The sequence below is a fragment of the Streptomyces sp. NRRL S-350 genome, assembly GCF_000719705.1.
GTDB lineage: Bacteria > Actinomycetota > Actinomycetes > Streptomycetales > Streptomycetaceae > Kitasatospora.
Map to the genome: position 1 here is coordinate 1 of NZ_JOHO01000038.1, position 57221 is coordinate 57221.

The following is a 57221-nucleotide window of genomic DNA, read 5'->3' on the forward strand; positions in this document are numbered from 1 at the left end:
AAGACGCTCGGCTGGGAAACCCCAGCCGAGCGTCTGGCTAAACTCCTCGCGGCCTAGACAACCGACCACGTGTTGCAACGACCACTAAAAACCGCCTTCCGTTCCGGGCCCTTTCGTTTTGCCGCTCCTGTGGCGTACGGGAGTTAAGCCGCCCATGAAGTGGAATGTCCGATCTGGAGCTATTTGCAAGTAATTGCTCCACACCCTGTCCGGCGCTCGAATCGCGCCTCCTCCCCCGATTCGGGCAGTGCGCCGCTCCGCGCTTCGACACACCGTCACGCCCCTCCTGAGGCAGAGACAGTTGTGCACGTCCGCAACCAGATTGCCAATAAACGATCATTTGCGATCATGAAGAGCGCCAGTTTTGGCAGTTATCTCCAAACCGTGATGAGCGTCACAGGTGTTTGCAGTTTGAACTTAAGTCTGCTTAACGTGCTCCCCGTTCGTGATCCCACGAACCCGGTCCATCCGCGACGCCGAGTCCTGCCGTCGGATGTTCTGGCAGCGCGAAAACGCACCACGGCAGGAGCGGGGGACCCACAGGTAAGTCGCCCCGGGCCGTTCTCCGGAACGGTTCAGGGCTAGGGGTGAAGCCGCGCTCAGCGCGGCCGGGCAACTCCAGCCCGAATCCGACAGCTCACCTCGCAGGCGTGGGAGAGGACCACGACTTCATGCTGCCCACCAACGGCACCCGTCTGTCCGGCCGTACCCGCCGCGTGATCGCCGCCATCGGCGTCGCGGGCATCGGCCTCACCGTCCCCTGCCTCGTCTCCGGCACCGCCTCCGCCGCCTCCGTCGCCACCTGGGACAAGGTCGCCCAGTGCGAGAGCGGCGGCAACTGGAGCATCAACACCGGCAACGGCTTCTACGGCGGCCTCCAGTTCACCTCCAGCACCTGGGCCGCCTTCGGTGGCACCGCCTACGCCCCGCAGGCCAACCAGGCCACCAAGGACCAGCAGATCGCCGTCGCCGAGAAGGTCCTCGCCTCGCAGGGCCCGGGCGCCTGGCCCGTCTGCTCGATCCAGGCCGGCCTGACCAAGGGCGGCGCCCCGGCCGCCGTCGACACCTCGGCCGCCGCCCCGGCCGCCACGCCGGCCAAGCCCGCCGCGCCCGCCGCGCCCGCTCAGGACGACGCTCAGGCCGCCACCGGCTCCACCTCCGGCAACTGGGCCCAGAAGCGCCAGCAGCAGGCCCAGGACGACGACTACACCGTCGCGGCGGGCGACTGGCTGTCCTCGATCGCCGACAAGAACAACGTCCAGGGCGGCTGGCAGCGGCTCTACGAGCTCAACCGCAGCACCCTGACCGAGGGCCCGGACACCATCTACCCGGGCCAGCACCTGCACTTCGGCGACCGCGGCCAGGCCCAGCCGTCCGCCGCGGCCGACCAGTCCGCCTCGGCCAAGTCCGGTTCCGACTTCACCTGGTTCAACCGCTCGCAGAAGTCCGGCCAGTCCGCGAACGGCGGTGCCGTGAACGCCCAGCCGACCGCGCAGACCCAGGCCCCGGCCGCCAAGCCCGCCGCCCCGGCGCAGACCCAGGCCCCGGCCGCCACCGGCAGCATGGCCGCCGCGGTCTCCTTCGCCGAGTCGAAGGTCGGCCAGGCCTACGTCTACGGTGGCACCGGCAACGGCGGCTGGGACTGCTCCGGCCTGACCCAGGCCGCGCTGCGCGCCGCGGGCATCTCCGTCCCGCGCGTCGCCGCCGACCAGGCCGCCGCCAGCACCCACGTCTCGCTGGACAGCCTGCAGCCGGGCGACCTGCTGTTCTGGTCCAACAACGGCCAGGACTCCGGCGTCTACCACGTCGCCATCTACGTCGGCGGCGGCAAGTACGTCGAGGCCGCCAACCCGAGCGCGGGCGTCCGCGAGCAGACCATCGCCAACTGGGCCCCGGACTTCGCCGGCCGGGTCTGAGAACACCGCACGGCTGTCGGCCCACCGCTGACCGCCCGCCACCCCCGGGGAGAGTCTGGTCGCTCCTCCCCGGGGGTTCCGGCGCATCCCGGTGGTGAAACCCCGATCCGGCGGGCATGCTGCTGCTCCGCACCCGAGGAGGAGCACATGCCCCAGGTCACCGTCACGCTCGACGCGAACCTCGCGATCGACGCGATGATGCTCTCCGGTACCAAGAACCCGCAGGACGCCGTCGAGCTGGTCCTGCGCGACTACCTGGCCCGCGGCCGCCGCACCGAGTCCCGCACCGGTGACCCGGCCGACGGCCGACGCCTCACCACCGACCACCCGACCGCCCAGGACGGCTGACCCGGGACGCCCCCACGAGGGCCCGCCCACAACGCCCCACCCAGCGAACGGCGAGGGGCCCCGGAGAGCAACTGCTCTCCGGGGCCCCTCCGTTGGCGCCCGTCCGTCGTCCGACCGGCTCTCAGGCCCGCCGCTCAGCGCGCGCAGGCTCCGGTGGACCCGCGCATCACCAGCTCCGGCTGGAACATGAACTCGCCGCGCTGGGCGGCGTTCCCGCCGACCTCCTCCAGCAGCGCGTCCACCGCCGCCGTGGCCATCGCCTCGACCGGCTGCCGGATCGTGGTCAACGGCGGCTCGGTGAAAGCGATCAGCGGCGAGTCGTCGAACCCGACCACCGACACGTCGTGCGGCACCGACAGCCCGCGCCGGCGCACCGCCCTGATCGCCCCGAGCGCCATCATGTCGCTCCCGCAGACGATCGCCGTGCAGCCCTTGTCGAGCAGCGCGCCCGCGGCCGCGTGGCCGCCCTCCACACTGAACAGCGTGTGGTGGACGAGGCTTTCGGCCTCCTCCTGGCTGCGCCCGAACACCTCGCGCATCGCCGCCGTGAAGCCCTCGATCTTGCGCAGCACCGGCACGTACCGGCGCTGCCCCACGGCCAACCCGATCCGCTCGTGGCCGAGTTCGGCCAGGTGCTGGACGGCCATCCACATCGCGGCCCGGTCGTCCGGCGAGATGAACGGCGCGTCGATCCGGTCGCTGAAGCCGTTGATCAGGACGAACGGCACCCCGCGCCCGGCGAGCCGGGCGTAGCGGTCGTGGTCGGCGGTGGTGTCGGCGTGCAGTCCGGAGACGAAGACGATGCCCGCCACGCCCCGGTCGACGAGCATCTCCACCAGTTCGTCCTCGGTGGATCCGCCCGGCGTTTGGGTGCAGAGCACGGGGGTGTAGCCGTGCCGGCTGAGCGCCTGCTCGATCACCTGGGCCAGGGCGGGGAAGATCGGGTTGCTCAACTCCGGTGTGATCAGCCCGATCAGCCCGGCGCTGCGCTGGCGCAGCCGGGTCGGCCGCTCGTACCCGAGCACGTCGAGTGCCGCCAGCACGGTCTGCCGGGTGGCGGCCGAGACGTTCGCCTTGCCGTTGAGTACGCGGGAGACGGTGGCTTCGCTGACCCCCGCCTGCGCCGCGATGTCTGATAGTCGCGCCGTAGTCACGGTCCCAGAGCCTATTGCAACCACGTCAGACCGCCCACCAGCCGGTGCTGTCCGGTGCGAGGACCGTCTCGCCGCCGTCCACCACGAGGTCGGTCGAGGCGAGCAGCAGGGTGCCGGGGGCCGCGATCCGCACCGGCTCGCCGGTGGTGTTCGCGGTGCAGACGAAGGAGCCGCGGCGGAACATCAGGGTGCCTTCGGGTCCGTCCAGCCACTCGACCTCCGTTCCGGCGCCGAGGTCGGCGTGGGCGCGGCGGACGGCCAGCGCGCTGCGGTACAGCTCCAGGGTGGAGGTCGGGTCGCCGGTCTGCGCCTCGACGCTGAGTTCGGCCCACTCGGCCGGCTGCGGCAGCCAGGACGGGCCGCCGGCCGTCGGTCCGAAGCCGTACGGGGCTTCGGTGCCGGACCACGGGATCGGGACGCGGCAGCCGTCGCGGTAGCCGTCCTGTCCGGCCTGGCGGAAGAACGACGGGTCCTGGCGCACCTCGTCGGGCAGGTCGGTGACGTCGGGCAGGCCGAGCTCCTCGCCCTGGTAGACGTAGGCGGAGCCGGGCAGGGCGAGCATCAGCAGACTCGCGGCGCGGGCGCGGCGCAGGCCGAGTGCGCGGTCGCCGGGGGTGCGGATCTGGGTGCCGAGGCCAGGCGGGTTGGCGAAGCGGGTGGCGTGCCGGGTGACGTCGTGGTTGGACAGCACCCAGGTGGTGGGGGCGTCGACGGGGCGCATCGAGTCCAGCGAGAGGTCGATCACCTCGCGCAGCGCCGCGGCGTCCCAGTCGGTGCCCAGGTACTGGAAGTTGAAGGCTTGGTGCAGTTCGTCGGGGCGGACGTAGTTGGCGGTGCGCTGGACGGTCGGGGTCCAGGCCTCGGCGACGCCGATCCGCTGGCCCGGGTACTCGTCGAGGATCTTGCGCCAGCTGCGGTAGATCTCGTGCACGCCGTCCTGGTCGAAGAACGGCATGACGTCGTTGCCGAGCAGCTTGAGCTGGTCGGCGCCGCCGAGGTCGGGCAGGCCGGGGGCCTTGACCATGCCGTGGGCGACGTCGATGCGGAAGCCGTCGACACCCATGTCGAGCCAGAACCGCAGGATCGAGCGGAACTCGTCGGCGACGGCCTGGTTCTCCCAGTTGAAGTCGGGCTGCTCGGGGGCGAACAGGTGCAGGTACCAGTCGCCGGGGGTGCCGTCCGGGTTCTCGGTGCGGGTCCAGGCGGGGCCGCCGAAGATGGACTCCCAGTCGTTGGGCGGCAGTTCGCCCTTCTCGCCCTTGCCGGGGCGGAAGTGGTAGCGGTCGCGCAGCGGGGAGGCGGGGCCCTCCCGCAGGGCGCGCTGGAACCACTCGTGCTGGTCCGAGGAGTGGTTGGGGACGAGGTCGACGATGATCCGCAGGCCCAGTTCGTGGGCGTCGCGGATGAGGGCGTCGGCGTCGAGCAGCGTGCCGAACATCGGGTCCACCGCGCGGTAGTCGGCGACGTCGTAGCCGGCGTCCGCCTGCGGCGAGGCGTAGAACGGGGAGAGCCAGACGGCGTCCACGCCGAGATCGCGGAGGTAGGGCAGGCGGCTGCGGATTCCGGGAAGGTCGCCCATGCCGTCGCCGTTGGAGTCGGCGAAGCTGCGCGGGTACACCTGGTAGATGACCGCGTCCCGCCACCAGCCTCTGGACGCGCTGACGTTCGCCTCGTGAGCGGTGTCGGCGGCAGGCCGGGAGGTGTCGGCCAGGTTCTGGGTCATGGACGGTATCCCTCGGGGATCGGAGGAGCGGGGAGCGTTGCGCGCGTGGCGTTCCGCGTCAGGCGTCACGACTTGGAGGCACCGGCGGTGAGGCCGGTGACCAGGTGGCGCTGTACCAGGTAGAAGAAGGCCGCGGACGGGATCGCGATCAGCACGGCGGTGGCGGCCATCAGGTTCCACTGCGCGTCGTGCTCGCTCACGAAGGTCTGCAGGCCGACAGCCAGCGTGTACTTGTCGGAGCTGAGCATGAACGTCGAGGCGAACGGCACCTCGGCCCAGTAGGTGAGGAACGAGTAGAAGGCGGCGACCGCCAGGCCCGGACGGGCGAGCGGGAGCACCAGCCGCCAGAAGGTGCCGAACGGGCTGAGCCCGTCGACCCGGCCGGCTTCGTCGATCTCGACCGGGATGGTGTCGAAGTAGCCCTTCAGCAGCCAGGCGCAGTACGGCACGGTGGTGGTCGAGTAGACCAGGATCAGGCCGGTGTAGCTGTCCAGCAGGCCGAGTTCGGAGAGCATCGTGTACATCGGCACGATGAGCACCGCGATGGGGAACATCTGGGTGACGAGCAGCGACCACATCAGCGGCTTGTGCCCGGGGAACTTCATCCGGGAGACGGCGTAGCCGGTGGTGGCGGCGACCAGTACGCCGAAGACGGTGGTGACGCCGGAGACCAGCAGGGCGTTGCCGAACCAGGTGAAGAAGTCGGTGTCGGACAGCACGTGCTGGTAGTTCGACAGCGTGAGCTTGTCGAGGATGTGGCCGGGGTGGAGGTAGTCGGTCTTGTCCGGCCCGAGCGAGACGAAGAGGATCCACGCGACCGGGAACAGCGCGATCAGGCCGGCCACGATCAGGGTGCCGTGGGACAGCGCCCGGGCCAGCGGGCTGCTCTCGCCGCGTCGGCGGGTCTTGGCCGGCCGGACGGTCGGGGCGGCGCTCACCGCGGGGGCCGGGCGTTCGGTGGTGGTGCTCATCGGGGTTACCTGCCTTCGTGGGTCAACTGGGTCCGGGGCCTCAGCCGTTGGCCTGCTCGTTGCGGGCGAGCCAGCGCCGGTAGAAGGCGGTGAAGACGATCAGGATGGACAGCAGGATCACGCCGTAGGCGGCGGACTGCGCGTAGTCCCGGGGGATCTGGCCGAAGCCGAGGCGGTAGGCCCAGGTGACCAGCAGCTGGGCGTCGGGCGCGCCGGTGCCGAAGAGCAGGAAGATCACGTTGAACTGGTTGAACGTCCAGATCACACCGAGCAGTACGACGGTGGAGGAGACGGAGCGCAGCCCCGGCATGGTGACGTGGCGGAAACGCTGCCAGGGCGTGGCGCCGTCCATCTCGGCGGCCTCGTACAGCTCGGCCGGGATCGACTGCAGGCCGCCGAGCAGCGAGATCATCATGAACGGCACGCCGGCCCAGGTGTTGACGAGGATCGCGGCCGCCTTCTGCGCCCACGGATCGGTGAGCCAGCCGGGCTCGGGCAGGTGCAGGGTGGAGAGGATGGTGTTGACGACGCCGCCGTCGGAGAGCATCAGGCGCCAGGAGAAGACGGTGACGAAGGTGGGCACGGCCCAGGGCAGGATGAGCAGCATCCGGTAGGCGGCGCGCCCGCGCAGCTTCTTGTTGAGCAGCAGGGCGAGGCCGAGGCCGAGGGTGTAGTGCAGGAAGACGCAGATCGCCGTCCAGGCGATGGTCCAGACGAAGTGCGACCAGAAGCGGTCGTACGAACCGGGGCCCCAGAGGATGTCGGCGTAGTTGTGGAAGCCGACGAATCCGTAGCTGGACGGGATCTCGTTGACGCCGATCGTGCGGGCGACGTTGAGGCTGTTGGCGTCGGTGAGGGTGAGCCAGACGCCCTCGACGAGCGGGTAGAGCACCAGCACGCCGAGCACCAGCACGACCGGGGCGATCATCGCGTAGGCGTACCAGTGCTTGGCGTAGGAGCGCTTGACGCGTTCCAGGAGACTCGGACGCTGCTCGCGCTCCCGGCTGCCCTTGCCGGTGGCGCCCTGCACGGCGACTGACATCGTTTGCACCTTCTCGGGGGGGTTCTCGGGCTCCGGGGAGTCCTCGGGGGAGCCGAACGGCCCGGCCGCCGGGGTGACGGACGACGGCGGACGACTGACAGCTGATGGGATCCGTTCGCTGTGGTCGTTCGCCGTCATCCGTCGGCCGGCAGGCCGGGCCCGGGGACTACTTGGCGAAGCCCGGCAGGAGCTTGGCGTAGTCGGTGGCGACGGTGTTCAGCGCGTCCTGGGTGCCGGTGCCCTGGGTGGCCTTGCCCAGGTTGGTGCCGAGCGAGGCGAACAGCGAGCTGTACTCGGGCAGTTCGGGGCGCGGCTTGGCGCTGTTCAGGATGCTCTGGAAGCCGGCGATGCCGGGGTCGGCCTTGACGTCGGCGGTGAAGGCGTCGGAGCGGGTCGGCAGGGTGGAGTTCTTCTGCGCGATGAACGCCTGGCTCTCGGCCGAGGTCATGAAGGCGGCGAACTTCTCGGCGGCGGCCTTGTGGGCCTTGTCCGCGCCGGCGTAGACGGAGATGTTGTGACCGCCGGTGGGGGCGCCCGCCTTGCCGGCCGAGCCGGCGGGGACGGCGGCGATGCCGAGGTTGGTCTTGTCGGCGAAGGCCGAGCCCTTGTAGATGTTGGTGATCTCCCAGGGGCCCTGGATGATCGCCGCGACCTTGCCGCTGTTGAAGGCGTCCATCATGTGGGCGTAGGCGTCGGTGGTCACGTCGGCCTTGGCGGTGCCGGGCGAGGTGAACATCGTCTTGTAGGTGTCGACGGCCTTGACGGCCTCCGGCGAGGTGATGGTGATCTTCTTGCCGGCGGCGTCGACGGTGTCGGTGCCCTCGCCGAACAGGAACGGCATCGCGTAGTAGCCGTCGGCGGCCTTCAGCCAGAAGCCGTCCACGCCGGCCTTCTCCTTGACGGCGGCGGCGTCGGCCTTCAGCTCGTCCCAGGTCTTCGGGGCCTCGGTGATGCCGGCCTTGGTGAACAGCTCCTTGTTGTAGAGCAGGCCGAGGGTGTCGGTCACCAGCGGGACGCCGTACAGCTTGCCCTCGTACTTGGCCTGCTGGATCAGGCTCGGCTGGAAGGCGGAGGTGTCGGCGGCGGCCGGGGTGCCGTCGAGCGGCTCCAGGTAGCCGGCCTTGGCGAAGGCGGCGGTCCAGCCGACCTCGGAGCGGAACACGTCCGGAGCGCCCTTGGCCCCCATGGCGGTCTGGAGCTTGTTCTGCGCCTGGTCGAACGGCACGTTGACGAAGTCGACCTTGACGTTCGGGTTGGCGGCCTCGAACTTCTTGACGAGCTCCTGGTAGTTCGGCGCCTCGTTGGTGGCGTTCGAAGTGTCCCAGTACGTGAGGGTGACCGGCCCGTCGGCCTTGCCGTCCGAGCTGGAGCCGCTGCTGCCACAGGCAGCCATCGAGACCGCGAGGGCCACAACGAGGGCAGAGGCCGCGATGCCACGCCGCATGAGAACTCCTTGGGAGGGTGGGGGTGCCCGAGATGTTCGGAGACAGGCGCATAATGGCTGCCTCGTGCCGACCGCACCGTTGCTGCCGTCGGGCTCGGGAAGGAAGTTAACAGCGGTGAAAGATCGACGGAAAGTCCTTGCAGCAAGTTTCTGCAAGAAACGGGGATCGTTACATCCGCGTGTCCTGGGCGTTGCCACCCGGTAGTTGATCCGGCGCCGATTGCCCCGGTTCGCCCGATTCACTCCGGCCCCCGGGCGGCCGTCCGACCACCCTGCGTGGCCGGGAGCCTCCTGCCGCAGACTGGACGCATGCGAATCAGAGCCGTCACCGGGGACGAACTCCCGCTTCTCGCCGAGCTGGAACGGGCCGCCGGGGCGCCCTTCGCCGCGATCGGCATGCCGGAGATCGCCGAGGACGAACCCCCGACGCCGGAGCAGCTGGCCCACTATTCGGACCGGGGCGTCGCCCTGGTCGCCGAGTGCCCGGGCGGAGCGCTCGCCGCCTACCTGCTGGCCGAACCGGTGGACGGCGCGCTGCACATCGAACAGGTCTCCGTCCACCCCGACCACGCGCGCCGCGGCATCGGCCGGGCGCTGATCGAGCACCTCGCCGGCACCACCGACGCGCCCGCGCTCACCCTCACCACCTTCGCCGCCGTCCCCTGGAACGCGCCCTACTACGCGCGCTGCGGCTTCCGCCCGCTGGCCGACGACGAACTCACCCCGGGCCTGCGCGAGATCCGCCGCCGGGAGGCCGAGCACGGCCTGGACCGCTGGCCCCGGCTCTGCATGCGCCGGGACCTCCGGCCGTGACGGGTCGGCCCGGGCCGGGCCCCGCCGACCACGGCGCGAGGCCGTGACCTACCGGTCCGTCCCCAGCCGCAGCACGGTCGTCGAGCGGAACTCCTCCCCCGGCCGCAGCACCGTGCTCGGGAACGCCGGGTGGTGCGGGGAGTCCGGGAAGTGCTGGGTCTCCAGCGCGACCCCGGCGAACGGCCCGTACGGGACTCCGCTCGCGCCGGTGACCGCGCCCTGGAACTTGTTCGCCGTGTAGACCTGGATGCCCGGCTCGGTGGTCAGCACCTCCAGGGTGCGGCCGCTGACCGGGTCCTCCAGCAGCGCCGCCCGCGCCGGAGTGCCGTCCGCCGGCCGGGGGCGCAGCACCCAGTTGTGGTCGTAGCCGCCGGGCCCGGCCAGCTGCGGGTGCGGGTCGTGCACCGACTTGCCGATCGGCGTGGCCACCGTGAAGTCGAACGGCGTGCCCGCCACCGGTTCGGTCCGCCCGTACGGGATCTGCCGCTCGTCAGCCGGGGTGTACTCGTCGGCGTCGAGGGTGAGCAGGTGGCCGAGGACGTCGCCGTTGCCTTCACCCGCGAGGTTGACATAGGCGTGGTTGGTCAGGTTGACGACGGTCGGTTTGCCGGTGACGGCCCGGTAGGCGATCACCAGTTCGCCGTCGGCGTCCAGCGTGTACGTGACGGTGACGTCCAGCGCGCCCGGGAAGCCCTGGTCCCCGTCGGGGCTGTGCAGCCGCAGCCGCACTCCGCCCTCGACCGGCTCCGCCGTCCACATCCGGTGCGCGAAGCCGTCCGGGCCGCCGTGGATGGTCATGCCACCGCCGGTGCCGGCGAGCTGGTGCTCCTCGCCGTCGATGGTGACCGACGAGCGGTCGATCCGGTTGGCGTACCGGCCCACCACGGTGCCGTAGTGCCGTGCCGGCCCGAGGATCTGGGCCAACTCGTCGGTGGACAGCAGCAGTTGCGCGGAGCGCCCGGAGCGGTCCGGAGCGCTCAGGGTGTGCAGGGTGGCGCCGAGGGTGAGCACGCTCGCCTCGTACGGGCCCGCCGTCAGCGTCCAGCGCCCGATCGCGGCGCCCGCGCCCGAGCGGTCGAGGGGTTCGTGCCGCACGCTGGTGGCCTCGCTCGCCATGGCCTGCTCCTCACTGGCGTCGGCGGCGCACCGCGACCGCCCGGTTCCTGGTCCGTCGAGGGCTCGCCGCGGCAGCCCCGTGTCCGTCAGCCTAGCGACGGCGGGGGTGACGGGGGGCGCTTCCACACCCGCGCGCGCCGCCGGTGCGCGACAGCCGCCCGTACGGGGCAACCGGCCGTCGAACCCCGGGACCGGCACGGACACCCCGCCACCGCCGTACGCGACGCCGCACGGCCGCCCCCGGGCGGCGCCGCCTACTCCTGCTCCCCCTGCTCCTCCTCCGGCCGGGTGGCCTCCCGCTGCTGCGCCCCCAGTCCGAGCGCCGAGGCCAGCCCGTCCGGCCCGCTGCCCGCCTTGCGGTATACCGCTGCCAGCCGCCGGTTGACCAGGCTGATGTGCACCCCGAGCTCCTCCGCGATCCGCTGCGGCGGCACGCCCTGCACGGCCCGCTTGGCGACGTCCCACTCCGGCCTGCTGAGCGTCTCCAGCGTGTCCTGGACGTCGCGCAGCCCCAGCCGGTTGGGCCGCAGGCCGTAGTTGGCCAACTCCCGCCGCGCCTGGTCGACCAAGCCCTCCGCCGAGCAGTGCTGGGCCAGTTCGATGCCCTGGTACAGGTGCTCCTGGGCGTCCTCCAGCCGTCCGACCCGGCGCAGCGCGGCCCCGAGGTCGACCAAGGCGGCGGCGTGCTCGTAGCCGGCCGGGGACTGCCCGAGGTGCATCACGGCCTGCTCCAGCAGCTCGACCGCCTGCTGCCCGTCCTCGATCCGCGCCTGCAGCCGCAGCGCGCTGCCGATCGCCGAGGCGGTGCCGAAGGCGCGCGCGTCCCGGACGGCCTTCTGGGCGTAGTCGCGCGACCGTTCCGGCTCGTCGTCCGCGATCGCGACGGCGAGGTGACCGGCCCAGGGCGCCCAGACGGTGTTGCGCCAGCCGCGGACCTCCAGCTGGGAGCCGGCCTCGGTGAGCGCCGCCGCCGCTCCCGCGTGCCGGCCCTTGGCGATCAGCAGCTTGCCGTACAGCGAGGCCGCGTCCGGCAGCACCATCGCGGTGGCGTGGTACGGCGGGTGGAAGCCGAAGTCGTTGGCGAGCTCCCAGGCCTCCTCGACCCGGCCGCGGGCGATCAGGGTGTCCACCAGCACGCCGACGGCGTCCCAGGCCAGCGGCAGCTTCTTCCCGATCCGCTCGGAGATGCGGTGAGCCCGGCGGAGGAAGTCCTCCGCCTCGGCGAGCAGGCCGCGGCGGAACCGGGCCAGCCCCATCAGGAAGTACGCGAAGCCCCGGTGGGCACCGCTCCAACCGGCCAGCTCGAACTGGATGATGGCGTCCGCGGCCAGCCGCTCGGCCTGGGCGACGCGGTCGTTGTAGATGTACGTGAGGCCGAGCATCGAGGGCAGTTCGAAGCCCCAGGTGGTGTCCGTCCAGCCGAGGCCCTTGGGCAGCCGGCCGCCTTCCAGGACCTCGTCGGCCAGCGCGAGCGCCTCGGTGGAGGGCTCGCCGCGCAGGGTGAGGTCCCAGGCCCGCATGACGAGCACGGCCCGGTCCGCGGCCTCGCGGCCGGTCAGGCTGCGGCACATCTCCCCGAGCCGGGCGGAGCGGCCGGGGCCGTCCTCCTCGGACTTGCGGAAGGCGTGCCACATGAACGAGGCGGCCTGGAGCCGCTGCCGCCCGGCCGGGTCGTCGGTCACCACGGCCTCGTCCTGGCAGACCAGGGCGGCCTGGCGCAGTTCGCCGCTGTGGGCGAGCACCTCGGACAGCCGGAAGGTGGCGTCCACCCGCAGTTCGGGGCGCAGCGGCCCCTCGTCGGGGTCGAGGGCGAGCTTGAGCTGGTTGACGGTGGCGCCGGGGTCGGTGAGCAGTGCGGAGCAGCCGAGCTCGTACATCACCTCGGCCTTGATCTCGTCGGCGGGCGGTTCGTTGAGCGCTCGGTGCAGGCAGCGCTGGGCGGCTTCGGGGGCGCCGATCAGCTGGTGTTCGACGGCGGCGCGGCGCAGTTTCTTGACGATCCGGTCGTCGCCCTCGCCGGAGTGGGTCTCGACCAGGTGGCGGGAGGCGGCGAGCAGGCCGAGTCCGGCGTTCTCGATCTCGGCGGCGGCGATGCCGTGCATGCCGAGTCGGGTGGCGTCCGGCATGGTGTTGTAGATGGAGCTGGCGATCAGCGGGTGGACGAACTCCAGGTTGCCGTTGGGCGACTGGGTGAGCACGCGCTGCTTGCGCAGCTGTTTGATGGAGTCGCGGGCTCCCTCGGTGCTCTGGGTGGAGATGCGGGTGGCGAGGTCGACCCGGATGTCGGTGCCGAGCATGGCGCAGGCCCAGGCGAAGCGCAGGGTGGCGGCGCCGAGCCGGTCCAGCCAGCTCTTGAGGGTCATGCCGGTGGCGTCGACGGCGAGTTCGCGCAGTTGGCGGGAGTTCTCCTCGACCGGTTCGAGCTCCTGGTCGCGGACCTGGTCGAGCAGGGCGACGGCCTCGAAGGGGTTGCCGTTGACGACGTTCCAGAACTCGTAGCAGAAGGCGTCCTCGGCCTTGTCGCCGAGTTCGGCGCGGATCATGTCGGTGACGGAGTTCAGGTTGAGGCGGTTGAGTTCGTGCCGGCGGCCCTTGAGGGCGAGGACGTCGCGGCGGAGTTCCTGGTTCGGGGTCGGCCAGTCGTTCTTGTCCTCGCGGAAGGCGAAGACGAGCAGGACGGGCAGTTCACCGGAGCGGACGGCGAACTTGGTGAGCCAGGAGAGGGATTCCCCGTCCGCCCAGTGCAGGTCGTCGACGATCATCACCATCGGCGCGCGGCGCGGCGCGAGCTGGGTGAGCACGTAGTCGAGGCCGTCGCGCACGCCCTGCGGGTCGAGGCGGCGGGCGCCGGCCCGGGGCTGCTTGAGGCCCATGGCCGGTCCGACGACCTCCTCCCAGGTGCCCATGACCTGGCGGAACTCGTCCGGCTTCAGGTCGCTGAGCACGGGCTGGAGGAGTTGGCGCAGCACGTGGTACGGCTCCTTGAACTGCCGTTCGCCGCCTCGGGCGAACAGCACGGTCGCACCTTCGCGGAGCTTGGCGATCCGCCGGACCTCGTGCAGCAGGCTGGTCTTGCCGATGCCCGGGCGGCCGGAGAATGCGAGCAGGTCGCCGATCTCGGTGCCACCGGCGGCGAATTCGCGGCAGAGCCGGTCGACGGCGGCCTCCACCGACCGCAGTTCGGCGTCACGGTCACGCAGCCGGACCCGGGCCGCGGCACCCTCGCCGTCCCGGCCGGAACCAGCTCCCGCCCGGAGTTCGTTCTTCTGCTCGGTCACCGTCGCGCCTCCGCCTCGCCCGATCGCGTCACAGCTCCATCACTGCGTGGAGCCGAGGTTAGCGCTGCGTGGGCCTCGGCGTGCGGCATTCGTGCTGGCTGGGACGGGCGGCGAGGGTTCGGACCGGTTGCCAAGGGCAATTGCCCTATATCTCTAACGTCCGATCATTACATCCGATACCCTACGGCCCTCGGGGCGCGGATGATCTTGCCTGACACACCCTCACCATCTTCGCACCGCCACGTCAACTCCCCCACGACCACTGCTCGAACACAAGCGCCCCCACCCTTCGCTGCACCGGGAGTCCGATGTCTGACGACAGCTCACTTCAGATTCCGTTCCCGCACCGCCGCAGTCCGCACGGCCCGTACGCCACCGCACTGCACCGCGACTGGCTGATCCGCCACCCCCTGCTCCCCGACGCCGACCACCCCGGCTACGCACACTGGGAAGTGGTGGACCTCGCCGCGCTGGGCTACCCTGACGCCGGCCCGGACGAACTCGCCCTGGCCGCCGACCTGATGGGCTTCTACTTCCTCTTCGACGACCAGTTCGACGGCCCGCTCGGCCGCAGCCCCTCCGAGGTCGCCCCGATCTGCGAGCGGCTGATCGCCGTGCTGCACGGTGCCCGCCCCGACCAGGACTCCGCCGTCGAGACGGCCTTCGCCGACCTGTGGAACCGCAGCGTGCACGGCATGCCCGCGCGCTGGCAGGCGCGCGCCGCGTACAACTGGGAGTACTACCTCGCCAGCCACCCGGCCGAGGCGGCCGGCCGGATCTCCACCCGCCCCCCGGACCGGGACGGCTACCTCGAACTCAGACGGGGAACCGCGGCGATGGAGACCATCTTCGACATGGTCGAGCGACTCGGCCAGTTCGAGGTGCCCGCCGCCGTCCTGCACCACCCGGTGCTGCGCCAACTCCGCCAGCTGGCGGCGGACATACCGTCACTCAGCAACGACGTGCAGTCCTACCCGCTGGAGGCGCCGCGGGGCGACGTCAACAACCTGGTCATGATCGTCCAGCGCGAGCGCCGCTGCTCTGCCGAAGAGGCCTGCGCGGCGGTCATCGCGGAGGCCCAGCTGATGGTCGAACGCTGCGCCGAACTGCACGGCCGGCTCCCCGACGTCTACCGCGAGTTGGGCCTGTCCAGGATCGAACGCGCGATCGCCCAGCGGTACGCGGACGGACTGGTCACCTGGCTGGCCGGCTACCTCAACTGGGAGGCCCGCACCGGCCGTTACCACGCGGTCTGACACCCGCCCCGGCCGACGGGCGCACCGACCGGGGCAGCCGGCCGGCGATGCCGCCACGCCCGCGAGGACGGCCGTGCCCGCGATACCGCCGCGCCCGCAGGGACGGCCGGACCAGGCACCCTCCGTACCGGCCGGACGCACGGACCCCAGCCGCGCCGGGCAACCGGCACGAGGGCGCCCCCCGGCCGGACGAGGACACCGTGGCGCACCACTTCCACGCCTTCGGCGGAGATGTGGGGCGGGAGACCGGATCCGGTCTCCCGCCCCACCGCCACTCCCCGCGGCGGGCATGCGGACAAATCGCCTGGTTCGTGATCCAAGCACATGAATCCCGCCATTTTCCCGACGCGCCGCCGACATGCCCGGACGACCCCCGCCAACGCCGTAGACAGGACTCCCCGAGCCCTCACCCGTCACCGGGAGTCCCGCATGACCATCGCCACCGCCAAGCTCAGCGACCCCGTCGTCCGCGACCTCGTCACCGCGATCAACGCGGGCGACCGCCAGTCCTTCGTCAGCCTGCTCGCCGACGGCGCGACCATGTCCGACGACGGCTCCGACCGGGATCCGGCCGAGTGGATCGACCGCGAGATCTTCACCGTCCACGGCCGGATGGACGTCCAGAGCGAGTCGGACGGCGGCCGGGCACTGGTCGCCAACTTCACCAACGACACCTGGGGCGAGATGCGCACCGTCTGGCGCTTCACCCTCGACGGCGGGAAGGTCAGCCGCTTCGAGACCGGCCAGGCGTGACGCCCCGCGGCGCCCGGCTCAGGACAGCCCCAGGCACTCCCGCACCGCGCGGATCAGGTTCCGCGAGCGGACGTCCCCGGTCACGCCCGGCTGCATGCCGTTGGTGACGTAGCCGAAGCCCAGGCCCAGCTCCGGGTCGGCGAAGCCCAGCGAACCGCCCCGCCCCGGGTGCCCGAAGCTCGCCGGGGAGGCCATCGGCGCGGTCGGGCCGTGCCGCCAGAAGCCCAGGCCGAAGGTGGAGTTGACGATCAGCACCCGGTCCGGGCCGCTCACCGCCGGCCCGACCGCGCGGGCCAGCACCTCGGGCCCGAGCAGCGGCGGCAGCAGCGCGCCCGAGCCGTCCTGGCGGTCGGCCGCGCCGATCAGCGCCGCGTAGAACCGGGCAAGCGACCGGGCGGTGCCGATGCCGCCGGCCCCGGGGATCTCGGCGGCCTGCACCGCCGGGTCGTTGAGGTCCACGGTGGTGCGCACCGAGGCGAAGGCCCGTGCGGTCAGCGAGGACGGATCCTGGTAGGCGTCCCGGACGGACTGCTTGGGCCGCAGCCGCAGCCCGCTCGGGCCGGTCCGGGCCGCCTCCGGGGCGGGCAGGTCGACCAGCTTGCCGACTCTCGGCGCGGCTCCGGCCGGCAGCCCGATCCACAGGTCGAGTCCGAGCGGCCGGGCGATCTCCTCGGCGAAGTACTGTCCGACCGTCCGACCGGTCACCCGCCGCACCACCTCGCCGACCGACCAGCCGAAGGTGTACGGGTGGTAGCCGTGCGCCGTCCCCGGCTCCCAGGCGGGCGCCTGCGCGGCAACGGCAGCAGCCGCACGCTCCCAGGTCAGCACGTCCTCCAGCCGCAGCGGCACGTCCAGCACGGGCACCCCGACCTCGTGCGAGAGCAGCCAGCGCACCGGCACCCCGCCCTTGCCGGCCGCGGCGAACTCCGGCCAGTACGAGGCCACCGGCGCGTCCAGGTCGAGCAGGCCGCGTTCGACGGCGAGCAGCGCGGTGGCCGCGGTCAGCCCCTTGGTGACCGAGCGCATTACCTGCGCGGTGTCCGCCGTCCACGCCACCGCGGGCGCGGGCCGCCCGCCGACCTCGGGCCGGGCGTCGCCGCCCCACAGGTCGACCACCTTGCGGCCGCGCACGTACAGCGCGAAGGCCGCGCCGAGTTCGCCGTACTCGGCGAAGTTCCGCGCGAAGGCCGCCCGGACGGGCTCGAACCCCTCGGCCGCCTCACCCCAGATCTCCACCACAGCCCGCCCCTGCCGCCCTCGACCGTCCTGACCGTCCTGGTTCACCCGCGTTCGAAAGTCGTGGAAATCCGTTCGAACCGAGCCCGGTAACCCTAACCTGTCCGTCATGACCGACCCCGCCGAAGAACTGCTGGACATCGTCGACGAGCACGACCGGGTGATCGGGACCGCCCTGCGCGGCGAGGTCTACCGGCGCGGCCTGACCCACCGCTGCGTCTTCGTCCTGGTCCGCGACCCGGCCGGACGGATCTTCGTCCACCGCCGCACCGACACCAAGCTGTTCGCCCCCGGCGCGTACGACATGTTCGTCGGCGGCGTGGTCGGCTCCGGCGAGAGCTACGCCGACGCCGCCGTCCGCGAGGCCGAGGAGGAGCTCGGCGTCCGGGGCATCACCCCGCGCCCGCTGTTCAAGTTCCTCTTCCGGGAGCCCGACGGCGGCCGGCTCACCTGGTGGTGCGACACGTACGAGGCCGACTGGGCGGGCCCGGTCGCGCCGCAGGAGTCCGAGGTCGCCTGGCACGCCTGGCTCACCCCCGAAGAACTCGCCGACCGCCTCACCCGGGACACCTTCGTCCCCGACGGCATCGAGGCCTACCGCCGCTACCTGGAGCTCCGGAGCGCGTAGGCCCCCGCCTCCGGACGCACCGACCCCGACGCCGTACGCCCCCGGACGCACGGGCCCGGACGCCGTAGGCCCCCGGAGCCCCGCCGGATAGGGTGGCGCGCATGCCCTCCCGCACGCCGCCCCCGACGGCCGACCGCGCAGCACGGACCTCCGCACCCGACCGGGCCGCGCCGGTCGAGCGGCCGCGCCGGCGGCTGAGCGTGGACGAACGACGGGAGCAGCTGATCGCCGTGGCGCTGGAGCTGTTCAGCCGGCGCCCGCCGGAGGAGGTGTCGATCGACGACATCGCCGCCGCCGCGGGCGCCTCCCGGCCGCTGGTGTACCACTACTTCCCCGGCAAGCAGGCGCTGTACGAGGAGTCGCTGCGGCGGGCCGGGCAGGAGCTGTCGGCCCGTTTCGAGGAGCCCATGGAGGGGCCGCTGTCGGAGCGGCTGTACCGGGTGATGGGCCGCTACCTGGACTTCGTGCAGAGCCACGGGCCGGGCTTCGCCGCGCTGCTGCGGGGCGGCTCGGTGGCGGCCAGCGCGGGTACGTCGGCCGTGATCGACGAGGTGCGCCGGGCGGCCCAGGAGCAGATCCTGGCCCATCTCGCGCTCCCGTCGTCCAGTCCCGGACTGCGGTTGACGGTCCGGGCGTGGATCGCCAACGCCGAGATCACCTCGCTGGAGTGGCTGGTCGAGCGCTCGGTGCCACTGGAGGAGCTGCAACTGCACCTGGTGCAGGAGTTCGTGGCGGCGCTCGTCCTGACCGCCGCCCGTGAGCCGGAGCTCGCCGCCGAGCTCGCCTCCTTCTTCGCCGACGAGCGCCCGCAGGGGCCGGCCGGGCGCCTGGTACGGGACCTCGCCGGGCTGTTCGCCGTTCCCGGGATGCTCGACGCGGTCACCGCGCTCGCCGCCGGGGGCCCGGACGAGCCCTCCCCGCAGGACGCCGGGCCCTGACCGCGGGAAGCCCGGCCCTCCCCTCAGGATGGCGAGCCGGCCCCGCGATGCGTCGCCCCCGCCCCGCAGGCCGCCGCCGAGGCCGCGTCGGCACGATCGCCCGAGTGATCATCGGGTGATCCTGCGGTTCGGTCAGGACAGTGGCCTCTGATAGGAATGGGCAGGGATCAGACGGCACGCCGCCGCGGCGGGCCCGGTCCCACTCGAACCACCGACGGCAGACGGAGCAGAGCGGGGGGCTCACCAGTTGACCCAGGACGTCCAGTTCAGTGCGCAGGCCAACCCCTTCGCGGCAGCCGAGCAGGTCTGCGCCACCCTCGGCACGCTCACCGACGCCCTCTTCGACGAGCACACCTCGCGCCACCCGGCGGCCTCGCTGAGCGCCCTGGACACGGCCGCGCACCCCGCCGCCGAGGCGCTGTTCGGCCTGCCGCTGGCCCCCAACGGGCCGGTGCACGCCACCCTCGACCGGCTCGGCACGGTGGTCACCGCCGGCACCGCCCGGCCGGGCACCGGCGCACCGCTCGCCGACCGGGTGATCGCCGCGCTCCAGGCCCGCTACGGCGGCGGGGCAGTGCGCGGTGCCATCGCCGACCGGGGCACCACCTCGGCCGCGCTGTTCCAGCTCCCGGTCACCGGCGAGTTCGCCGACGCCAAGCTGCGCCCGCCGTTCGCCCCGGCGCTGGCCGCCCTGGCGGCCGGGCAGCAGACCAGGCAGCCGGTCGAACTGCCCACCGGCGCGGGCACCGAGGTCCGGCTCGTCGTCCCGCCCGGCTTCCACCCGCTGACCTCCCCGGGCGGGCCCCCCGGGGCCACCGCCCGTACGGTGCCCCCGCTGCCCGCCGACGCGGATCGGACCGACGGCGCCGCCCCGGCCACCGTGGCGGCGGCCCGGGAGCTGACCGGCCACCTGGCCGAGGTCGCCGAGGAACTGTTCGGCGCCACCGGCCGCGAACCGCGCCGCGACTTCGCGGTGATCTCCGCAACCCTCACCGACCTGATCCACGACGCGGGCGTCGTGTACGCGGGCGTCTGCGCCCTGGAGCGGGACGGCCGTACGTCGGACGCCGCCCTCGTCGTCTCGCTCGCCCGGCACCCGCTGCCGATCACCGCGCTCGCCACCGAACTGGCCACCGTCCGGCGGCACGCCGAGGTGTGGACGGTCCTGCTGCCGGCCGGGCCGGCCGCCGTCCTGGTCGAGGGCCGGACCGTCCCGGTGCCCGGCCCGCTGGCCGCCGACGGGCAGCGGCGCTGGGTGGTCACCTCGGCTGTCCAGGCCTTCGTCCCGCTGCCGGACGGCCGGACGGTGCTGTGCGTGCAACTGTCGACGGCGCAGCCCGAGGACTGGGAGCTGTACACCGAGGCGTTCGCGGAGGTGCTGAAGAGCGTCCAGTTCGGCTGGGACGGCGAGTCCGCCCCGGCCATGGGCGCACCCGCTGCCGTACCGGTGGCCGAGCCCGCCCCGACGCCTCCGCCCTTCGCGCCGTCGTCCTCGTCCTCGCCCTCGCCCGCGCCCGTCGAGGAGGAGCCGTCGGACGAGTCGGAGGAAGTGCCGGTGCACCTGCGCGGCACGCCGGTGCGCGTACCTCCGGCGGACTTCAACCCCTTCGCGCCGGTCGTCGAGGCCCCCGCCGCCGAGGCCCCCGCCGAGGTCGCACCGACCGAGGAGTCGCCGCGCAAGGGCACGCCGGTCATGGTCCCACCGCCGGACTTCAACCCCTTCGCCATGACGGGCCTCGCGTCGACGCCGGCCGACGCGCCCACCGCCCAGCCCGCCGGGGCGGCCGTCGCCGACCCCTTCGGTACGACGGTCGCCGGCGAGCAGAAGAACGATCCGTTCGGCACCACCCTCGCGTCGCAGGGGCCGGGTGTCCCGCCTCCGCCCGCGGCCCCGCCGGTCGTCCCGGCTCGGGCCGTGGCGGAGAGTGCCGCGGAGAGTGCGGCCGAGCCGGAGGAGTCGCCGCGCAAGGGCACGCCGGTCATGGTCCCGCCGCCGGACTTCAACCCCTTCGCCATGACGGGCCTCCCGTCGACGCCGGCGGAGGAGCCGGAGGCCGCGACCGAGGCGCCGCCGGAGCACCGCCCCTTCGGCTGAGCCGCGGAGGCCCAGGAGGCCCAGGAGATCCAGGAAGCCACGGAGGCTGCCGAGCTGCGCGCGCGCTCAGCCATCACCCGCCACCGGCCACCGGCCCCAACCGCCCTGCGGAGAAACCGCGTTGGCCGGTCATCGCCAACCGCTCGGCAGACCGGCCGAAGCCGCCCTCAGCCCGCGCGCCGGGCCAGGTGCACCACGTCCGGCACTCCGCGCGGCACCGGGATCTCGTGCGTCACCACGTCCGAGAACCCCGCCGCCCGGAGTGCCTCCTCGAAGGCCGTCGACGGCTGTGCGCTCCATACCGCGAGCACCCCGCCCGCCTGCAGCCGGTGCCACAGCACCGCGAGGCCGTCCGCGCCGTACAGCCCGTTGTTGGAGTCGGTGACGGTCCAGTCCGGCCCGTTGTCGATGTCCAGGCACAGCGCGTCGTAGCGCTCGCCGTCCGCCGCCGCGAGGTACTCCAGCAGGTCGGTGTGGAGCACCGTGACCCGGTCGTCGTCGAGCGCGCCGCCCGAGAAGGCGCCGAGCGGGCCGTTGCGGTGCCAGTCGATGATCGCGGTCTCCCGCTCGACGATGGCGATCCGCCCCCAGCGCGGCTCGGCCACCGCGTACGCCAGCGAGAAGCCGACACCGAGTCCGCCGATCAGCACGGCCGGCCGCTCGACCCGGCGACCGTTGCGGTCCAGCTCGTCCAATGCCGCCTGGATCAGCAGCCGCTCCGAGCGTCCGTCGGCGGTGTCCATCAGGAAGCAGCCGTTGGCGATGATCTCGAAGTGCCGACCGCGCTGCCGTAGCACCACCTCGCCGAACGGTCCCTCCCGTCGGTCGAGCGTGACGACGGCCTCGGGGCCGTCCCGCTCGGGCAGTGCGGTGGTCATCCGTCCTCCTCGGCGACTCAGGGCGAACTCGGGTGAACTCGGGTGAACTGAGGCGACTCTTCGCTCCAGGCCCGTCCCGGTGCGGCCAGGAGACCGTCCCGGTGCGGACGAGTACCCGCCCGACAATAGCCGAGTCCGCCCCGCACCCGTCAGGTCGTGATCAGCACCCCCGCGTACGAGACGCCCGCGACGACCACCCAGGAGCCGAGCCCGAGCAGGGCGATCCGCCCGCCGGTCCGGACCATGGTCGGCAGGTGCACCGCGCTGCCGAGCCCGAACAGTGCGGCGGCCAGCAGCAGTTCCTGGGCGTCCCCGGCCAGGCCGAGCACCCGCTCCGGCAGCACCCCGGTGGTCCGCAGGACGATCATCGCGAGGAATCCGGCGACGAACAGCGGCACGATCGGCGGGCGGCTCCCGGCCTTCACCGAACTGCCGGCCGACACCGCACCGACGGTCCCGGCTCGGGCCGCGCCCGCACGAAGGTTCCGCCGCACCGCGACGGCCACCCCCGCGACCAGAGGCGCCAGCAGCACCACGCGCATCAGCTTGACCAGCACCGCCTCGCGCAACGCCCCGGCCCCGCCGGTCTGTGCGGTGGCAACCACCTGCCCGACGTCGTGCACGCTCGCGCCGACCCAGCGACCGAACTCCACCTCGCCGAGCCCGAGCGGCTGCTGGAGCAGCGGCAGGACGGCGATCGCCAGCGTCCCGCACAGGGTGACCAGCGCGACCGAGGCCGCGACGTCCTCCTCCTCGCTGCCGGCCGCCTGGCTGACCGCACCGATCGCCGACGCCCCGCAGATCGAGTAGCCGGTGGCGACCAGCAGCGGCTGATCCCCGGGCAGGCCGAGCCGCCGCCCCAGCCAGAGCGTGCCCGTGAAGGTGGCCGCGACCACGGCGAGCACCATGGCGACGGTGGCCCAGCCGAGACCGATCACGTCGCCCAGGCTGAGTTTGAGGCCGAGCAGCACGATCCCGAGCCGCATCAGCCGCTTCCCGGCCGTGGACAGCCCCGGCCGGGCGACGCCGCGGACCACCGGGCGCAGCCCCGGCAGGTGGGCGGCCGCCATGCCCAGCACGACGGCGGCGGTGAGCTTGGGCACGGCCGGTACGGTCGCGTGGACGGCGATCGCGGCGGCCACCCCGAGGGCCGCGAGCAGCAGCCCGGGGGCGTCGCCGCCCATCGGGGGCAGCGAGCGGGTACGGGCAGCGCGCTGCCGGAGGGTCAGTGCCACGCCGCCGCTCACTGCTCCCGGTCGGCGGGCAGCCGGTAGACCCGCCGGATGCTGGTGCCGAGGCGCGAGACGTCCGCGCCGTACACGTGGATGGAGATGGCCGTGGTGCTGCAGGCGTTGCGCACCAGGTGGATGTCGCCGGGCGGGGCGAAGGCGGCGACGGTGCCGGCCGGGCCGGTCACGTGCTCGGTCTCGACCAGCCGGGCGGTGCGTCCCTCGGACACCAGCCGGTAGCGGGTCTCGCTCTCCTGGCCCCGGTGGACGCCGGCCACGCACCAGGAGACGTGGTCGTGGATCGGGGTCCGCTGTCCGGGCAGCCAGACCAGGGCGACGACGGAGAAGCTGCCGTCCTCCTCGGCGTGCAGGACGTGCTGGCGGTAGTGCTGCGGGTCGCCTTCGCACTGGGCGGGGGTGAGCAGTGCGTCGGGCCCGTCCTGGTCCGCGAGCAGGTGCGGGGCGAGCCGCTCGCCGACCAGGTAGGCGGTGAGTTCGGGGGGCAGTCCGCGGTCAACGACGGTGCGGATCTCACTGATCAGCGCGGTCATCCGCTCGGTGAGCCGGTCTCTGCCGACCGTGGCTGAGGGTGTCATGCCAGCAGGTTCGGGCCTACCGACCTATCACGTCCAAGGAGGGTTCGTAAGCGACCTCCCCACTGGCTCTTATACATCACCCCACCCGCCATCCTCGTACGCCGGCCCTGCGCACCGGCACCCGCATCGACACCCGTGCATCAGCACTTGCGCATCAGCAGCTGGGCCTCAGCACCCGACCCGGCTCGCCGCCGCCTGCCGCAGGTGGTCCAGCACCAGCCCGGTGGCCGGGATCCCGCGGTGCTCCCGCAGCACGTACGCGCTCACCTGCCGCCGAAGGTGCGGTTCGACGGCTCGCCCCGTGACCTTGCGGTGGCACATGAAGGAGAGCACCAGCGCGGGCATCAGCGCGATCCCGACCCCGGCGGCGACGAGGGACTGGACGGCGAGGTTGTCGTCCGTCGAGAAGACGATGTCCGGCGCGAACCCCTCCTCCGCGCAGACGTGCAGCAGGTTGGCCCGGCATCGCGGGCACCCGGCGATCCAGCGTTCGCCGTCGAGGTCGGCGAGCCGTACGGCGTGCCGGCGGCCGAGCGGGTGCCCGACCGGCAGCAGCACCGTGAGCAGGTCCTCCATCAGCGGGATCTCGTCCAGTCCGTCGGGCACCTCGGTGGCCGCCCCGGGGTAGCGGAAGGCCAGCGCGATGTCGCACTCCCCGCGCAGCAGCCGTTGGACGGAGTCCGGCGGCTCGGCTTCCAGCAGTTCGACGCGCACGCCGGGGTGCTCGGCGAGCAGCCGCGCCATCGCCTCGGGTATCAGGGTGGCGTTGGCGCTGGGGAAGGCGCAGACCCGCACCCGTCCGGCGCGCAGCCGGCCGAGCGCGGCGAGCTGCTGCTGGGCGGCGGACATGCTGTCGAGGATCAGTCCGGCGTGCCGGGAGAGCGCCTCGCCCGCCTCGGTGAGCCGCAGTCCGCGTCCGGCGCGGGTGAACAGCGGGACGCCGACGGTGCGTTCGAGGGCCTTCATCTGCTGGGTGATGGCGGGCTGGGTGTAGCCGAGTTCCCGGGCCGCGGCCGAGTAGGAACCGGCCCGGACGACTTCGTGGAATGTCCTGATGTGCCGCGAGTCGAACACCGGCTCCATGGCCCCTCCCACCCGGTCGTCGTCCTCCAGCTCCGTAATCATAAGAGGAATTTGGAGGTACCGGTCCCAGCCCCATCCGCACCTATGGTTCAGTGCCGAACCAGGCTTCTCACTGCTGGGCCGACGGCGGCAGCCCCATCGCCACCTCGGCCTTCGCGACCGGCGCTCCGCCCCGCACGCTCGGGCTTCGCCGGCTGCGCCGCTCGACGAACCGGGCGAGCCAGGAGAGCAGCAGACACATGCCGATGTAGATCGGCGCGATCACCATCACCACCGGGATGAACGGCAGGTCGTAGTCCAGGTTGGTGGCGATCAGCTTGCCCGCGTGCAGGAACTCCTCGTAGGTGATCAGGAAGCCCAGCGAGGTGTCCTTGAGCGCGACCACCAGCTGGCTGATGATGGCCGGCAGCATCGCCCGGTTGGCCTGCGGCACCAGGACGTACGTCATCACCTGGGTCTTGCGCATGCCCAGCGCGTACGCCGCCTCCCGCTGGCCCTTGGGCACCGCGAGCACACCGGCCCGGAACACCTCGGCCAGCACCGAGCCGTTGTAGAGCACGAGCCCGGCCACGAGCGCCCAGAGCGGCTGCACCTTGAGGGCGACGAACACGAAGAAGATCATCACCAGCAGCGGCATGGCCCGGAAGAACTCCACCACCAGCGTGGCGAACCAGCGGACCACCCGGTGGTCGGACAGCCGCCCGGCCGCGAACAGCGCGCCGAAGGGCAGTGCGAACAGCACCGTCCAGCCGAAGGCCTTCAGGGTGTTGCCGAGCCCGCGCAGCAGCAGGTCCTGCACGCCCCGGTACTCGAAGGGCTCCCACTTGGCGGACGTGAACTGGTGGGTGTGGAACAGCATGTAGACGACCCAGGCGACCGCCCCCGCGATCAGCAGCAGTGCGATCCCGCCGTACAGCCGGTGGCGGGCGAGCGCCTTGGGGCCGGGGATGTCGTACAGCGCCGAGGATCCAACGGTCATCGGGACACCGCCACTCGTCGTTCCAGCAGGTTGAAGACGGCGCTGATGGCCAGGGTGATGATCAGGTAGCCGACGGCGATCCAGACGAAGGTCCAGATGATGCTGTAGCCCAGTTCGTTGATGGTCCGGTAGGTGCCCAGCAGTTCGGTGACGCTGAAGGAGCCGGCGATCGCCGTGTTCTTCGCCAGCGCGATCATCACACTGCCGATCGGTGCCACCACCGAGCGGTACGCCTGCGGCAGCACCACCAGGCTCATCGTCTGCCCGAAGCTCATGCCCAGGCTCCGGGCCGCCTCGCCCTGCCCGCTCGGCACGGTGTTGACGCCCGAGCGCATCGCCTCGCAGACGAACGCCGAGGTGTAGCAGCCGAGTGCGAGCACCGCGAAGGTGTAGAAGGGCAGGGTGATGTCGAACCGGGGCAGGCCCAGCACCACGATGAAGAACAGCAGGGTCAGCGGCGTGTTGCGCAGCACCGTCACCCACACCGTCCCGAACACCCGCAGCGGCCTGACGGGCGAGACCCGGAAGCTCGCGATCAGCACCCCCAGCACCAGCGACAGCACCGCGCTCACCGCGAAGAGCGAGAGCGTGCCGAGGAAGCCGTCCCAGTAGGTCGACCAGTTGTCGGTCAGCGTTTTCACGGCGCGGCCCTCTCAGTACCGGTTGATCTGCGGCGGATTCGGCGCCGGCTCCCCGGAGAGGCCGAGAGTCGCTTCGAAGGCCCTCTTCCAGTCGCCGTTCTGCTCGTGGTGCTCCAGCGCGTCGTTCAACGCCGAGCGCAGGGCGGTGTCGTTCTTCGGCACCCCGATCCCGTACGGCTCGGTGGAGAACAGCGGGCCGACCACCTTGAGTTCGTCCGGCACCTTGGCCGCGTAGCCGAGCAGGATCGCGTTGTCGGTGGTCACCGTGTCGACCTGGTCGGTGATCAGGTTGTCCACGCAGGCCGAGTAGGTGTCGTAGCCGATCAGCTTGGCCTTCGGGTACTGCGACTGGATGCGCTGGTACGGCGTGGAACCGGCCGCCGAGCAGACCTTCTTGCCGTTCAGGTCCTGCGGGCCGTGGATGGTGTTGTCGTTCTTACGCACCAGCAGCGACTGCCCGGCGACGAAGTAGGGCCCGGCGAAGCCGACCAGCTTCTTCCGGTTGTCGTTGATGGTGTACGTGCCGACGTAGTAGTCCACCTGGCCGTTCTGCAGCGCGGTCTCGCGGTTGGCGGAGGCGATCGTCTTGAACTGGATCTTGTCCGGCGGGAAGCCGAGGGAGGCGCCGACCATCTTGGCGATCTCGATGTCGAAGCCGGAGTACTCGCCGCTGGCCGGGTTCTTCTGGCCCAGGTACGGCTGGTCCTCCTTGGCTCCGACCACCAGGTGGCCCCGGCTGCGGGCGGCGTCCAGGGTCGGCGAACCGGTGATCGAGGAGGCGTCCTGCACCTGGTAGCTGGGCAGCGCACTGGCCTGGGGGCCCTTGGGCGGCGGGGTGCCGGCCTTGCCGCAGCCCACCGCCAGTGCGGCCAGCAGTACGGCGGCGGCGAGCACCCGCTTCCCCGCCCGCGCGCCGGGCGTCGTCTCACGGTTCACTGCGCCGCCTCAGTGCTTCAGGATCTTGGACAGGAAGTCCCGGGCGCGCTCGCTCTCGGGAGCGCTGAAGAACTCCTCCGGCGCACGGTCCTCGACGATCCGGCCGTCGGCCATGAACACCACCCGGTTCGCGGAGGCCCGCGCGAAGCCCATCTCGTGGGTGACCACGACCATCGTCATGCCCTCGTGCGCGAGCTGGCGCATGACGTCCAGCACCTCGTTGATCATCTCGGGGTCGAGTGCCGAGGTCGGCTCGTCGAACAGCAGCGCCTTGGGGTCCATCGCCAGCGCACGGGCGATCGCGACCCGCTGCTGCTGCCCGCCGGAGAGCTGGGCCGGGTACTTGTCGGCCTGCGACGCGAGTCCCACCCGCTCCAGCAGCGCGCGGGACTTGGTGTCGGCCTCCGTCTTGGACCGGCCACGCACCTTGATCTGCGCGAGCGAGACGTTCTGCAGCACGGTCTTGTGCGCGAACAGGTTGAAGGACTGGAACACCATGCCGACCTCGGCGCGCAGCCGGGCGAGCCCCTTGCCCTCCTCGGGCAGCGGCTCGCCGTCGAGCAGGATCGTGCCGTTCTCGATCGGTTCCAGGCGGTTGATCGCCCGGCAGAGCGTGGACTTGCCGGAGCCGGACGGGCCGATGACCACGACCACCTCGCCGCGGCCCACCGTCAGTTCGATGTCCTGCAGCACATGCAGGTCCCCGAAGTGCTTGTTGACGCCGCGCATCTCGATGAGCGGCGCGAAGGCCGGGACGCCGCCCGTGGCCGGCCCGGGAGCCGTGGTCACCGGTCGCGCCGCCCCTTCATCAACCAGCCCAGCGCGGCACCGGCGACCAGCGTGGCCAGCAGAGCGATCCAGAGCGGCGCGGTGACGGTGAACACCCAGAACTGGATCTTCACCTTGTCGAGGTTGGCGAACAGGAACCACACGGCGAGGATGACGATGACGCCGATCCCGATGTAGCGCGTGGGGATCCCGCCGATCTCACCGCGCGAGGAGCGGGACGAGCTGTCTGAAATCTTGGTCACCGGAGCAGTCTGCGGGCCCGACTGCCGATTTGCCCGGATACGCGCCCTTCCGGGCCAGGGAGTAACCCGCACGGGGCAATCCGGCCCCGCGCGGGTTTAAAGGTGGTCACGGGACCTCCAGCCGCCCCACCGCCTCCTCCTTCTCCCGCGTCCCGCTGCCTCCCTCTCTTCCGCCCGCTACCCTTCGTCCCGCCAGGAGCGCCAGAGCGCCGCGTACGGGCCGCCGGCCGCGACCAGGTCCGGGTGGCTGCCGTACTCGCTGATCCGCCCGCCCTCGACCACCGCGATCACGTCCGCGTCGTGCGCGGTGTGCAGCCGGTGGGCGATGGCGATGACCGTCCGCCCCTCCAGTACCCGGGCGAGCGAGCGCTCCAGGTGCCGGGCCGCCCGCGGGTCGAGCAGCGAGGTGGCCTCGTCCAGCACCAGGGTGTGCGGATCGGCCAGGACCAGCCGGGCCAGGGCCAGCTGCTGGGCCTGCGGCGGGGTGAGCGAGGCGCCGCCCGAGCCGACCTCGGTGTCCAGCCCCTGGGGCAGGGCGTCCACCCAGGTGCCGGCGTCCACCGCGTCCAGCGCGGCCCGCAGCTGGGTGTCGTCGGCGTCGGGAGCGGCCAGTCGCAGATTGTCGCGCAGGGTGCCGACGAAGACGTGGTGCTCCTGGTTCACCAGCGCCACCTCGGCGCGCACCCGTTCGGCCGGCATCCGTGACAGCGCCGCCCCGCCCAGTGTCACGCTGCCGCGACCGGGGGCGTAGATCCCGGCCAGCAGCCGCCCGAGGGTGGACTTGCCCGCACCGGACGGCCCGACGAGGGCGACCCGGCTGCCCGGGGCGACGTCCAGGCTGATCCCGTGCAGGACGTCCGCGCCCTCCCGGTAGCCGAACCGGACCTCCCGGGCCTCGACCCGGCGGCCGTCCGGACGGGCGGACTCGTCCCCTTCGTGCTCCGGCACCTCGCGCACGCCGACCAGCCGGGCCAGCGACGCCTGTCCGATCTGCAGCTCGTCGTACCAGCGCAGGATCAGGTCCACCGGGCCGGCCAGCATCTGGGCGTACAGCACACCGGTGGTCAGCTGGCCGACGGTGATCCAGCCCCGGAGCGTGAACAACCCGCCGAACACCAGCGTCGCGAGCACCGCCGCGGTGTAGACGGCGTCGATGGTCGGGAACCAGACGGAGCGCAGCCACAGCGTGTACCGCTCCCAGGCCAGCCACTCGCCCAGCTTGCGGTCGGTCAACCGGACCCGTTCGTCGCCCAGCCGAAGCGCCTCGACCGTCCGCCCGGCGTCCACCGTCTCCGCCAGGACGGTGTTCACCGCGGCGTACCCGGCCGACTCGTTGCGGTAGGACTGCGGCGCGCGCCGGAAGTACCAGCGCGAGGTGGCCAGCAGCAGCGGCAGCCCGACCAGCGAGGTCAGCGCCAGCAGCGGCGAGGTGATCAGCAGGGCCCCGAGCACCAGCAGCAACGACACCACCGCGACGGCCAGCTCGGGCACCGCCTCGCGGACCGACTTGTCCAGCCGGTCGATGTCGGTGGTGCCGCGGGAGACCAGGTCCCCGGTGCCGGCCCGTTCCAGTACGCCGGTCGGCAGCGCGACCGAGCGGACCAGGAAGTCCTCGCGCAGGTCCGCCAGCACCCGCTCGCCGAGCACCGCGCCGCGCATCCGCGACCACCCGGTGAACGCGGCCTGCGCCACCAGCGCCAGCAGGTACCAGGCGATCGCCACCGCGATGGTGGACCCGGCCGTACCCGTCGCAAGTGACTCGACGAGGCGGCCGAGCACCCAGGGCCCCACCAGTCCGGCCAGCATGGCCACCGAGTGCAGCGCGACCACCGCGGAGAACCCGCCGCGGTGCCGCCGCCCGAGCAGGAGCAGGTACTCGCGCACGGCGGCCGGGGAGCCGACCGGGAGCGTCGCGGCCGGCCCCTGCTCCTCATGGACGGGGGGCTTCATTGCGTCCTCCTCGCTTCAACGGCACGACAGTTGACGGTCCGGTCCTCGAACCGGCACCAGCACCGGCTCACTGAGCTGTTCACACGGCCTCACCCACCGGCTGGGCCGCCTCCTCGTCGCGGGTGACCACGGCCCGGTAGCCCGGATCGGTCCGCATCAGCTCCCGGTGCGGCCCCGCCGCGGCCACCCGGCCGTCGCGCAGCAGCACCACCCGGTCCGCCTGGTCGAGCAGCAGCGGGCTGGTCGCGAACACCACCGTGGTGCAGCCTTCCCGGGTCTCTCGCAGCCCGGTGGCGATCCTGGATTCGGTGTGCGCGTCCACCGCACTGGTCGGCTCGTCCAGCACCAGGACGGGCGGGTCCGCCAGCAGCACCCGGGCCAGGGCCAGCCGCTGGCGCTGCCCGCCGGAGAGCGAGCGCCCGCGCTCGGTGATCCGGGCGCGCATCGGATCCCCCGCGCACTCCGGCGAGCCGTCCACCAGCGCCTCCAGCACGTCGTCCGACCGGGCGGCGGCCAGCGCCTCGGCCACCGAGACCCGACCCGAGGACGGGACGTCGAACAGTTCGGCCAGCGTGCCGGAGAGCAGCACCGGCTCCTTGTCGTGGACCAGCACCGCCGCTCTGGCCTCGGCCAACGGGACGGTGTCCAGCTCCGTCCCGCCGAGCCGTACGGAGGGCTGCTCCGGCTCGCCGTCGGCCTGCGGGACGTGGCCGCCGAGCCGTTCGGCGAGCGCGCCCGCGAAGTCCGGATCCCCGCAGACCACCGCGGTCAGCTCGCCGGCCCGCGCGGTCAGCCCGCTGACCGGATCGTGCAGGTCGGCCTTGGCCGGCCTGGCCAGCGAGGCCTCGGCCGACCCGTCGGTCCGGCTGAGCGACAGCACCCGGACGGCCCGCCCGGCGGAGACCCGGGCGACGCTCCAGGCGTGCGCCGCCTCGCCCAGGATCCGCAGCGGCGCCGCCAGGAACGCGGTCGCGCCGTAGACGGCGATCAGGGTGCCGACGCCGAGCTCGCCGGAGGCGGCCAGCCGGGCTCCGTACCAGGTGACGCCCACCACGAACAGGCCCGGCAGCAGGATCTGTTGGGCCTGCATCAGGGACCAGATCCGGGCCGAGCGGACGGCCGCCGCCCGGACCTTCTGGGAGGCGGACCGGTACCGCTCCAGGAACAGCTCCTCGCCTCCGATGCCGCGCAGGACCCGCAGGCCCGCCACCGTGTCGGCGGCCAGCTCGGTGGCCTTGCCGCCCAGCGCCCGCTGCTGCTCGTAGCGCCGCTCGAACGGCCCGATCAGCGGCCAGACCGAGCCGGCCAGCACCGGGACGCCGAGCAGCACGCCGATGCCCAGCACCGGATCGACCGCCAGCACCACCGAACTGACGGCCAGCCAGACGATCACCGCGGACCGGAGCCGGGCGAGCAGCTCGACGTACCAGGCGATCCGCTCGACGTCCCCGCTGCCGACCGCGACCACTTCGCCGGTGGCGATCCGACGGGACAGCCCGGCTCCGAGGTGCGAGGCCTGCCGGGCGACCAACTGCCGTACCTGGCAAGCGGCGTGGATCCAGTTCCAGACCGCCTGACGGTGCGACAGGACGGTTCCCAGCGCGGCACCCGCGGCGAGCAGCAGGGCGAGCCCGGCGGCCCGCCAGATCCCGCCGGCCGCACCGTCGACGGCGGCCTGCACGCCCAGGCCGAGCGGTATCGGCAGGGCGGCCTGGCACCCCATCTCCAGCAGGGTCCAGCAGGTGGCGAGCAGTTGCCCCCGCCGCTGGTCGCGGTTCAGTCGGCGCAGGAAGGCCAGCGGCGAGGAGAGGTCGGGACTGCCGGGGTCGGCCAACGGCAGCTGGGTGAGCGGCATGACACTCCGATACGAACGGTGCGGAGGTACGGGGGAACGGCGACGGCCGGCCGGGGCGACGGTGCCGGTGGCCGAAGGCGGGGAGGAGCGGGGGATCGGCGGGCCCGATTCAGGCGCGCGGCCCGAACCGACGGGCGGGGGACGCCCGGCACACCGGCACACCGGCGCAGTGGCGTCGACACGTCCGGAGGGGGCGCCGGACGGACACGGGAGGGGCACGAAGGGCCCGGATCTCAGGAGGCCATGTCCGCGAGCCTGCCAACCCCGGTGTGACGCGTGCAACAGGTTTTCCGCCGCCGCACCCGGCTTCCCCAGCTCGCTCCTTCGGCGCCCGCCGAGCCCACCGACCCGGTGTCCCGCCCGGCTCCGCACCAGGCCGCCGAGGGCCCACCAGGCCGCCCCAAGCCCGCTCAGAGCCACGAAGAGCCGCTCAGAGCCGCCCGGAGCCCGCTCCGCCACGCCGCCCACGGGCACGCTCCGAGGCCCCTCAGCGCGGACGGAGGCGCTGCAAACTCTCACCCAGGATTCGCCCATTTGGCGGGAACAATCACGTTCCGCGGCCAGTTGCCCCCCACTGGAAGCACCCACGACCAGGAGGGCACCCCGTCCCGTGAGCACCATCCCCAGCGTCACCCTCAACGACGGCGCACAGATCCCGCAGCTCGGCTTCGGCGTGTGGCAGGTCCCGGACGGCGAGGCCACGGCCGCCGTCCGTTCCGCGATCGAAGCGGGCTACCGCTCGATCGACACCGCGGCCGTCTACGAGAACGAGGCCGGCACCGGCGCGGCGATCGCCGAGGCGCTGGCCGGCGGCGTCGCCCGTGAGGACCTCTTCGTCACCACCAAGCTGTGGAACTCCGGCACCCGGGACTGGTCCGGCGAGCAGGGCCGCGACGCGGTGCTGCGCGAGTTCGACGCCTCGCTGGCCAAGCTCGGCCTCGACTACCTCGACCTGTACCTGATCCACTGGCCGCGCCCGATGCACGGCAGCTACCTGAACATCTGGAAGGCCTTCGAGCAGCTGAAGGCGGACGGCCGGGTCAAGTCGATCGGCGTCTCCAACTTCGGCGCCGAGCAGCTGACCCGTCTGCTGAGCGAGGCCTCCGTCGCCCCGGTGCTGAACCAGGTCGAGCTGCACCCGTACTTCCCGCAGGACGAGCTGCGCGCCTTCCACGCCCGGCACGGCATCGCCACCGAGGCGTGGAGCCCGCTGGGCCAGGGCGGCGAGCTGCTCGCCGAGCCGGCGCTGGTGAAGATCGCCGAGAAGCACGGCCGTACGGTCGCCCAGGTGGTGCTCCGCTGGCACCTGCAGAGCGGTGTGATCGCCATCCCGAAGTCGGTCACCCCCTCCCGGATCCGGGAGAACCTCGACGTCGCCGGTTTCGAGCTGGACGGGGAGGACCTGGTGTCGATCGCCGCCGTCGCCACCGGAAAGCGCATCGGGCCGGATCCGCAGGGCTTCGACTGGAACTGACGTGGCGCGGGGCTCCGAATTCGGACTCCCGCCGTCCGCCAGGACCCTGCGGGCTTTGGCAGCCCGTCACGCCGAAGACCGCCCGTTCCGTTCGGGAGCGGGCGGGCTTCGGCGTACCGCGATCAGCCGATGCGCCGACAGCGAGAAGCCCTCGGTATGTTGGCGAATCGTTTTGGCTGTTGTTACCAAGGCTTGGCCTAAAGCCTTGCCGCCTTGGCGATGAGCGCGAGCGCGGTCTCGTGCTCGCTCTCCTCCAACGGAGCCAGCAGCAGTCGCTGGACCTCCGCGACCCCGGCCGCCGAGCGGTGCAGCAGGTCCTGCCCCGCCGGTGAGAGCGAGAGCAGGTTGCGCCGACCGTCCGAGGGGTCGCGCCGACGCTGCACCAGACCGCGGCGCACCAGGCGGCTGACCATCTCGGCCATCGTGGCCTTGTCCAGCGAGGCCAGCTCGCCGACCGTGCGCTGGTCGGCGCCCGGTTCCTGCTCGAGCGCGTCCAGCACCGCGTACTGCGGGGCCGTCAGCTCCGCCCCGACGTGCTCCGACCAGAGCTTGGTGTGCACCTGCTGGCTCACCCTGATCAGGTAGCCGATCGCCCGCTGGGCGTCCAGTATCGGCCGCGCGTCCGTGAAGACGGCGACCGCTGCGGGCTCCAGCCTGGCTATCTTGGCCATGACCCGGACGACCTCGACCTGCTCCTCCGCCGTGAGCGGTTCGAACAGGACACGCTGCACGCGGACCACACCACCGGTGGCCTCGCGCACCGCCTGGGCGCCGCTCTGCGAGAGAGCGAGCAGCTTGCGCCGACCGTCGGCGGGGTCACGCCTGCGCAGCACCAGGCCGCGGCGGACCAGCCGCGCGACCATCTCGGCCATCGTGGCCTTGTCCAGCGACGCCCGCTCGCCGACGGTCCGCTGGTCCGCACCCGGCTCCAGGGCCAGGACCAGCAGCACGGCGAACTGCGGAGCCGTGAGATCGGCTCCGACGTGCTCGGACCACAGACGGGTGTGAACCTGCTGTGCAACTCGAATCAGGTGTCCGGGCGACTGCTGCAGTCGCGCGGACACGCGGGTTGTCGGGATCTCCCCCAGCACCATGTATCCGTCCCGATGTCACACCCGGTGTGTGTGGGACACCCGGGTGGGGCAGTAACGGCGAGTGGGCGTCCAGCTATGAGGGAGGGCGCTCCAGCCGTGCAGCCGGTGGCTGCTGGCGGACACTATACAAACGGCGGGCCCCTGCTGGCAGGCAGGGGCGGATAGTAGACGCAGGTTCGGCAACATTGGCATATTTACGCGCTGCGAGGCCCTTGCAGTAACCCGGTTTCAGCAGAAAGCCGACCGGTCGGTCCTTACCGACCGTCACCTGCACCTCTCCGCTCTGGCCGCCACCCCTACCCGCCGGTAGGGTGTGGCCACCCTCTCCGGGGGCTCTCCCCGGAGGCGACCTCCGAGAGAGACGAGAGCCAGCATGACCGACCAGAGCACCGCCCCCCGGGTCGCCGTCGTCACCGGCGCCGCCCGCGGTCTTGGCGCCGCCACCGCCGTCCGCCTGGCCGCCGACGGCTACGCGGTCGCCGTCCTGGACCTGGACGAGGCGGCCGGCAAGGACACCGTCGACCGGATCACCGCCGCCGGCGGCAAGGCCCTGGCGGTCGGCGCCGACGTCTCGGACGCCGAGCAGGTCCAGGCCGCCGTGGACCGCGTGGCCACCGAACTCGGCGCTCCCGTCGTGCTGGTGAACAACGCCGGCGTGCTCCGCGACAACCTGCTCTTCAAGATGTCCGAGTCCGACTGGGACACGGTCATGAACGTTCACCTCCGCGGCGCCTTCCTGATGACCCGTGCGGTGCAGAAGCACATGGTCGATGCCGGCTTCGGCCGCATCGTCAACCTGTCCTCCTCCTCGGCCCAGGGCAACCGCGGCCAGGCCAACTACTCGACCGCCAAGGCCGGCCTGCAGGGCTTCACCAAGACTTTGGCCATCGAGCTGGGCAAGTTCGGCATCACCGCCAACGCCGTCGCCCCCGGCTTCATCGCCACGGACATGACGGCGGCCACCGCCGCCCGGGTCGGCATGGACTTCGAAGACTTCAAGCGGGCCGCGGCCTCGCAGATCCCGGTCCAGCGGGTCGGCCTGCCTGAGGACGTCGCCCACACCATCGCGTTCCTGGCGAGCGAGGGCGCCGGCTTCGTCTCCGGCCAGGTGATCTACGTCGCGGGCGGCCCCCTCGACTGAGCACCGAACCTACACAGGGTGACCACGGAGTGGGAAGCCGGGCGGCCCGGCCTCCCACTCCGATCGCTTTACCGCGGCTTTTGCAGAATCATTCGAAAACCACACGGGCATTCGATCCGGGAATAGTGGAGACCACTCTCCGAGCCGCGCCCGGCCAGCTCAATTGTCGATTTCGCGGGAAAATGACAATTACCCCCGAATAGCCCTGTCAGGGTGGGTAGGGTCACCCCGTGCAATCCAGAAGTACCTCCGCTCCCATTCCGCGTCAGGGGCCGGACCGCCGCACCGCCACCACCCGCCCGGAAGCCCCCGCCGCCCGCGGCAGTGCCCGCGGCCCGGCCTGCTCCGACCACGCGAAACCCGGCCCGCATCACGCCGAGCCCGGCCCGCACCACGCCGAGCCCGGCCCGCACCACGCCGAGCCCGGCCCGCGCTACACGAAGCCCGGCCCGCACCGCCGCGAACCCGGCTGGCCGCCGATGAGCCGACGCCAGGCCACCCTGCTCGTCGCCACCGCCGCCGTCTACCTGCTGGTGCTGGCCGGAGTCCTGCTCAACACCGCACTGGTCGACCTCGACTGGTCGGTCCGCCTGCTGCGCCCGTACGAGCGGTGGCCCCGGCCGGAGCCGCTGCTGGACACCTGGGTGGTCGCCGGCCAGCGCGGCCCTTCGGCCATCGCCGCCTTCGGCTGGCTCGCCTGGCGCGCCCACCGCCTCCGGCGGCTGCGCCCGCTGCTGGTCATGGGCGTCGCACTGCTCCTGCTCAACGTCACGGTCGGTGCCGTCAAGATCGTCACCGGTCGGCTCGGGCCGCACTACGCCCAGTACGTCGGCTCCCCCGAGCTCTTCTCCGGCGGCACCATCTTCCCGTCCGGCCACACCGCCAACGCCGTGGTCACCTGGGGTGTGCTCGCCTACCTCGCCGTCCGCTGGCGGCGCACCGGCGCGGTGATCGCGGCCGCCACGGCCTGCTCGATCGGCCTGACCACGGTCTACCTGGGCACCCACTGGGTCACCGACGTGCTGGCCGGCTGGGCCGCCGGCCTGCTCGTCCTGCTCTCGCTGCCGCTGTTGGAGCCCCTGGTGGCCACCGCCGAGCATCGGATCCACCGCCGCCTCGGCCGCCCGCCCCTGCCGTACTGACCCTCGACGCAACGAGCCACAGCGACCCACAGCGGGCTCCAGCGGGCCCTACCCCTCCCAGCTGCGCTCGACCACGCCGTCCCGCACCGCGAGGTTGAGCCGTCCCTGCCGGTACTCCATGGTCATCGTCTCGCCCGGCTCCAGCACCCGGACCGAGGCCCAGCCGTGCCGCCGGGCCAGCTCCCGGGCCCGCTCGACCCGCAGCCCCGCGTACCCCTCGGCACCCGGCCCTCCGGCACCCGGCCCTACGACACCCGGGCTCTCGGCGTCCGCACCCGGCCCCACCGCGTCCGACCCCGACATCGTGCCTCCCTGGCCAGCCCCCTCGGACGTAGGCTGGAATCGTAGCCCGACCCCCGCGGTCCGGAGGTGAACGACCATGCGCACCACGACCCCCCGACGGTGGCGCAGCGGCAGCGAGCCGGCCACCGCCCGCAGCGACCTCAAGCTCCGCTACCTGCTCTCGCTCACCTTCACACCGCTGTTCGTCCTGGCGACGGTGGGCTTCGCCGTCTGGGCGGCTGTCTCCCCCGTCGACGGCGCGCCCAGCCGGGGCACCCTCATCGGCTTCGCCATCGCTTGCGGCCTGCTCTCCCTGTTCGCCATCGTCGATCTCGCGGTCGTCATCCGGCGCCGTCGAACCGAGCTCTGACGCGGTATCTCCCACGGAGTGGGAAGTCGGGCCCGCCGACTTCCCACTCCTCGCCTACCGACTTCCGGCTCCTCGCCTACCGGCTTCCCACTCCTCGCCTACCGGCTGCCGACCGCCTGCTTCACCAGCGTCCGCCCGAAGTCCCACATCAGGCCGCTGCCGCGGTGAGCCTCGTCCATGATGTCGGTGAATGCGTCCATGAACCGGTCCACGTCCTGCTCGGTGATGATCAGCGGCGGAATCAGCTTGATCACTTCCAGGTGGTCCCCGGACACCTGGGTCAGGATCCGGTGCCGTTGCAGCAGCGGGACCACGACCATCTGGGCGAACAGCCCCTTGCGTGCCGCTTGCAGGGCCGTCCACCCCGTGCGCAGCTTCAGCGACCTGGGCCGCCCGAACTCGATGCCGATCATCAGGCCGCGCCCGCGCACCTCGGCGACCAGCTCGTACTTGTCGACCAGCGCGGTCAGCCGCTCGCGGAACCGGTCGCCGATCTCGCGGGCGTTCTCCACCACCTTCTCGTTCCGCATGACCTCCAGGGTCGCCAGCCCGGCCGCCATGGCCTGGGCGTTCGATCCGAAGCTGGCCGAGTGCACCAGCACCCGGTCCATGGAGGAGTACACCTTCTCGAAGATCCACCCCTTGCCGAGGGTCGCCCCGACCGGGACGTACCCGCCGGACAGCGCCTTGGCCGCGCAGACCAGGTCGGGCAGCACGCCGTCCTCGTGCTGGTAGGCGAAGAACTCGCCGGTGCGGCCGATCCCGGTCTGCACCTCGTCGCAGATCAGCAGCGCCTTGTGCTCGTGCAGCAGCGCCTGGGCGGCCCGGAGCCAGCCGGGGGGCGGCGCCTGGACGCCCTTGCCCTGGATCGGTTCGACGATCAGCGCCGCGACGTCGCCGCGCTTCAACTCCTTGGCCAGCGCGGCGAGATCGCCGAGCGGGATGGCGGTGTCCGGCAGCAGCGGGTCGAAGCCCTTGCGGAAGCCGTTCTCCCCGTTGACGGAGAGCGATCCGGTGGTCAGCCCGTGGAAGGCGTGGTCGGCGTAGAGGATCCGCCGCCTCCCGGTGGCGTACCGGGCGAACTTCAGCGCGGTCTCCACCGCCTCCGTCCCGCTGTTGCCGAAGAAGACCCGGTCCAGCCCGGGCGCGTACGACAGGAGCCGCTCGGCCAGCAGTCCGGGCAGCGGCGAGCAGTCGAAGCGGACCAGGTCCGGCAGGTCCAGGTCCATCACCTGCCGGATCGCCGAGCGCACCACCGGGTGGTGGCGCCCGAGCGCGAAGATGCCGAAGCCGGCCAGCATGTCGAGGTACTCGCGGCCCTCCGCGTCGTAGAAGTACTGGCCCGAGGCGCGCTCGTAGTACTTGTCGAAGCCGATGGTGTGGAGCATCCGGGACAGTTGCGGGTTCAGGTAGCGGCTGTTCAACTCGTACCGCTCGGAGCCGCGTTCGGCGATGAGGGCGGCGAGGTCGAAGGCGGGGCAGTCTGGGTCAGCCGGCATGGCGCGGGTTCGCTCCTCGGGTCGGTAGCAGGTGCTTGGCGAAGACGGCGGTCTGCGCGGCGACCCCGGTCCCGGTCAGCCCGGCCTCTTCCAGGATCTCCCCCCGTGAGGCGTGCCCGAGGAATTCCTGCGGCAGGCCGAGCACCCGCACCGGTACGTCCACGTCGGCGTCGCGCAGCGCCTGGGAGATCGCCGAACCGACCCCGCCGTTGCGGCCGTTGTCCTCGACGGTGACCACCAGCCGGTGGGCGGCGGCCAGTTCGGGCAGGGCCGGGTCGACCGGCTTGACCCAGCGCGGGTCGACCACGGTGGCGGTGAAGCCCTCGGCGAGCAGCAGCCGGGCGGCGTCCAGGCAAGCGGGGGCCGTGGTGCCGACGGCGACCAGCAGGATCTCGGCCTGCCGCCCGGTGCGCAGCAGCACGTCGACCCCGCCGGTCCGCTCGACGGCCGGCACCGCGGGGCCGACGTTCCCCTTCGGGAAGCGCACCACGGTGGGGGCGTCCGCGACCTCGACCGCCTCGCGCAGCTGGGCCCGCAGCTGGTCGGCGTCACGCGGGGCGGCGAGCCGCAGGCCGGGGACGACCTGCAGCATCGACATGTCCCACATGCCGTTGTGCGAGGCGCCGTCCGGCCCGGTCACCCCGGCGCGGTCGAGCACGAAGGTGACGCCCAGCTTGTGCAGGGCGACGTCCATCAGGACCTGGTCGAAGGCGCGGTTCAGGAACGTCGCGTAGACCGCGACCACCGGGTGCAGCCCGCCGGTCGCCAGCCCGGCGGCGCTGGTGACGGCGTGCTGCTCGGCGATGCCGACGTCGAAGGTCCGCGCGGGGTACGCCTTGGCGAACGGGGCCAGGCCGACCGGCTGGAGCATGGCCGCGGTGATCGCCACCAGGTCCGGCCGCTCGGCGCCGAGTGCGAGCAGTTCGTCGCCGAACACGGAGGTCCATGAGACCCCGCCGCTGGGCGAGATCGGCAGGCAGGTGTACGGGTCGATCGGGTTGACGGCGTGGAAGCGGTCGACCTCGTCCTGTTCGGCGGGCCGGTAGCCGCGGCCCTTGACGGTCAGGCAGTGCACGATGACCGGCCCGCCGAAGTTGCGGGCCTGGCGCAGCGCCTGCTCGACCGCGCCCAGGTCGTGGCCGTCGATCGGCCCGAGGTACTTGAGGCCGAGGTCCTCGAACATGCCCTGCGGCGCGAAGGCGTCCTTGAATCCCTTCTTGGCGCCGTGCAGCGCGTCGAAGATCGGCTGCCCGACCAGCGGGGTGCGCTGGAGCGCCTCCTTGCCGAGGGCGAGGAAGCGTTCGTAGCCCTGGGTGGTGCGCAGCGTGGCCAGGTGGTTGGCGAGCCCGCCGATGGTCTTGGCGTAGGAGCGTTCGTTGTCGTTGACCACGATGACCAGCGGCCGGTCGCGGGCTTCCGCGATGTTGTTCAGGGCCTCCCAGGCGAGCCCGCCGGTGAGCGCGCCGTCGCCGATCACCGCGACGGTGTGCCGGTCGTGCTGGCCGAGCAGCCGGGCGGCCTTGGCCAGGCCGTCGGCGTAGGAGAGTGCGGTGGAGGCGTGCGAGTTCTCGACCAGGTCGTGCTCGGACTCGGCGCGCGAGGGGTAGCCGGAGAGTCCGCCCCGCATCCGCAGGCGGGTGAAGTCCTGGCGTCCGGTGAGGAGTTTGTGGACGTAGCTCTGGTGTCCGGTGTCGAAGACGATCCGGTCGTACGGCGAGTCGAAGACCCGGTGCAGGGCGATGGTGAGCTCCACCACGCCCAGGTTGGGTCCGAGGTGTCCGCCGGTGCGGGTGACGGCGTCGATCAGGAAGTCGCGGATCTCGTCGGCGAGCAGCGGGAGTTCGGCCGCCGGGAGCTTGCGCAGCTCGGCCGGGGACGTGACGCGGGAGAGCAGTGACATGGGTACACCTCGCGACTGGAAGCGGTGCGGTGGTGCCTCCGCCCGGCGGGGGCGGAGCCGGCCCGGGCCGGGGCCCGGCCCGGGGGGCGACTCCCGGCTCAGCGGCCCTGGTTGCCGCTGACGGTCTCGGTGATGGCGCGCAGCGACTGCTGCAGCGATCCCATGGTCGCGAGGACGGCCGTCGGCTCGTAGCCGCAGTGGGCCATGCAGTTGGCGCAGCGTGGGTCCTTGCCGCGGCCGTACTTGCTCCAGTCGGTCTTCTCGACCAGTTCGCGGTAGGTCGGCACGTAGCCGTCGGCCATCAGGTAGCAGGGCCGCTGCCAGCCGAACAGCGAGTAGTTGGGGATGCCCCACGGGGTGCACTCGAAGTCGGCCTTGCCCTCCAGGAAGTCCAGGAAGAGCGGGCTGTGGTTGAGGCGCCAGCGCCTGCGGTTGCCGCCGGCGAAGGCTTTGCGGAAGAGTTCGCGGGTCTGCTCGACGCCGAGGAAGTGCTCCTGGTCCGGGGCCTTCTCGTAGGCGTAGGCGGGCGAGATCATCATCTCGTCCACCTTCAGCTCGTCGTTGAGGAAGTCCAGCACCTCGATGACGGTCTGCGGGGTGTCGGTGTTGAAGAAGGTGCTGTTGGTGGTGACCCGGAAGCCGAGCCGCTTGGCCTCCTTGATCGCGGCCACCGCCTCGTCGAAGGTCCCCTCCTTCGCCACCGACTCGTCGTGCCGCTCACGCATGCCGTCGATGTGCACGGCGAAGGTGAAGTACGGCGAGGGGGTGAACTTCTCGATCTTCTTGCGCAGCAGCAGCGCGTTGGTGCACAGGAACACGTACTTGCGGCGCTCGACGAGTTGGCGGACGATCTCGTCGATCTGCGGGTGCATCAGCGGCTCGCCGCCGGCGATCGAGACCATCGGAGCACCCGACTCGAGAACCGCGCCGACCGCCTGGGCGACGGGCATCCGCTGCTTCAGGACACCCGCCGGGTGCTGGATCTTGCCGCAGCCCTCGCAGGCGAGGTTGCAGGCGAACAGTGGTTCCAGCTCCACGATCAGCGGGAACTTGTCCCGTCGTTTGAGCAGCTTCTGCTGCATGAGGTAGGTGCCGACCCTCACGGTCTGGCGCAACGGCATGGCCATGGCTAGCTCGCCTCCTGTGGGAGCGTCGCGGATGTGGGGTGGTTCGGGTCTGCCTGGCCGGGCGTGTGCTCCTGCCGGTACCAGTCGACCAGCGCGGGCACCGTCGCCCGCAGGGTGCGCCAGGCCCGTACCCCGGCCGGGAGGGTGCCGGGCCGCAGCAACTCGTGGTCGGGGGTGTCGACCACCACGCGCAGGACGGCGGCGGGCAGGGTCGCCCGGGTCTCCCGCAGTGCGGCCAGGACGGCGGCGGCCTCCATGTCGACGGCGAGCGCGCCCTGCAGGTGCAGCGCCCGCCGCTCGATGCCGCGCACCACGTGGTCGGCGGTGTGGTGCACGCCGGTGTGGACGGTCAGCCCGTGCTCCTTCAGTGCCCGGGTGAGTTCCGGTCCGGAGTCGATCCGGTAGAGGTGGCCCTCGGCGTCGCGCACGCCGTCGGCGGCGACGACGTCGCCGGGCAGCACGCCGGGGCCGAGCGCCGCGCCGAAGCCCGCCACCACGACCGCGCCGTAGCCGCCGGGGGCGGAGCCGAGCAGCCGTCGGACGGTCTGTCCGGCACGCCGCCGGCCGACCCCGGTGCGCACCAGCACCGGGGATCCGCCGGCCGAGCCGCGCCAGTCACCGCCGCGCAGGGCCCAGACTTCGGGGCCCAGGGCGCAGAGCACCAGCAGGGGGGCGCTGGTCACCGCGCGGCCCCGATCGCCGGGGTGCCGCTCGCCCGGGCGACCGTCGGGCCGCCGCCGTGCAGGTAGCGGCCGAGCGCGGTGACCGGGAAGACCAGCCGGTACAGGTGGTAGTTGATGGAGAAGTCCCACGGGAAGCCGGTGCCGGTGAACTGCGGCTCGTCCCAGGTGCCCTCGGGCAGCTGGGTGCGCACCAGCCAGTCCACGCCGCGTTCGACCGCCGGGTTGGCCCGGCCGGCCGGGCCCTCGCCGGCCGCGAGCAGCGCCATCAACGCCCAGGCGGTCTGCGAGGCGGTGGAGTCGCCGCGTCCGGCCCAGCGGGCCGGGTCCTCGTAGGAGCGCATGTCCTCGCCCCAGCCGCCGTCGGTGTTCTGCCGGTCCTCCAGCCAGCGCACGGCCCGGCGGATGGCGGGGTGCTCGTCCGGGACGCCGGCCGCGACCAGGGCGGGCAGCACCGAGCCGGTGCCGTAGATGTAGTTGGTGCCCCAGCGGCCGAACCAGGAGCCGTCCGCCTCCTGGTTGCGCAGCAGCCACTCGATGCCGCGCCGGGTGCGCGGGTCACGGGCGCGGCCGGTCTCGGCCAGCATCTCCACCACGTGGGCGGTGACGTCTGCGGACGGCGGGTCGACGACCTCGCCGAAGTCGCAGAACGGGAGCTTGTTGGGCAGGGTGCTGGTGTTGTCGACGTCGAAGGCGGCCCAGGCGCCGTTCTTGGACTGCATGCCGAGGTTCCACAGCACGCCCCGCTCCACGGCCGCGTCGACCTTGGCCGGGTCGGGGTGGGCCACCCGGCGCAGCGAGAGCACCACCTCGGCGGTGTCGTCGATGTCGGGGTAGGTGTCGTTCTCGAACTCGAAGGCCCAGCCGCCGGGGGCGAGCCCGGGCCGTTGGACGGCCCAGTCGCCACGCTTGCGGATCTCCTCGCCGAGCATCCAGTCGACGGCGGAGACCAGCGCCGGGTGGTCGGCCGGCAGCCCGGCGTCGACCAGGGCGATGGTGGCCAGGCAGGTGTCCCAGACCGGGGACTGGCAGGCCTCCAGCCAGCGCTTGCCGTCCTCGGTGTGCACGGTGAAGCGGTCGAAGGAGGAGAGCCCGGCCTGCATCACCGGGTGCTCCAGCTCGTAGCCCTCCAGGTGCAGGGCGATCAGGGAGTAGACGGCGGGCGGCTGGATGCCGCCCCAGCACCCGTCGGCTTCCTGCCGTTCGACGATCCAGCGGCAGGCCTGGGAGACGGCCAGCCGGCGCAGCGGGCGGAAGGCCCGGCGGTGGTAGGCGTGCAGCGCCTTGTCGAGGCGTTCGAACATGCCGTCCCAGGTCGTGACGGGAGCGAGCGGCCGCTGCGGGCAGGGGTCGTCCGGGTCGGTGTGGAGTTCGGTGAGCGGGAAGGGCGCCGGGCGGACGGGCCGGTGGGCCGAGACGACGGTCAGCGGGACGATGGTCTGCCGGGCCCAGCAGCCGAAGGCGTAGATGTTCAGCGGCAGCCACTTGGGCAGGAAGATGATCTCGGGCGGCATTTCCGGCAGCCGTTCCCAGGGCCACCAGCCGAACAGGGCGAGCCAGATCCGGGTGAACACCCGGGCGGCCGCGATGCCTCCGGCGGAGCGGACGTACCGCGCGGCGGCCAGCATGTGCGGGGCGTTCGGGTCGTCGCCGGCGAGCTTGAGCGCGACGTAGGCCTCGACGGTGGTGGACAGTTCGGGCGGCCCGCCGTGGAAGGTGGACCAGGTTCCGTCCTCACGTTGGTGGGAGCGGATCCACTCGGCGGTGGCCTTCGTCTGCTCCTCGGTCCGGATGCCGAGGAACTGGCGGAGCAGCAGGTCCTCGGCGTCCATGGTGACGTTGGTCTCCAGGTCGCCTTTCCACCAGCCCTCGGAGGACTGCAGGGAGAGCAGGTGGGTGGTGGCGCGGGCCAGGGCCTCCCGCGCGTCGGCCGGTCGGAGGTCCGCTTCCTCGGCCGGCCGGAGCCGGTCGGCGTCCTCGGGCTGCCACCGCCCCGCGCCCAGGAGGGCCGGGGGGTGGTCGCCCACCGCGACCGGCTCGGGATCGTACTCAGGGTCGAGCCGGCCGTCCGCGGTTGCTGTCAACGTAACGTCACCTCTCTCGTACCACCACGAATTCGGCGAGTGCGACGAAGTGCTCGCGCACTTCGTCGGACATGGGCACCTCGTCCAGGGCGGCGAGGGCAGTCGTGTGCTGGCGGCGGGCTTCCTCCTGGGTCCAGGCGCGGCCGCCGGCCGCCTCGATCAGCGCGGCGCGGTCGGCGAGCTCGGGCTCGCCCTCCTCCCCGCGGCCCTTCGGGTCGGCCAGCTGTTCGGCGAGCCGGCGGGAGGCCTGGCCGCCCTCGGCCAGCGCGGCGGCGACCGGCAGGGACTTCTTGCGCTGGCGCAGGTCACCCCAGTGCGGCTTGCCGGTGACCTCGGTGGCGCCCCAGATGCCGAGCAGGTCGTCCACCGCCTGGAAGGCCAGCCCCAGGTGGTGGCCGTAGCGCTGGAGGGAGTCGGAGACCTTGTCGTCGGCCCCGGCCAGGACGGCGCCGATCGCCGAGGCTGCGGCCAGCAGGGCCGCCGTCTTTCCGCCCTCCATCTCCAGGCACTCCGCGACGGTGACGCTGTCGCGCTGTTCGAAGGCGACGTCCATGGCCTGGCCGTCGATCAGTCGGCGGGTCGCCGTGGTGAGCAGCCGGACGGCGCGCGCGGCGTCGGTGGGGCTCGCGCCGCCGGTCACCGCTGCGTCGAGCAGCACCTCCGTGCCGAGCGTCGCCAGGGCGTCGCCGACCAGGATCGCCTGGGCCGGACCGAAGACCGTCCAGGCGGTGGCCCGGTGCCGTCGGGTCTCGTCACCGTCCATCAGATCATCATGGAGCAGGGAGAAGTTGTGCACCAGTTCAACAGCCACCCCACCGGGCACGCCGACCTCGGGTGCCGCACCCGTGGCCTGGGCGGACAGCAGGGCCAGCGCCGGGCGCACGGCCTTGCCGCCGTCGCCCGCGGCCGGGGTGCCGTCCCGGTCGATCCAGCCGAAGTGGTAGGCCGCGACGGTGTCCATCGGTGCGGCCAAACGGGCGACCGCGGCCCGTAGCGGCGGGGTGCAGAGCGTACGGCTGCGGGCGAGCAGCTCCGGCACCGAGACCGGTTCGGCATGCGCCGTGCCTCCGACGGCGAAGCCGGTGCGTGACTCCACGTGCGTTCCCTCTCCCTCGTGCTGCCGGACCGCATGGGGCGGCCGGGTGCCGTCGGTGCGGCTGGTGTCGATCCGAGTGGTGCCGATGCCCACGGTGTCGGTACGGCCGTCGCGGCCGGTCCGGTCGATTCCGCCGACGCGCTCGACGGTACGCCCGACGGCTCTGGCGGGCTCTCCGGCGGCGGGGCCCGCCGTCACCTGGGCCACCTCCCGTCGCCGCGGTCCACCGGCACCCGGGTGCCGGCCGCGGCGAGCGCGGCGTCGGCGGCGGCGTGGCCGCTGCGCACGGCGCCCTCCATGGTCGCGGGCCAGCCGGTGGCCGTCCACGAGCCGGCCAGCAGGAGGCCGGGGACGGCCGTGCGGGCGGACGGGCGCAGGGCGCCGCCGCCGGGAGCGGGGTCGAAGGTCGCGGTGCGCTCCCGGGTGACGAAGAAGTCCAGCACCTTGGCCCCGGCCGCGGCCGGCAGGAGCCGGCTCAGCTCGGGCAGGTAGCGGCGGCGCAGCTCGGCGACGGGCAGGTCGATCTCGTCCTGGGCCGCGGACTGCGAGAGCGCCAGGTACTGGGCGTCCGGGTGGGCCAGGCCCAGCGGGGTGGCGGCCAGGCCGGAGTGCGCGGTGCGGTCGAAGACCCACTGGACCGGGGAGCCGAGGGCGGCGAAGAACGGTCGGCGCACCAGCTTGCGGTCGTAGATCACGTGCACGTTGAGGATCGGCGCGGTGCCGAAGCCGGCCAGCCGGTCCTGCCCCGGGATCGCGTTCGGCGGCAGCAGGGCGGCCGCGCTGTCCTGGGCACCGGCCAGGACGACGGTGTCGGCCGTGAGCAGTTCCCCGCCCTCCAGGCGGACGGCGTGCTGCGGCGCGGCCGGCTTGAGCTCCGCCACCCGGGCGCGCAGCAGCACCGTGACACCCAGGCGCTCCAGTTCGGCGAGCGCCCGGTCGTGGTGGATCGCGCCGAGCGGGGCGGCGGCGATGCCGATGTCGGCGGCCCCCGGGTCGGAGAGCAGGCCGGTCTTGAACACCTTCGCCGCGAGTGCCATCGACACCTGGTCGGCCCGGCCGTTCAGGGTGGCGACACCGACCAGGTCCCACAGGGCGGCCTGGGTGGCGGCGTTCTGCCCGTTGCGGCGCAGCCACTCGCCGAAGGAGATCCGGTCCAGCGCCGGGTCGGCGAGGTCCAGGCCCTTCAGGGCGAGCGCGCCGCGGACCACCCGGGCGCGGTCGGCCGGGGACAGGTGCGGGTAGCGGGCGAGGCTGCCCGCCAGGTGCAGCGGGACGGGCAGGCCGGCTCGCCGCAGCCTGCCGAGGGTGCGCACCGGGGCCGCGTCGGGGCCGGTGACGTTGAGCACCGGGACGTCGAGGCGGTCCTGGAGGTGGACCAGCCGGGTGGCGGCGAGCCGCTCCAGCAGTCCGCGGTACGCGGTGCAGCAGCGCAGGTAGACGTGCTGGCCGTTGTCGACGGTCAGCTCGCCGCGCTGGAAGGAGAAGGCCAGTCCGCCGAGCCGGGGGCGCCCCTCGGCGAGGGTGACCCGGTGGCCGGCTTCGGCCAGGCGCAGGGCGGCGGTGATCCCGGCCAGACCGCCGCCGACCACGACGGCGGCCGGGCGCGCGGCATCGGCTCGCCCGGTCATCGGTCCTCCCCCTCGCAGTCGCTGGACCGCCGGGAGGCGGTCACTGAAGCCGGTGGTCGTTCGGTCAACACGGAACTGCCCGCACGTGATTCCCCGCTGACACAGGGTGACAGAACTGCGGCGAGAATCAAGAACGCCCCCCGGCGAGCCCGGAAAGCGCCACGTACGCCTTCTCCCAGCCCGGCAGCGAGACCCGGCCGCGCAGCACCGACTCGGGGTCGGCGGCGATCCGGCCGAGCAGCCGGTGGTAGATCCCGGCCATCGCGGCGGTGCAGGCGCGGCTGCGGCGGTCGAGCATCGGCAGCAGCCGCAGGCCCTCCTCGAAGGCGGCCTGGGCGCGGGCGGCCTCGAAGGCCACCAGGCCGGTGAAGTCCGCGCCGACCGGCGGCCTGGGCAGCGCGAAGCCCTGCTCGCAGCCGAACCGGACCAGGTCCTCGGTGGGCAGGTAGGTGCGGCCGTTCAGGGCGTCCTCGCGCAGGTCGCGCAGGATGTTGGTGAGCTGGAGTGCCAGGCCCAGGGTGTCGGCGTGGCGCGCCCCGAGCTCGGGGTCGTCGCAGCCGTAGACGCCCAGTGAGAGCCGGCCGATCGCGCCGGCCACGCAGCGGCAGTAGACCTTCAGTTCCTCGTAGGTCTGGTACTCGGCGCCCTTGAGGTCCATCTCGACGCCGTCGATCAGCTCGTCGAAGCCGCCGAGCGGGATCGGGAAGCGCCGGGCCGCGTCGGCCAGGGCGACCTTGATCGGGTCGGTGTCGTCCTCGGCGACCACCCCGGAGCGGACCTCGTCCACGAGTTCCCGGGTGCGCAGCAGCGCTTCGGCCTTGCGGTCGTCCGGGAGGCCGCCGTCGCCGATGTCGTCCACCCGCCGGGCCAGGGCGTACAGGGCCGACATGGCCAGCCGCTTGGGTTCGGGCAGCAGCCGGATGCCGTAGCTGAAGTTGCGCGCCTGTAGCCCGGTGACTGCCTCGCAGTACCGGTACGCCGCCATGACCTGGGCCGACGCCAGTGGTGATGCCGCCACTCGGGCGTTCACCTTCCCTTCGCGAAGATGGCCGCCGCCTTCACTGCGAGGCGGCGCTTGTCCGGCTTCGCCTGGTGGGCGAGCACGTCGTACCCGGCGTCCTCGACGGCCGCCAGGGCCGCGTAACCGCCTGCGGTGAATCCCGCCAGGAGCAGTCGAAGCCTCCCCCGAACCGTACCTACCAATGGTGCGCCGCGGTCGAGCAGGGTGCGGGCCCGCTCCACTTCGAAGGCGATCAGCTCGCGCACCGCGCCGTCGGCCGAGGGGGCGGCGAGGTCGGCCTCGGTGACGCCGAAGCGCTCCAGGTCCTCGGTCGGGAGGTAGATCCGGCCGCGGCCGAGGTCCTCGGCGACGTCCTGCAGGTGTTCGACCACCTGGAGGGCGCTGCAGACAGCGTCGGAGAGCGCGATCCGCTCGGGGGTGGAGACGCCTGCGATGGCCAGCACGAGGCGGCCGACCGGGTCGGCGGAGAGCGTGCAGTAGCCGATCAGGTCGTCGTAGGTGGCGTAGCGGGCAGTGGTCTGGTCCACCCGGTTGGCCTCGATCAGACGGCGGAACGGCTCGGGCGTCAGGCCGTGCCGGTGGACCAGCGGGACGAGGGCGCGCATCAGCGGGTGGCGGGGGCCGCCGACGCCGGGCTGCGGCGTGGCCGCGGAGCGCAGTGCGGTCTCGAAGACCCGGTCGAGGTCGTGCTCCAGTCCGTCGAGCAGGGCGAGCCGGAAGGCGACCTCCTGCGGGGTCGGCGGGCCGGACTGGGCCGAAGGGGTGGTCGGGGGCGTCGAGTCGACGCCGAGGAGCGTGGCGGTGCCGGCCGGGTCGGCCAGGTCGCCGTCGCCGGCGTCGTCGACGAGGCGGGCGAAGCCGTAGACCGCCATCAGGTCGTCGCGCCACGCCGCGGGCAGGAAGAACGGGGCGACCGGGAAGTTCTCCGCACCTGCCTTGTCGAGGGTCTGACCCGCGGAACGGTTCACCGGCGTATCACTGGGCTGGGCCGAAGCCGACACTGCTGTCACTCCCCCGTTCTACACCGCTGGGTACGACCGGCCGGACTCGGACACGCGTCCGAGCGCGGGCGTCACGTCCGGCTCACGGGCCCCGCGGCGACCAGCCTGGCACCGCGCGCCGCGCCGGAGAAGACCGCCCCGCCAACCGGGCGTGGCGCTCACCCCTGCGGCGGCGGCCGGCCGGGGTAACGGCGGGCAAGCCGCAGGGCCGGTCCCGGAGGTTCCGGGACCGGCCCTGGCGGCCGGGGGTTACGGGCGCTCGCCGCGCTCGTACCGGCCGACGACCTCCTCGGTCGGGCCGTCCATGATCAGCTCACCGGCCTCGATCCAGATGGTCCGCTCGCAGACCTCGCGGATCGAGTTGTTGTCGTGGCTGACGAGGAAGACCGTACCGGCGGACGCGCGCAGCTCCTCGATCCGCCGCTTGCTGCGCTGCTGGAACGCCTGGTCACCGGTGGCCAGGGCCTCGTCGATCAGCAGCACGTCGTGGGTCTTCGCGGCCGCGATCGAGAAGCGCAGGCGGGCGCCCATGCCGGAGGAGTAGGTGCGCATCGGCAGGGAGATGAAGTCGCCCTTGTCGTTGATCCCGGAGAACTCGACGATCTCCTGGTAGCGCGCCCGCACGTCGGCCGGGGACATCCCCATCGCCAGGCAGCCCAGGACGACGTTGCGCTCGCCGGTGAGCTCGTTCATCAGCGCGGCGTTGACGCCGAGCAGCGAGGGCTGGCCGTTGGTGTAGATGCCGCCCTTCTCGGTGGGCAGCAGGCCCGCGATGGCCGACAGCATGGTCGACTTCCCGGAGCCGTTGGAGCCGATCAGGCCGATCGCCTCGCCCTTGTAGGCGGTGAAGCTGACGCCCTTGACCGCGTGCACCTCGCGGACGCCGGCGGCGCGCTTGCGGCTGATGATGCGGCTCAGTGCCGAGGTGGCGCTGCCCTTGCCGGAGCCGGCGCCGTGCACCCGGTAGACGATGTGCACGTCGTCGACGACGACGGTGGGCTCGCGCGCGACCTCCGCGTCCGACACGGTGTCGCGCTTGCTCAGGTCGGTGTCAGCCACGGCCGTACTCCTCCTCGGCCTTCCAGAAGAAGACGTATCCGATGACGAACAGCCCGGCGGCCCAGAGGATGCCGTACGTCCACTGGTGCGGCGGCAGGCTCTGGTGCATGGGCTGGTGCTTGTTGTAGATGATCGGCGCGAAGGCGTGCCGCAGCAGGTTCATGTAGACCGAGGCCGGGTTGACGGCGCAGATCACCTGGATGTAGTGCGGCCACTTGTGGACCCGGTCCTGGATGCTGAACATCACGCCGGACAGGAACATCCAGGCCCGCATCACGAACGGGATCAGCTGGGAGATGTCGCTGGTCTTGGCGCCGATCCGGGCCATGATCAGGGAGATGCCGGTGTTGAACATCGTCTGCAGGATCAGCGCCGGGACGATCAGCAGCCAGGTCCGGCCCGGGGCGATGCCGCTGGCGAGGACGGTGACGACCAGCACGACCATCGAGATCAGCAGCTGCTGGAGCTGGATCACGGTGAAGGCGATCGGCAGGCTGGCCCGGGGGAAGTGCAGCGCGCGGATCAGGCCGAGGTTGTCGGAGATCGCCCGGGTGCCGGACTGCACCGCGTTCTGGGTGAACTGGAAGACGAAGACGCCGATGCAGAGCCAGGCGATGTAGGTGTTCGGCGGGAAGCCGTCCTTGTTCTCCAGGATGACGCCGAAGACCAGGTAGAACACCGCGCAGTTGAGCAGCGGGGTCACGACCTGCCACAGCTGGCCCAGCTTGGCGTCGGTGTACTGGGCCACCAGGCGGGCGGTGGCGAAGGCCCAGATGAAGTGGCGCCGGGCCCAGAGCTGCTTGGTGTAGGCGAACAGACCCGGCCGGGCACCGCTCACCGACAGGCCGTACTTGTCGGCAAGCTGCTTGGGGGTCAGGCCCGCGTCCGCCCCCCTCGGGGCTGAGAGGCTCACGGGTTCACTCACTGTCGACACATTCGTCCTTCACGCGGGATCGGTCGGGGCGGCCGGTGGACGGGGGGAGTCCGTCGGCCGCGCACCGAGGGGGATCCACTGGGGTCTCGGGGGGAGCCGACCGGTGTGTGGTCACCGGCCGCAACGATCGACCATTTGATCAGATCAGATGATCGGTGGTCGGCCCAGCCTGGTCAGTTGCCAAACGGTACGCCAACGCATCGGCCGACGCGGACCACAGGGTTCGCGCCAGCCCGCCCGGAATCCGCCCCACCAGGCCTTCAGCGCCTCGGGGGAGGGCCGCCGGGCCAGGGTCAGCAGGAACCAGGTTCCCAGATAGAGAGGCACCAACAGGGCCGGAAGGTTCCGCCTCGCGAGCCAGACCCGGTTGCGGGCCACGTTGTGGAAGTAGGAGGCGTGCCGGGCGGGCGAGGTCGTGGGGTGGTGCAGCACCACGTCCGCCCGGTAGTCGATGGCCCAGCCCGCGTCCGCCGCGCGCCACGCGAGGTCGGTCTCCTCGTGCGCGTAGAAGAACTCCGCGGGCAGCTGGCCGGCCTGCTCGAACACCTTGCAGCGCACGGCGCTCGCACCGCCGAGGAAGGTGGTCACCCGGGACGAGCGCAGCGGGTCGCTGGCGCGCAGCCGGGGGACGTGCCGACGCTGGGTGACGCCGGTGTCCGGGTCGGCGATCCGGAAGGAGACGATGCCCAGCGCCGGATCGGCGGTGAAGGCCTCGCGCAGCAGCCGGGCCGAGTCGGTGCGCGGCAGGTTCCCGTCGTCGTCCAGGAACAGGACGGCGTCGACCTCCTTGCCGTCGCGGCCGAACAGCTCGATGCCGACGTTGCGCCCGCCCGGGATGCCGAGGTTCTCCGGCAGCTCGACGCTGCGCACGCCCTCCGGGAGCGGCGGCAGCGGGGCGCCGTTGCCGACCACGGCCAGCTCGACCGCCGGGCCCTCCTGGGCGCGGACGGCCTCGATCAGGGCGTTCAGCTCGGCGGGCCGGTTGCCCATCGTGATGATCACGGCGCCGAGGCGGAAGTCCTCCGCGGGGTCGGCGGCTTCGACGGCATCGACCGCGCGCGTCCCGGTCGTCCGCTCGCACCGCCCGCTCATCGCAGCCTGCTCGAGAGGACGATGCTCAGCAGGTGCAGGACCGTCTGCAGCATGGCGATCGCCGCCAGGACGACCACCGCGAGCCGGGTGAAGAAGAGCCCGCCGTGCACGGCGTCGGCGATCCCGGCGGCGAGGATGAACAGCGAGGCCTCGACCGCGCCCACCAGCCGGTGGAACTTCAGCAGCGAGGCCGCCCGCCGGGCCTTGGCGACGGTGGTCGAGCGCGGCACCGAGGCGCTGTCCTCGACGGCCGTCATGCCGCTGCGGGCCCGGGCCACGTCCACCAGGTCGGTCTCGGACTTGATCAGGATCGCGCCGAGCGCCGCCAGCGTGCCCAGGAAGGCCCACTCCCAGTGCGAGCCGCCGCCCTCGCGGTGCAGCAGGTCGGTGGCGCGCAGGCCGAGGCCGGTCAGCAGGGCCGCCTCGGACATGTAGTGGCCGACCCGGTCCAGGTAGACGCCGGTGAGCGAGGTCTGCCGGCGCCAGCGGGCCACCTCGCCGTCCACGCAGTCCAGCAGCAGGTAGACCTGGATCAGCAGCGCACCCAGGACCGCGCCCACGATGCCCGGCAGGACCAGCGCGGCGCCGGCCAGGATGCCGGTGAGCATCATCAGGTACGTCAGGCCGTTGGGCGTGATCGCCGTGACGGTGGAGAGCACGCGGGTGATCCGCAGCGAGATCTTCCGCATGTACAGGCGCCCGGCCCAGTGCTCGGCGCTGCGGCGCTGGAGCATGCCCTCCGGATGGATCACCGCGCGCAGTTCCTCGATCGAGGGCCGGCGGGTCAGGTCCACCGGGGGCCGTTCGGCGCCCGTGGTGGAGGGGTCAGCTGTTGACGGCTTGGACATAGTCGGCGTACGCGTCCCTGATTGCGGAAGGGGAGAGGTCGAGGTGTTCCAGGATGGTGAAGCGCCCGGGCCGGGTGTTCGGAGCGTAGTGCACCGCTTCGGTGAACTCCGCTTCGGTGAAACCGATCTGAGCCGCGGTCACCGGCAGGCCGTGGCTCGCCAGGCGCTCCACGATCAGACCGGTCAGCTCGTGCTCGCCCCGCAGGAAGCTGGCGAACGCCGCCCCGAGGCCGACCTGTTCGCCGTGCTGGGCGGACCGCTTGGGGTACAGCACGTCCAGGGCGTGCGAGATCTCGTGGCAGGCGCCCGAGGAGGGCCGGGTGCTGCCCGCGATGTTCATCGCGATGCCGGACAGTACCAGGGCTTCCGCGAGGGCCGTCAGGAGGTCCTGATCCTGAGTGTTCCCTGGGTGGCGCAGCAGGTTCTCGCCCGCCGAGCGGGCCATCGCGACGGCCAGCCCGTCCACCGGTTCGCCGGTGACGGCGTGCGACAACTCCCAGTCCGCGCAGGCCGAGATGTTGGAGACGACGTCCCCGATGCCGGCCGCCACGAAGCGCTGCGGGGCCTGCCGGATCACGTCCAGGTCGACGATGATGCCGATCGGGCCGGGCACCCCGTAGGAGCCCCGGCCGGCGTCGTTGTCGAGCGTGGAGACCGGGGAGCAGATGCCGTCGTGGGCCAGGTTGGTGGCGACCGCGACCACCGGCAGGCCGACCCGGGCGGCCGCGTACTTGGCGGCGTCGATGATCTTGCCGCCCCCGAGGCCGACGACCGCGTCGTAGTGCTTGCCGCGCATCTCCTCGGCGAAGCGCACCGCGCTGTCGAGGCTGCCGTCGTCCACGTTGTACCAGTCGGCGCCGGGCAGGGCCGGCTCCAGGCGCTCGCGCATCGCGGCGCCCGAGCCGTTGCTGATCGCCACCGCGATCCGGCCCGAGGCCGACAGCCGCTGGTCCGCCAGGATGCCGCCGAGCGCGTCCAGCGCGCCCGGGCGGATCTCGGCGAACAGCGGCGACGGGACCAGTCGGGTCAGTACCGGCACGCGATCTCCCGCGCCTTCGCCAGGTCGTCGTGGTTGTCGACCTCGACCCAGGAGACCTCGCCGATCGGCTGCACGTCGATGCGCAGGCCCCGGTCGACCATCTCCTGGTAGCCGTCCTCGTAGTACAGCTGCGGGTCGCGCTCGTAGGTGGCGCGCAGCGCGTCGGTCAGGTCCGCGGCGGCGGACGGGTTGATCACGGTGACGCCGATGTACTCGCCGCTCGCCTCGGCCGGCTCCATCAGCTTGGTGATGCGGCGCATGCCGGCGGCCGGGTCGACGACGACCTTCATCTCCTCGTCGGCGAGCTTCTTCACCGTGTCGAGGGCGAGCAGGATGCCCGGCGCGGTGCCGCCGTCGGCGAGGCGCTGGTTGCCCTCCAGCATGGTGCGCTGGACGGAGGCGGGGTGGACGGTGTCACCGTTGGCCAGCAGCAGGCCCTCGGTGAACAGCTCGCGGGCGCACCACAGCGAGTACGCGTTGTTCCACTCCTCGGCCTTGTCGTTCTCGACCAGGTGGAGCTTGACGCCGTACTTGCGCTCCAGGGCGTCCTTGCGGTCGTACACCGCCTCCTTGCGGTAGCCGACGACGATCGCGGCCTCGCGCAGTCCGACCTCGGCGAAGTTGCCGAGGGTGAGGTCCAGGACGGTCCGCTCCCCGTCGACCGGCACCAGCGCCTTCGGCAGGGTGTCGGTGTACGGGCGCAGCCGGCGGCCGGCGCCGGCTGCCAGAACGAGGCCGATCATGCGGGGTCTCCTGATCCGTCGTGCTGGGCGCGCGGATTGTGCCGGGGGCGCCGCCGCTGCTCCGTCGGACCGGCGTGCGACCGGGCCGGGCAGCGGCGCGCCGGTACCTGCACAGGTCCGGGCACCGTGTCGTATGTGATGGTAGGCGACTTGGACGATCGACCCGAACGCGCCCGGAAACGGCAGGGTGACGAGGAGGTGACTCCGGGCTCCCGCCGGCTCCTGCCGGGCTCCCGTCCGATCCCCCCGCAGTGCCGTCCGATCGTGCCGGATCCCGCCGGATCGTGGTGGACGGGTCGAACGGCCGCCGAACGGGCGTCGAACGGTTCTGCGACGGTACTGACCCTTACGGGGGCCTCCCGGACCCGTCCCTGCACGGTTTCCGACTCCTCCGGGTCATGATCCGCCCGGTTGTGCGTGGGACCCCTACCGGGCGCCACCCATACGGCAGACTGGAGCCCGACGTCGGCGCCGGTGCCCCCGCTGCGTCCGCCGCCCTCCATCCGGCGCGCCGGACACACCCGATGCTCCCGTTGCTCCCGCCCCCGAAAGAGGCCCCATGCCCCAGAGTCTGCCGACCGACCCGACGCACTTCGGCGCCGAGATCGACACCGGTCTCGACGTGGAGACCGATGTGGCGGTCGACCCGCGGGCCGCCTCGGCTCCCGGCACCTCGGCCACCGGTACCGAGATCCTGCTGGAACTGGTCGACGACGAGGGCGTCACCATCGGCACCGCCGAGAAGCACTGGGCCCACCAGCAGCCGGGCCGGCTGCACCGCGCCTTCTCGGTGTTCCTCTTCGACCGCCAGGGCCGGATGCTGCTCCAGCGCCGCGCCCTCGGCAAGTACCACTCCCCCGGTGTCTGGTCGAACACCTGCTGCGGCCACCCGTACCCGGACGAACCCCCGTTCGTCGCCGCCGCCCGGCGCACCGCCGAGGAGTTGGGCGTCGCGCCCGCGCTGCTCTGCGAGGCCGGCACCGTGCGCTACGACCTGCCGGACGAGGCCTCCGGGCTGATCGAGCGGGAGTGGAACCACCTCTTCGTGGGACTGGTCACCGCGCCGGTCCGGCCGAACCCGGACGAGGTGGACGACGTCGCCTTCGTGACCGCGCAGGAGCTGCAGGAGCTGCGGGCCGAGCGGCCGTTCTCCGTCTGGTTCGAGACCGTCTTCGAGGCGGCGCTGCCGGGGATCCGGGAGATCGCCGGGCGGGACTGGTAGTCGGCCCCGCGGAGCCGGCGGTCGCACCCCGGTCCGGGCCGGGCCGCGCTCGGCTCGGCCGGGGCCGCTCAGCGCTCGGGCTCCGGCGGGACGGGCAGGGAGGCCCAGATGACCTTGCCGCCCTCCCCCGTCCGCTCGACGTCGCACACCCCGCCGGCCTGCAGCGTGACGCTCTTCACCAGCAGCAGGCCGCGCCCGCCGGTGCGGCCGGTGTCGTTCTCCAGCGCCTTCGGCCGGTACGGGTCGCCGTCCTCGACCGACACCCGCACCCAGCCGCCGCGCACCGACAGCTCGGTGACCACCTCGGGCGACAGCTCGGCGGCGTGCGTCACCGCGTTGCTCACCAGCTCCGAGACGATCAGCAGCAGGTCGTCCACCAGCTCCTGGTAGCGCACCCCGGCCATGCCCTGGGCCAGCAGACGGTCGCGCACCGCGTGCCGGGTGCGCGGCACCGAGGCCTGGGCGGCGGGCACCGGGAAGCGCCAGACCCCCTCGGCCGGGCCGCCGGGGGCGTCGGCGGCGTCCGGCCCGCTCCCCGGCCCGTTCCCCGGCCCGCCGCGTCTCGGTTCGGCCTCCGCCGCCCCGCTGATCTGCTCCACGTCCAGCCGCCCTTCGTCCGCGACCCGGGAATCAGGCGATCCGCTCATGGCGCCCTCGGGCCACAGAGGCTAGGAGAGCCGTCCCGACGGCCGTGGCACCGTCGACAAGTTGCCCGTGTCGGATCACTCACGCCCGGAACCGACCGTTGAAGGTGCCGAAGTCGACCGGTTCCTTCGCGGACACCATCGGTTCGGGCGGGGTTCGAGCGTGTTCGCCAGCCGTACCAACCTGTGCGGCGTGCCGCCCGGGCCGGGCG

The 57221-nt window shown here is 72.5% G+C and carries 50 protein-coding genes and 1 riboswitch; of the genes, 13 read left to right on the top strand and 37 right to left on the bottom strand.

Annotated elements, in window-relative coordinates:
* Positions 1–495: 495 nt before the first annotated feature.
* Positions 496–664, top strand: a riboswitch (cyclic di-AMP (ydaO/yuaA leader).
* The gene (locus IF30_RS49670; protein WP_063752797.1) at positions 651–1916 is read left to right on the top strand and encodes a transglycosylase family protein; all 1266 of its coding nucleotides are present in this window, start codon (positions 651–653) and stop codon (positions 1914–1916) included. (Overlaps the previous riboswitch by 14 nt.)
* A 147-nt stretch (positions 1917–2063) precedes the next feature.
* The gene (locus tag IF30_RS0127385; RefSeq protein WP_030243373.1) at positions 2064–2264 is read left to right on the top strand and encodes a DUF2191 domain-containing protein; all 201 of its coding nucleotides are present in this window, start codon (positions 2064–2066) and stop codon (positions 2262–2264) included.
* Between the two features lie 134 nt (positions 2265–2398).
* On the opposite strand, the gene IF30_RS0127390 is transcribed toward IF30_RS0127385, so the two are convergent.
* From IF30_RS0127390 to IF30_RS0127410, 5 genes are all read right to left on the bottom strand, one after another.
* Positions 2399–3418 (bottom strand): LacI family DNA-binding transcriptional regulator, encoded by a 1020-nt coding sequence (locus tag IF30_RS0127390; protein ID WP_199807934.1) that lies wholly within the window; start codon positions 3416–3418, stop codon positions 2399–2401.
* A 25-nt stretch (positions 3419–3443) separates the two neighbouring features.
* Positions 3444–5141 carry a glycoside hydrolase family 13 protein gene (locus tag IF30_RS0127395; RefSeq protein ID WP_030243376.1) on the bottom strand — a complete coding sequence of 566 codons (1698 nt, stop codon included), beginning with the start codon at positions 5139–5141 and terminating at the stop codon, positions 3444–3446.
* Between the two features lie 65 nt (positions 5142–5206).
* Positions 5207–6112, bottom strand: a complete 906-nt coding sequence (locus tag IF30_RS0127400) for a sugar ABC transporter permease (protein WP_030243378.1) — start codon at positions 6110–6112, stop codon at positions 5207–5209.
* Positions 6113–6152: 40 nt separating this feature from the next.
* On the bottom strand, positions 6153–7154 hold the full coding sequence (locus IF30_RS0127405) for a carbohydrate ABC transporter permease (protein WP_030243380.1): 1002 nt from the start codon (positions 7152–7154) through the stop codon (positions 6153–6155).
* A 166-nt stretch (positions 7155–7320) separates the two neighbouring features.
* A complete protein-coding gene (locus tag IF30_RS0127410; RefSeq protein WP_030243381.1) occupies positions 7321–8598 on the bottom strand; it encodes an extracellular solute-binding protein in 1278 nt (425 codons plus the stop codon).
* A 309-nt stretch (positions 8599–8907) separates the two neighbouring features.
* Here IF30_RS0127410 and IF30_RS0127415 point away from each other — a divergent pair, with 309 nt between their 5' ends.
* Positions 8908–9411, top strand: coding sequence for a GNAT family N-acetyltransferase (locus tag IF30_RS0127415; protein ID WP_030243383.1), 504 nt, complete (start codon positions 8908–8910; stop codon positions 9409–9411).
* Positions 9412–9459: 48 nt separating this feature from the next.
* On the opposite strand, the gene IF30_RS0127420 is transcribed toward IF30_RS0127415, so the two are convergent.
* The gene (locus tag IF30_RS0127420; protein ID WP_037901395.1) at positions 9460–10527 is read right to left on the bottom strand and encodes an aldose epimerase family protein; all 1068 of its coding nucleotides are present in this window, start codon (positions 10525–10527) and stop codon (positions 9460–9462) included.
* Between the two features lie 254 nt (positions 10528–10781).
* Positions 10782–13805 (bottom strand): ATP-binding protein, encoded by a 3024-nt coding sequence (locus IF30_RS0127425; RefSeq protein WP_051711309.1) that lies wholly within the window; start codon positions 13803–13805, stop codon positions 10782–10784.
* 308 nt (positions 13806–14113) lie between these two features.
* Between IF30_RS0127425 and IF30_RS0127430 the strand changes: the two genes are divergently transcribed.
* Together IF30_RS0127430 and IF30_RS0127435 are read left to right on the top strand one after the other, a co-directional pair.
* Complete coding sequence (locus IF30_RS0127430) at positions 14114–15061, top strand: terpene synthase family protein (protein ID WP_051711311.1); 948 nt, start codon at positions 14114–14116, stop codon at positions 15059–15061.
* 429 nt (positions 15062–15490) lie between these two features.
* Positions 15491–15814 (top strand): hypothetical protein, encoded by a 324-nt coding sequence (locus tag IF30_RS0127435; RefSeq protein WP_030243390.1) that lies wholly within the window; start codon positions 15491–15493, stop codon positions 15812–15814.
* 18 nt (positions 15815–15832) lie between these two features.
* Here IF30_RS0127435 and IF30_RS0127440 read toward each other — a convergent pair whose 3' ends face one another.
* Positions 15833–17053 (bottom strand): serine hydrolase domain-containing protein, encoded by a 1221-nt coding sequence (locus tag IF30_RS0127440; protein WP_030243392.1) that lies wholly within the window; start codon positions 17051–17053, stop codon positions 15833–15835.
* A gap of 106 nt (positions 17054–17159) precedes the next feature.
* On the opposite strand from IF30_RS0127440, the gene IF30_RS0127445 reads away from it, so the two are divergent.
* From IF30_RS0127445 to IF30_RS0127455, 3 genes are all read left to right on the top strand, one after another.
* Entirely contained in the window at positions 17160–17678 is a 519-nt protein-coding gene (locus IF30_RS0127445; RefSeq protein ID WP_030243393.1) for an NUDIX hydrolase, read from the top strand.
* 194 nt (positions 17679–17872) lie between these two features.
* A complete protein-coding gene (locus IF30_RS0127450; RefSeq protein ID WP_030243395.1) occupies positions 17873–18616 on the top strand; it encodes a TetR/AcrR family transcriptional regulator in 744 nt (247 codons plus the stop codon).
* 247 nt (positions 18617–18863) lie between these two features.
* Positions 18864–20711 (top strand): hypothetical protein, encoded by a 1848-nt coding sequence (locus tag IF30_RS0127455; RefSeq protein ID WP_030243397.1) that lies wholly within the window; start codon positions 18864–18866, stop codon positions 20709–20711.
* 167 nt (positions 20712–20878) lie between these two features.
* Here the strand turns inward: IF30_RS0127455 and IF30_RS0127460 are convergent, their stop codons facing one another.
* From IF30_RS0127460 to IF30_RS0127510, 11 genes are all read right to left on the bottom strand, one after another.
* Positions 20879–21589 (bottom strand): spermidine synthase, encoded by a 711-nt coding sequence (locus tag IF30_RS0127460; RefSeq protein WP_030243399.1) that lies wholly within the window; start codon positions 21587–21589, stop codon positions 20879–20881.
* Between the two features lie 149 nt (positions 21590–21738).
* A complete protein-coding gene (locus IF30_RS0127465) occupies positions 21739–22773 on the bottom strand; it encodes a YeiH family protein (protein WP_030243400.1) in 1035 nt (344 codons plus the stop codon).
* A gap of 59 nt (positions 22774–22832) precedes the next feature.
* A complete protein-coding gene (locus IF30_RS0127470; RefSeq protein WP_030243403.1) occupies positions 22833–23414 on the bottom strand; it encodes a cysteine dioxygenase family protein in 582 nt (193 codons plus the stop codon).
* Between the two features lie 168 nt (positions 23415–23582).
* Positions 23583–24488 (bottom strand): LysR family transcriptional regulator, encoded by a 906-nt coding sequence (locus IF30_RS0127475; RefSeq protein ID WP_030243404.1) that lies wholly within the window; start codon positions 24486–24488, stop codon positions 23583–23585.
* 118 nt (positions 24489–24606) lie between these two features.
* Positions 24607–25476, bottom strand: coding sequence for an amino acid ABC transporter permease (locus IF30_RS0127480; RefSeq protein ID WP_030243406.1), 870 nt, complete (start codon positions 25474–25476; stop codon positions 24607–24609).
* On the bottom strand, positions 25473–26117 hold the full coding sequence (locus IF30_RS0127485; protein ID WP_030243407.1) for an amino acid ABC transporter permease: 645 nt from the start codon (positions 26115–26117) through the stop codon (positions 25473–25475). Before IF30_RS0127485 ends, IF30_RS0127480 begins: the two co-directional genes overlap by 4 nt.
* Positions 26118–26129: 12 nt before the next feature.
* The gene (locus tag IF30_RS0127490) at positions 26130–27053 is read right to left on the bottom strand and encodes a glutamate ABC transporter substrate-binding protein (RefSeq protein WP_037901397.1); all 924 of its coding nucleotides are present in this window, start codon (positions 27051–27053) and stop codon (positions 26130–26132) included.
* 9 nt (positions 27054–27062) lie between these two features.
* Positions 27063–27782, bottom strand: coding sequence for an amino acid ABC transporter ATP-binding protein (locus IF30_RS0127495; protein ID WP_030243411.1), 720 nt, complete (start codon positions 27780–27782; stop codon positions 27063–27065).
* A gap of 56 nt (positions 27783–27838) precedes the next feature.
* On the bottom strand, positions 27839–28084 hold the full coding sequence (locus IF30_RS0127500; RefSeq protein ID WP_030243413.1) for a lipopolysaccharide assembly protein LapA domain-containing protein: 246 nt from the start codon (positions 28082–28084) through the stop codon (positions 27839–27841).
* Between the two features lie 177 nt (positions 28085–28261).
* On the bottom strand, positions 28262–30034 hold the full coding sequence (locus IF30_RS0127505) for an ABC transporter ATP-binding protein (RefSeq protein WP_030243415.1): 1773 nt from the start codon (positions 30032–30034) through the stop codon (positions 28262–28264).
* Positions 30035–30113: 79 nt separating this feature from the next.
* On the bottom strand, positions 30114–31889 hold the full coding sequence (locus tag IF30_RS0127510; protein WP_030243416.1) for an ABC transporter ATP-binding protein: 1776 nt from the start codon (positions 31887–31889) through the stop codon (positions 30114–30116).
* Positions 31890–32499: 610 nt separating this feature from the next.
* On the opposite strand from IF30_RS0127510, the gene IF30_RS49675 reads away from it, so the two are divergent.
* Positions 32500–33363, top strand: coding sequence for an aldo/keto reductase (locus IF30_RS49675; RefSeq protein WP_030243418.1), 864 nt, complete (start codon positions 32500–32502; stop codon positions 33361–33363).
* 197 nt (positions 33364–33560) lie between these two features.
* On the opposite strand, the gene IF30_RS49680 is transcribed toward IF30_RS49675, so the two are convergent.
* Positions 33561–34427 (bottom strand): MarR family winged helix-turn-helix transcriptional regulator, encoded by an 867-nt coding sequence (locus tag IF30_RS49680; RefSeq protein WP_234322863.1) that lies wholly within the window; start codon positions 34425–34427, stop codon positions 33561–33563.
* Positions 34428–34830: 403 nt separating this feature from the next.
* Between IF30_RS49680 and fabG the strand changes: the two genes are divergently transcribed.
* Together fabG and IF30_RS0127530 are read left to right on the top strand one after the other, a co-directional pair.
* Positions 34831–35598 carry a 3-oxoacyl-ACP reductase FabG gene (gene fabG, locus IF30_RS0127525; RefSeq protein WP_030243421.1) on the top strand — a complete coding sequence of 256 codons (768 nt, stop codon included), beginning with the start codon at positions 34831–34833 and terminating at the stop codon, positions 35596–35598.
* Between the two features lie 230 nt (positions 35599–35828).
* A complete protein-coding gene (locus IF30_RS0127530; RefSeq protein ID WP_234322864.1) occupies positions 35829–36740 on the top strand; it encodes a phosphatase PAP2 family protein in 912 nt (303 codons plus the stop codon).
* Between the two features lie 48 nt (positions 36741–36788).
* Here IF30_RS0127530 and IF30_RS43975 read toward each other — a convergent pair whose 3' ends face one another.
* Complete coding sequence (locus IF30_RS43975; RefSeq protein WP_078891752.1) at positions 36789–37043, bottom strand: I78 family peptidase inhibitor; 255 nt, start codon at positions 37041–37043, stop codon at positions 36789–36791.
* 76 nt (positions 37044–37119) lie between these two features.
* Between IF30_RS43975 and IF30_RS0127540 the strand changes: the two genes are divergently transcribed.
* The gene (locus IF30_RS0127540; RefSeq protein ID WP_030243426.1) at positions 37120–37392 is read left to right on the top strand and encodes a DUF6343 family protein; all 273 of its coding nucleotides are present in this window, start codon (positions 37120–37122) and stop codon (positions 37390–37392) included.
* A gap of 98 nt (positions 37393–37490) precedes the next feature.
* On the opposite strand, the gene IF30_RS0127545 is transcribed toward IF30_RS0127540, so the two are convergent.
* The 15 genes from IF30_RS0127545 to IF30_RS0127615 all read right to left on the bottom strand — a co-directional run bounded on the left by IF30_RS0127545 (position 37491) and on the right by IF30_RS0127615 (position 55143).
* Positions 37491–38891, bottom strand: a complete 1401-nt coding sequence (locus tag IF30_RS0127545) for an aspartate aminotransferase family protein (RefSeq protein ID WP_030243428.1) — start codon at positions 38889–38891, stop codon at positions 37491–37493.
* On the bottom strand, positions 38881–40791 hold the full coding sequence (dxs, locus tag IF30_RS0127550) for a 1-deoxy-D-xylulose-5-phosphate synthase (protein WP_030243429.1): 1911 nt from the start codon (positions 40789–40791) through the stop codon (positions 38881–38883). Before dxs ends, IF30_RS0127545 begins: the two co-directional genes overlap by 11 nt.
* Positions 40792–40889: 98 nt before the next feature.
* Positions 40890–41918 carry an adenosyl-hopene transferase HpnH gene (gene hpnH / locus IF30_RS0127555; protein ID WP_030243431.1) on the bottom strand — a complete coding sequence of 343 codons (1029 nt, stop codon included), beginning with the start codon at positions 41916–41918 and terminating at the stop codon, positions 40890–40892.
* Positions 41919–41920: 2 nt separating this feature from the next.
* A complete protein-coding gene (locus IF30_RS0127560) occupies positions 41921–42601 on the bottom strand; it encodes a hypothetical protein (RefSeq protein WP_063752799.1) in 681 nt (226 codons plus the stop codon).
* Positions 42598–44682 carry a squalene--hopene cyclase gene (shc, locus tag IF30_RS0127565; RefSeq protein ID WP_420791161.1) on the bottom strand — a complete coding sequence of 695 codons (2085 nt, stop codon included), beginning with the start codon at positions 44680–44682 and terminating at the stop codon, positions 42598–42600. The genes IF30_RS0127560 and shc overlap by 4 nt, the downstream gene beginning before the upstream one ends.
* Positions 44683–44689: 7 nt before the next feature.
* The gene (locus IF30_RS0127570) at positions 44690–45778 is read right to left on the bottom strand and encodes a polyprenyl synthetase family protein (protein ID WP_051711318.1); all 1089 of its coding nucleotides are present in this window, start codon (positions 45776–45778) and stop codon (positions 44690–44692) included.
* Between the two features lie 194 nt (positions 45779–45972).
* Complete coding sequence (gene hpnE / locus IF30_RS0127575; protein ID WP_030243438.1) at positions 45973–47406, bottom strand: hydroxysqualene dehydroxylase HpnE; 1434 nt, start codon at positions 47404–47406, stop codon at positions 45973–45975.
* A gap of 127 nt (positions 47407–47533) precedes the next feature.
* The gene (gene hpnD, locus IF30_RS0127580) at positions 47534–48391 is read right to left on the bottom strand and encodes a presqualene diphosphate synthase HpnD (RefSeq protein WP_037901400.1); all 858 of its coding nucleotides are present in this window, start codon (positions 48389–48391) and stop codon (positions 47534–47536) included.
* A gap of 41 nt (positions 48392–48432) precedes the next feature.
* Complete coding sequence (gene hpnC / locus IF30_RS0127585) at positions 48433–49395, bottom strand: squalene synthase HpnC (RefSeq protein WP_030243441.1); 963 nt, start codon at positions 49393–49395, stop codon at positions 48433–48435.
* A gap of 282 nt (positions 49396–49677) precedes the next feature.
* Positions 49678–50487 (bottom strand): ABC transporter ATP-binding protein, encoded by an 810-nt coding sequence (locus IF30_RS0127590; RefSeq protein ID WP_030243443.1) that lies wholly within the window; start codon positions 50485–50487, stop codon positions 49678–49680.
* Positions 50480–51400 (bottom strand): ABC transporter permease, encoded by a 921-nt coding sequence (locus IF30_RS0127595; RefSeq protein ID WP_234322865.1) that lies wholly within the window; start codon positions 51398–51400, stop codon positions 50480–50482. Before IF30_RS0127595 ends, IF30_RS0127590 begins: the two co-directional genes overlap by 8 nt.
* A gap of 165 nt (positions 51401–51565) precedes the next feature.
* Complete coding sequence (locus IF30_RS0127600) at positions 51566–52411, bottom strand: glycosyltransferase family 2 protein (RefSeq protein WP_030243446.1); 846 nt, start codon at positions 52409–52411, stop codon at positions 51566–51568.
* 98 nt (positions 52412–52509) lie between these two features.
* The gene (locus IF30_RS0127605) at positions 52510–53247 is read right to left on the bottom strand and encodes a CDP-alcohol phosphatidyltransferase family protein (RefSeq protein WP_030243448.1); all 738 of its coding nucleotides are present in this window, start codon (positions 53245–53247) and stop codon (positions 52510–52512) included.
* Positions 53248–53338: 91 nt separating this feature from the next.
* Positions 53339–54400, bottom strand: a complete 1062-nt coding sequence (locus IF30_RS0127610; RefSeq protein WP_030243450.1) for an iron-containing alcohol dehydrogenase family protein — start codon at positions 54398–54400, stop codon at positions 53339–53341.
* Positions 54388–55143: a sugar phosphate nucleotidyltransferase gene (locus IF30_RS0127615; protein ID WP_030243452.1), complete on the bottom strand. Its 756-nt coding sequence runs from the start codon at positions 55141–55143 to the stop codon at positions 54388–54390. The genes IF30_RS0127610 and IF30_RS0127615 overlap by 13 nt, the downstream gene beginning before the upstream one ends.
* Before the next feature lie 559 nt (positions 55144–55702).
* On the opposite strand from IF30_RS0127615, the gene idi reads away from it, so the two are divergent.
* Positions 55703–56365 (top strand): isopentenyl-diphosphate Delta-isomerase, encoded by a 663-nt coding sequence (gene idi / locus IF30_RS0127620; protein WP_078891747.1) that lies wholly within the window; start codon positions 55703–55705, stop codon positions 56363–56365.
* Between the two features lie 68 nt (positions 56366–56433).
* Here the strand turns inward: idi and IF30_RS0127625 are convergent, their stop codons facing one another.
* The gene (locus IF30_RS0127625; protein WP_078891748.1) at positions 56434–57012 is read right to left on the bottom strand and encodes an ATP-binding protein; all 579 of its coding nucleotides are present in this window, start codon (positions 57010–57012) and stop codon (positions 56434–56436) included.
* Positions 57013–57221 lie beyond the last annotated feature (209 nt).

Excerpts from the sequence above, each read along its gene's own strand:
- IF30_RS0127385 (WP_030243373.1), top strand. The coding sequence starts at position 2,064 with ATGCCCCAGGTCACCGTCACGCTCGACGCGAACCTCGCGATCGACGCG.
- IF30_RS0127395 (WP_030243376.1), bottom strand. The coding sequence starts at position 5,141 with ATGACCCAGAACCTGGCCGACACCTCCCGGCCTGCCGCCGACACCGCT.
- IF30_RS0127400 (WP_030243378.1), bottom strand. The coding sequence starts at position 6,112 with ATGAGCACCACCACCGAACGCCCGGCCCCCGCGGTGAGCGCCGCCCCG.
- IF30_RS0127405 (WP_030243380.1), bottom strand. The coding sequence starts at position 7,154 with ATGTCAGTCGCCGTGCAGGGCGCCACCGGCAAGGGCAGCCGGGAGCGC.
- IF30_RS0127410 (WP_030243381.1), bottom strand. The coding sequence starts at position 8,598 with ATGCGGCGTGGCATCGCGGCCTCTGCCCTCGTTGTGGCCCTCGCGGTC.
- IF30_RS0127415 (WP_030243383.1), top strand. The coding sequence starts at position 8,908 with ATGCGAATCAGAGCCGTCACCGGGGACGAACTCCCGCTTCTCGCCGAG.
- IF30_RS0127420 (WP_037901395.1), bottom strand. The coding sequence starts at position 10,527 with ATGGCGAGCGAGGCCACCAGCGTGCGGCACGAACCCCTCGACCGCTCG.
- IF30_RS0127430 (WP_051711311.1), top strand. The coding sequence starts at position 14,114 with ATGTCTGACGACAGCTCACTTCAGATTCCGTTCCCGCACCGCCGCAGT.
- IF30_RS0127435 (WP_030243390.1), top strand. The coding sequence starts at position 15,491 with ATGACCATCGCCACCGCCAAGCTCAGCGACCCCGTCGTCCGCGACCTC.
- IF30_RS0127445 (WP_030243393.1), top strand. The coding sequence starts at position 17,160 with ATGACCGACCCCGCCGAAGAACTGCTGGACATCGTCGACGAGCACGAC.
- IF30_RS0127460 (WP_030243399.1), bottom strand. The coding sequence starts at position 21,589 with ATGACCACCGCACTGCCCGAGCGGGACGGCCCCGAGGCCGTCGTCACG.
- IF30_RS0127465 (WP_030243400.1), bottom strand. The coding sequence starts at position 22,773 with ATGGGCGGCGACGCCCCCGGGCTGCTGCTCGCGGCCCTCGGGGTGGCC.
- IF30_RS0127470 (WP_030243403.1), bottom strand. The coding sequence starts at position 23,414 with ATGACACCCTCAGCCACGGTCGGCAGAGACCGGCTCACCGAGCGGATG.
- IF30_RS0127480 (WP_030243406.1), bottom strand. The coding sequence starts at position 25,476 with ATGACCGTTGGATCCTCGGCGCTGTACGACATCCCCGGCCCCAAGGCG.
- IF30_RS0127495 (WP_030243411.1), bottom strand. The coding sequence starts at position 27,782 with ATGCGCGGCGTCAACAAGCACTTCGGGGACCTGCATGTGCTGCAGGAC.
- IF30_RS0127505 (WP_030243415.1), bottom strand. The coding sequence starts at position 30,034 with ATGAAGCCCCCCGTCCATGAGGAGCAGGGGCCGGCCGCGACGCTCCCG.
- IF30_RS0127510 (WP_030243416.1), bottom strand. The coding sequence starts at position 31,889 with ATGCCGCTCACCCAGCTGCCGTTGGCCGACCCCGGCAGTCCCGACCTC.
- fabG (WP_030243421.1), top strand. The coding sequence starts at position 34,831 with ATGACCGACCAGAGCACCGCCCCCCGGGTCGCCGTCGTCACCGGCGCC.
- IF30_RS43975 (WP_078891752.1), bottom strand. The coding sequence starts at position 37,043 with ATGTCGGGGTCGGACGCGGTGGGGCCGGGTGCGGACGCCGAGAGCCCG.
- IF30_RS0127540 (WP_030243426.1), top strand. The coding sequence starts at position 37,120 with ATGCGCACCACGACCCCCCGACGGTGGCGCAGCGGCAGCGAGCCGGCC.
- IF30_RS0127545 (WP_030243428.1), bottom strand. The coding sequence starts at position 38,891 with ATGCCGGCTGACCCAGACTGCCCCGCCTTCGACCTCGCCGCCCTCATC.
- dxs (WP_030243429.1), bottom strand. The coding sequence starts at position 40,791 with ATGTCACTGCTCTCCCGCGTCACGTCCCCGGCCGAGCTGCGCAAGCTC.
- hpnH (WP_030243431.1), bottom strand. The coding sequence starts at position 41,918 with ATGGCCATGCCGTTGCGCCAGACCGTGAGGGTCGGCACCTACCTCATG.
- hpnE (WP_030243438.1), bottom strand. The coding sequence starts at position 47,406 with ATGACCGGGCGAGCCGATGCCGCGCGCCCGGCCGCCGTCGTGGTCGGC.
- hpnD (WP_037901400.1), bottom strand. The coding sequence starts at position 48,391 with ATGGCGGCGTACCGGTACTGCGAGGCAGTCACCGGGCTACAGGCGCGC.
- IF30_RS0127600 (WP_030243446.1), bottom strand. The coding sequence starts at position 52,411 with ATGGGCAACCGGCCCGCCGAGCTGAACGCCCTGATCGAGGCCGTCCGC.
- IF30_RS0127605 (WP_030243448.1), bottom strand. The coding sequence starts at position 53,247 with ATGCTCCAGCGCCGCAGCGCCGAGCACTGGGCCGGGCGCCTGTACATG.
- IF30_RS0127615 (WP_030243452.1), bottom strand. The coding sequence starts at position 55,143 with ATGATCGGCCTCGTTCTGGCAGCCGGCGCCGGCCGCCGGCTGCGCCCG.
- idi (WP_078891747.1), top strand. The coding sequence starts at position 55,703 with ATGCCCCAGAGTCTGCCGACCGACCCGACGCACTTCGGCGCCGAGATC.
- IF30_RS0127625 (WP_078891748.1), bottom strand. The coding sequence starts at position 57,012 with ATGAGCGGATCGCCTGATTCCCGGGTCGCGGACGAAGGGCGGCTGGAC.